The following is a 57671-nucleotide window of genomic DNA, read 5'->3' as shown; positions in this document are numbered from 1 at the left end:
TCGCGGAGGATGACCCGTGCGTTGCCGAGCAGGCGCTCGGGCGGCGTGACGACGATGTCGTCCGCGCCGCCCGCGATGGCCGCCATCATCCCGACGATGCCGCGGAGGAGGTTCTTGTGCTCCTCGTCGCCAGGGACCGCGGCCGACGGGATGACGGCGGTGATCGTGGCGCCCGGCCGCAGGCGCTCGGCGAGGAGGCGCGCGGCGCAGAGGCGGGCGATCTCCAGGAAATAGCTGCATCCCATCGTGAAGCGCAGCTCCGGCGCGCCGCTCCGGAGCTCGGCGACAAGCGACGCCACGAGCGGGCCGCCCGTGGCCGGCGGGAGCGGGGGGCTGTCCGGCGCGAAGATCGGCGGCACGAGCAGCCCCTCGGCGCTCGCCCAGGAGAGGTCGTCCGCGGTCTTGCCCTTGAGATCCCGGTGGAGCGCCTGCTTCCACGTCGCGAGCGCGACCGGCGCGAAATCGCCGAAGAGCCTGTCATCCATGGGACTGCACGACCTCGATGAGGTGACCGAACGGCGCGTCCTCGCGCGATCGGGGGTGCACGAAGAAGATCGTCGTGCCCCGGGAGCCCGGCCGCGGCGCCGCGTCGATGATGCGGAAGCCGCGCGCCTTGAGATCGTCGAAGGCGGCCTGGACGTCGCTGACCCGGTAGGCGACATGGGCGAAGCCCCCGCGACCGCCGTTCTTCTCGATGAGCTTCTGGACGGGAGACTCGGGGGAGAGCGGCTCGAGGAGCTGGACGTGGTTGTCGCTGTCGCCGATGCGGAGCATCACCTCGCGGACCTGATCCGTGCCCCGCACCTCCTCCCGGTGCACCTCGCGGAAGCCGAGCATCTCGTACGCCTTCACCTGCGCGTCGAGCTGCCCGGCGGGCACCGCCATGGCGATGTGGTCGATGAACAGAAACCCGGGAATCTGGTCCTTCATGGGCTCTCCTTGAATCGGGATCGCGCGGCGAGGATCTGGCGTTGTGGTCGGCCGCATCCGGGAAGCTGCCCGGATCGAGCAGTCCGCCAGGGGGCCAAGGATACCCTTCCGGCGTGCAAATCCTGTTCCTGACGTCCTTGGTGCCCTCGTGTTCCTGTGCCCGTCTCGTTCGAGCGCCGCATCGGCACGGATCGCCGGCGTCGATAAAGCAGAAGGGCCTGGAAACGCCGGGGCCGGACCTTCTGCGGCGCGGCATGACGACGATGTAGGTGTTTGCCCTTGCCTCGCGGGGGGCGTGTCGGGGCGGCAGGGGCCGGCCGTGCCGAGGGGCGCGCCATGCGCACAGCTTGCGTCGCGACGCAGGGCGGGGGCAAGCACCGCGCGCTGACGCGGGCCCCTCTGCGGAGCGTGCTCAGCGCTCGCCCCGCGCGGCCCTGGTCCTCTCGCGCAGGCTCCCCGCCGAGGCGGCTCTCCGCAACGCCGCCACCGCGCCGGGCTGCGAGCGTGGGCCGGGGCTGTTATAGACCGCGAGACGCGCAACGCAGCGTGAGCGCGCCCGGGGCAACACAGGGGGAGCTGCGTCATGCAGGGACGGGAGCACGAGGAGCTCATCGCGGAGATCGAGCGGCTGCGCGAGCGAGTGCGCGCGCTCGAGAAGGACATGATTCGTCGCGACGCGAGGGTGGGACGGATCGAAGAATACCTGCGACTCCTGACAAACTACATGCCGGCGGCGGTAGCGTTGTTCGACCGCGACATGCGTTACCTGCTGACGAGCAGGCGCTGGCTCGAAGACTACGGCCTTCCGTCGGGCGAGCTCATCGGCCTCTCGCACTACGAGGTCTTCCCCGAGATCCCGCAGCGATGGAGAGACATCCATCAGCGCTGCCTCGCAGGCGCGAGCGAGCGCCACGAGGAGGACCCGTTCCAGCGGGCCGACGGGCGCATCGAGTGGGTGCGCTGGCAGGTCTTCCCGTGGCACGACGAGCACGGCGAGATCGGTGGCATCATGATGTTCACCGAGGTCATCACCAGGCAGAAGGAGCTCCAGGAGCGGCTGCGCGTGCAGTCTGCCGCCCTTCGCGAGCTGTCGACGCCGATCATCCCGATCTGCGACGAGGTGCTGGTCCTGCCGCTCATCGGCACGCTGGACGAGCGCCGCTCGCACCAGCTGGCGGAGGCGCTCCTCCACAAGATCTCCGACAAGGGAGCGCAGATATGCATCGTCGACCTGACGGGTGTCTCCGCCTTCGACACGCCGGCAGCGAGCGCGCTCGCGCGGATCGCGCAGGCGGTGCGGCTGCTCGGCGTCGAGGTGGTGTTGACGGGCATCCGGCCCGAGGTCGCTCAGGCGCTTGTCAGCCTGGAGGTGGAGCTCAGCGGCATCGTCACGCGCCGCGACCTCTCGCACGGGATCGCGTTCGCGATGGCGACCAGGAAGCGCTGACCGCCCGGGCCCTCCGGGCTCACCGGACCCGCCACGCCGGGTGCTCGTCCCCGAGGGCGGGCGCCTCCACAAGGCCGTTCTCGACCGCCCCGTCGTCGCTCTCCGGCTCGCACAGGTACACGGCGATCGCGCCGAGCGGCTGCTCGGTGTCGACCTGGAACCAGCCCTCGGGGGCCCGCCGGGCCTCCTCGCGCCACCGCACCGACACCTCGCCGACCCGGGCCGCCTCCAGGATCGCCCGTCCCCCCTCGGCGCCGAGCGACGCCACCCGGGCGACCTCGACGTCGTGGACGCCCCCGGCCGGCTCGACGCGGAGCCCGTGCCGGCGCAGGGCCTCGGCGATCGCCGGCGGCACGAGGTAGGCCCGCGGCCGATCGACCACCGTGGTCCCGACGAACCGCGCGTGGTGCGGGATCCGCAGGGTGACCGGCTCGCCGTCGAACGCCCGCGGGCTGCGCGTCAGGATGTCGATCGGGGTCCCGGTCGGCTCGAGGTGGTACCGGACCGCGACGCGCTCCGGCGGCCGGGCGCTCGCGGCCACGACCTCGCGGACCGCGTCGGCGTGGGCGGCGACCCAGGAGAGGGCCTCGATCTGCCACGCCGAGGCGGTCTGGACGCGCTCCTCGAACGGGAGATAGCTATAGCACTCGAGAAGCAGGTCGAGCCGCCCCGTGAGCCCGCGGTAGTTCGAGCCGAACCGCGGATGGTGCGGGTAGGTCATCCAGCCGAGGCCGACGGGCGCCGCCGGATCGACCTCGCCGTCCGCGTCGAGCACGCGCTCGTCCTCGACGAAGTTGCCGTACCAGCCGCTCTCGAAGCCGCGCCGCCGGACGGCGGCGATCACGTCGGGGACCAGGCGGTCGCGCACCATCGCGATCGGCTCGGGGCGGCCGGACTCGATGGTGTGCGGCACGTCGACCGTCATGTGGAACCGGTGCACCGACCCGTTGGTCGCGTGGTTGTCGATCGTGAGATCGGGCGCCCAGGGGATGCACACGCGCTGCTGGAGCAGGCGCATCTCGGGCGCGGCCTGGCGGAGGTAGTCGCGGTTCAGGTTGATGCCCTGGCTCTGGGTGCGGGTGCCGACGACGGGACCTGGCTGGCCGGTGAGCTTCCTGAGGTCGAGGCGGCGGTTCCGCGGATCGAGCGCGTCGTTGCCATCCGCGTTGAACAGCGGAACGACGAGGAGCACGAGCGCGTCGAGCCAGTCGGGGTGGCGGCCGTCGAGCAGATCGCGGACGAGCGCGAGGCTGGCCTCCTTGCCCTCCACCTCGCCGGGGTGGATGCCGTCGAGCATCAGCACCACGGGGCGCCCGGCGCGGCGGGCCTCGTCCGGGGATCGCACGCCGTCCCTGGACAGCACGAGCAGCGGCAGCTCCCGCCCGCCCGGGCTGGTCCCGAAGGTGTTCACGTACAGGCGCGGGTCGTTGCGGCCTTCGAGCGCGCGGACGAACCGCATGACGTCGGCGTGCAGGGAGGTCTCCCGGAATCCGGTGGCTTCGGCGCGGGTGAGCAGCATGGGCCCGATCTCTACCCCGCCGCGCGCAGGAGGGGGCCGTGATCGGCGACGACGGCGCGACGACGGGACGACGGCGCGCCCCGCCGGAAGAGCCCGCACGTGGGGTCGTGTGGTGGGTGTGGTGGACGAAGCGACGGAGTCCTCGTGCAGGCTGGTCAAATCGACAGGACAGGATGCGACCCGAAACCATGGAAGGCTCGGCAGGCGCGTCAGACACGCATGTCTTCACGTCGCCACGGTGGCCGGCGCGCGCGGTCGGCGCGGTCCCCACGGGGAGTGCGCAACGCGGCTCATGCGGCGACGCGGCAACAAGACGCCCAAAGAACGGATTGTCATTTTGGCAGGATGAGCCATTGTACAGGTGGCGGACGTGTCAGCTTTGGCAGAGCGGCGCAAGAAGCCCCTCGATCCATGCGCAGGTTCCAGCGGATGGCTGCTGGCACGACCCTCGCATTGGCAGGAGATGTCCCACAGACGCTGGCAGCGAGCGGGCGCTGCGAACGAGGCAGGTAGCACCATGTTGAAGATCCTCCGGAAGTTGAATGAAGGGAGCCTCCTCCAGCGCACAATGATGCATATCGCGGTGCTCGTCGCCGGTTCTGCGAGCGTCGTCGCGTTGACCAGCGTGCTGCTCGTGTCGACCGCGAGGACCGTGCTGCCGCGCCACGATGCGACCGAGGCCGACGCCGACAAGGCGGATGAGGAGCAGGGCGCGGACTCGGATGCTGATCCGGGCTCGTCGGAGGCGGCGGCGAGCCCCACCGGCCCGAGAGGCGCGCCGAAGGCGCTGGCGCAGGCGCGCATGGCGAACCGGCGCGAGAGCGCGGTGGCGCGGTAATCACCGCATCACGGCATCACGGCATCTCCCTCACGCGAACGCGCGATTGTCGTCGCCTCGCCGCGAGGGCGTGAGCGCTCCCAGCTTCGCAACAGGACCTACGAAGGACATACGAGGGGACGAACCCGGACTGCATGAAGCATGCGCTGTCGACCCGTCACCGGGTGCGCGGCTGGTGCTTGACACGCCCGAGAGCTTTTCGGTCTCCTTCTCTCCTGCGTGAGCCTCTTCATCACCCACCGCCGCCCGAAGCTCTGCGAGACCCCTGACCCGCGGATCACCCCGCGCTCGGAGGGACCTGTGAGGGTCACGGCGCGCGCGTGACAGCGGTGCGCTGGACAGGCTGGTTCACGCCGGAGCGGCGCGCCGCCGCGGCTCTGGTCGCGCTGGGCGCCGCCTTGCGGGCCGCCCTGTTCGCGGCGCAGCCGGAGCCGAGGGTCTGGTTCGACAGCGGGACCTATCTCTTCCGCTCGCTGCCGGGCGCGGCTCCGGCGTTGGACCGGCAGCAGGGTTACTCGTGGTTCCTGCGCGGGCTCCGGGCGATCTCTCCGGATCTCCGGCTCATCCAGGCGACGCAGCTCGTCCTCGGCCTGATCACGGCGCTGCTGTTCTACGGGATCGCCCGGCGGCTCGCGCCGCGCCCGGGCTGGGCGCCGCTCACGGCGCTCGGGCTGTGCCTGTTCTGGCCGACGAACCTCCTGCTCGAGACCCATGTGCTCTCCGAGGCGCTGTTCCTGTTCCTCGTCGCCCTCGCGGGTTATGCCGCTGCCGAAGGAGCCCACCGCGGCTCCCCGTGGCTGCTCGGCGCGGCGGGCCTCGCGGCCGGCGCGAGCGCCTCGGTCAGGGTGGTGGGTCTCGCGGTCTGTGGGCTGCTCGCCGCCCTCACGATCGCCAGCGCCCTTCGCGTCCCGACCGCCAGCGCCGGCGAACGCGCCCGCCGCCTGCTCGCCCCCTGCGCCTTCGTCATGGCGGCCAGCCTGATCGTGCTGGCCTACATGAGCCATTACCGGAGTCATCGCGGCGCGTGGGCGATGGAGAGCTGGGCCGGAATCAACCGCTATTGCATGCTCGCTCGCCTGATCCGACCCGAGCACGCAGCCCCGGATGAGCGCGCCGTCGCGTTCCTCCGGGAGCACGGGGACGGCAACCTGCGCGGCTTCGATTTCGTGATGTGGGATGACGAATCCCCCCTGGCCATCGCCGCCCGCGAGCTCCACCTCCCGCCGCCGGCGCTCGATCGCTGGGCGAGCCGCGTCGCGCTCAGCGCGGCGCTCGACAGGCCTGCCGACGCGGGGAGTATCCTGCTTGACCACCTCCGGGAAGCGACGCTGTCGGTGGGCAGACTGGACCGGCACGTCAAGCTGACCCCGGCGTCCACTGCGCACCAGGCGGTGAAGCAGATCTACGGCATCGACGTGTCGACCTGGCACGAGACGCACTCCTACACCCTCCCCTACCGCCGGCCGCTCACCGTGCTCAAGCCGATCCTCGCGGCGGCCGCGCTCGGGGCGCTCGTGCTCCAGCTGTCGAGACGGCATCGCCGCGGTGTTCAGCTCCCGCTGGCGGGGAGCGCGCTGCTGTTCACGGCGGCGGTGTCGATATCCATCCTGCCAGAGCAACGGCACGTGCAGCTGGCGGAGAACCTGATGCTGCTCAACATCGCTCTCCTCGCGGGGCAGGTGCTCCAGGGGCGGCGGGCGCACGAGGGCACAGCGCGATGAACGCCGCGGCCACGGGGACGCCGCGCCGGGACGCCTGCTGCTGGATCCGCTCGGCGCACACGTGGTAGCACAGTCGCCGATGACCCAGCCCCCGAGCCCCCTCGCCACCCCCGTCGCGTGGAACCTGGTCGCCGACGACTACGCGGCCGATATCGTCCCTCACTTCGAGAGGTATGCCGCAGACGCGCTCCGGCTCGCCGGCGTGGGCCCGGGCGCCCGCGTGCTCGACGTGGCCGCCGGGCCAGGCACGCTGTCCCTCCTCGCCGCCGGGGAGACGCGCGTGACCGCGATCGATTTCGCCCCCGCGATGGTCGAGCGGCTGCGCGAGCGTGCCGCGGCCGCGGGGCTCGCGGTGGACGCCCGCGTCGGCGACGGCATGGCGCTTCCCTTCGATGACGGCTCGTTCGACGCTGCTTTCTCGATGTTCGGGCTGATCTTCTTCCCCGACCGCGACCGGGGCTTCCGCGAGCTCCTCCGGGTGCTGCGCCCCGGCGGCCGCGCGGTCGTCGCGAGCTGGGTACCGATGGACAGGACGCCCATCCTGGGCGAGCTCTTCTCGGCGATCGGCGCCGAGCTCCCCGGGCTGCCCTTCGGCGAGGGCAAAGCGCCGCTCGGAGACCCAGGCGAGTTCCGGGCCGAGATGGAAGCCGCCGGGTTCCGGGACGTCTCGGTGCACGAGGCGGAGCACTCCCGCGAGTCGCCCTCGACCGAGGAGTTCTGGCGCTCGGTGAGCCGGAGCAACGCGCCGCTGGTGCTCCTGCGGGACAAGCTGGGCGACGAGCGCTGGGAAGCGCTCAGCAAGGCGATCCTCGGCAGGCTGCAGGCGCGGTTCGGCGACGGTCCTCAGCAGCTCTCGATGACCGCCCTCCTGGGCGTCGGCGTGCGGTAGCGACGCCCATCTGGAGTCCGTCCAAGGATCCGGAGAGATTTCAACGCAACGTCGCAAAGCCGCAAAGCCGCGAAAAAGAACGAATCATCGCTCGTCGCAGCGCGGCCGCACCGGCTACGGCGCGACGCGGAGCGTCCGCGACGCCACCAGCGCCCGGCAGAGGGCGATCCGGTCGTCCAGGTCGAGCCCGGGCAGCTCGCGCACGTAGAAGATGCCGTGCCGGGCGATGAAGCGCAGCGCGGGCTCGCCCCAGGCGTCGACGCGGACGAGCACCGCGTCGCCGTCGACGAGCTCCGCCTTGCCGTCGCTCAGCCGGACCGAGACGTCGCGATCACGGATCACGCGGCGCGGGCCGCAGACGGACGAAGCGTCGCTCCACAGCTCGGGCGGCGGCTCGCCGTACAGGGCGCTGTACGCGGCCGCGAACTCGTCCCACGTCGCCTCGCGGCAGGCGTGCGTGACGGGCGCATTGCTCGGCGCGTGGTGCAGGAAGCGCCCGAAGAAGCGCTGGCAGAAGTCGGCATACTCGATCGTGAAGAGGGCGAACTGGTGCCAGGCCTCGTCGACGCGCAGCGAGAACATCGGGTAAGCGCGGGAGCGGTCGGAGTCGACGAGCCAGAGGTAGCGCACGAGCTCCCGGAACAAGGCCTCTGCCTCGCGCTCGGCGGCCACGGTCTTGTTCATGAGCAGCTTGCTGATGACGAACGGCGCCCGGTAGGCAACGAGATCTGGCCGCCTGGGCGCGCCCGGCGTCACGACGTCTGTTTGCGCCGGCTGCGCCGGTTGCATGGATTGCATGGGTCAGTTCTCCTGCGCTTCGAAGGGCTGAAAGGTCCCCCAGTCGACGAGGGCGCGGGCGAGCGTTAACTGCGCCGCCTCCGCGAGGCCGGGGATGTCGGTGGGGCGGAGCTCCCGGGCGGCCGACACCGCGCGGAGGGCGGGCCTGGCCCACGCGTCGACGCGGAGCAGGACCTGGGCGCGCCCGCCGCAGCGAGCGACGAGCTCGGCGCGGCCGGCGCGGGGCGCCACGTCGAGATCCACGCCCGCCCAGCGGCGCGCGAGGACGGTGTGCGCGCCGAGGTCCTCGGTCCGGCCGAGCGCCCGGGCGGCGCGCCGCCGGGTCCCCGCGTCGCCGCGGGCGTGGAGGCGCGCGAGGAGCGCGGCGGCCTGCGGGCCCCGCCGCCCGATGGCGTCGATCTGCGCCCGGCGAACGCACTCCTGCTCGTGCGCGAGGAGCGCCGCCGAGAGCGCGTCGTCCGGCTCGGCCCGGGGCGCCATGGGGGTCAGGCCCTCGATGGGGCCCACCTGCGCCTCGATGACCGGACCGTCGTGAGGGCCGAACAGGTGCAGCGAGATGGACCAGCTCCCCGTCGGGTTCCGCGGGTCGTGGATGCACGGCCCGTAGATGTGACCGACCCGCCCGGCCTCCGCGGAGAACAGCCGCTTCGGCACGAGCCGCCGCGCGCGGGCCGTGGCGTCCCAGTCGAAGGTCGCGACATCGAGCGTGTTGTGGACGACCGCCGTGACCGTCCAGTCCGAGTGTTCGTGAGCGCCGGCCGCGCGCCCGGGCCGCCAGTACGCGAACGCGAGGCGCACGCCGAGCTCGGGGAGGACGTGGAACGGCGCGAGCTCCGGCGCGCCGTCGCGACGCTCGATCTCGAGCGCGAAGAGGTCGAGCAGGAGCTCGTCGTCCGCGAGCCCGGCGCGGACCGCGCCCTCGAGCGCGCGGACGTGATCGCGCGGCGGATGGCCGCGGCCCTCGGGGCCCGGGAAATCGAGCCGCCCGAAGAGGGCGGTGAGCTCGGCGAGCCTCATGGCGCGATCCGGAGGTAGTCGCCCTTCACGAGCGGACGGCAGAGCGCCACGCGTTCGCCGTCCTCGAGGCCGGGGAGCTCGCGGACATAGAAGTGCTCGCAGTCGACGATGAACTGCAGCGCGTCCTTCGCCCACGCGTCGATGCGCAGAAGGACGCGCTGCGGCTCCACCGACCACACGAGCTCCGCCCTCCCCTGCTCGACCCGCACGAAGATGGGGCGGCCGAACTTGACGCGGATGAGGCGCGTGTCGGGCGTCACGGCGAGCTCGTCGCTCCACGCGGCGGAGAGGGGCCCAAAGAGCGCCTCGTACTCGGCGCGATACTCGGCGAGGGTCATCTCGGGGCGCGCGCCAAGCTCGCCGCGAGGGGCGGTGTTGGCGGTGTGGTGCACGAACTCGCCGAAGAAGCGATGACCGAACGCCGCGTACTCCTCGGTGAAGAGGACGAACTGGTGCCAGACCTCGTCGATCCTCCGCGAGAACATGGGGACTTGCCGGGTCCGATCTGCGCGGCAGACGAAGATGTATTTCTTCACCTCGTCGAAGAGCCGCGCCGCATCTTCGCGGGAGGAGGCCATCCGGTCCTTGACGAGCTTCTCCTCGAGCCACGGCGCGCGGAAGGAGAGCAGTTCGGGGATGATTGACGTGTCCATCACGCGGGCCCGTTGCGAGCTTCATGCCGAGGGGCGCTCACCCGCTTCGGGGACGGGCCCATCTCGACGTTTTCGGTGCTCAGCGCACCGGAGTGCGCCTGCGCGCCGAAAACGCCGATCTGAGCCCGTCTCCTGTGCGGGTGAGCGCCGCTCGGGGATCCCATCGCGTGCGCCGGCGCTGACCCGATCGGGAAGGGCGATGCCAGACGGATTTCCCCAATTGGGAAAGGGGTTGCTCAAGCGCGGCCGGTACCGCGCCAAAGCGGCCGATACCGCGCCCAAAACGGCGTGGCACGGCGGCTGCAATAGCCCTCCTCGCGGGACGTCGAGTCCCCGAGTGAAATAACCAACCCATCTACGGAGCAATCGCCATGAACGAGCAGATCAAGGTCGAGGTCGAGGTCGAGTCGAAGCAGGAGACCGTCGAGGAGCGCCCCGCGCGCCTGACGGTGGAGGTCCCCACGGAGCTCCAGGCGGGCCTTGCCGCGCCGGTTTGCACCTGTCCGCCCGGCTGCTGCTGCTGAGACGCCGACGAGGCGCGCGAGGAGCCGAAGACCGCAGCCCGCGGCGACCGGCCCCTCGAGCCCGACGACACGACCGCGGAGGCCCGCGCTGCGATGAGCAGCGTCGGGCCTTTCGCGTTCAAGACGCACGATGCGCCGGCGAGGCCGGCCGTTCAGGCCGAAGGCTCACAGATCGAAGCGACCCGACGCCTCGGGCTGATAGACGATGCGCTCGATCCGGAGCCGCCGGGTGCGGCTCGGCGTCGGCCACTCCACCTCGTCGGCCTCTCGACAGCCGAGAAGCGCGAGCCCCATCGGCGCGAGCACCGAGATGCGGCCGCTGTTCACGTCGGCGATCCCAGGAAACACCACGGTCATGCAGAGCCGCTCCTCTGTGTCGAGATCGAAGAGCTCGACCCTGGAGTTCATGGTGACCACGTTCGGCGGGATATCCGCCGGCTTCACGACGTCGGCGCGCTCGATCTCGATCTCGAGCGCCTCCAGGTTCGGGGAGTCTCCCCCGGGCCGCGCGCGCAGCGCCTCGAGCAGCCGCGCGAGGCGATCGCGGTCAAATTCGGTGAGGACGATTGGGTTCGTGTGAGGTGCCATGAGCTGGGATCTCCTTGTGTCGTCAATGCGTCAGTGCGATCCGGGCTTGGCCGAAGGTCCGCGCCGGCGAGCTGGACGGCGTGAGTGCTCGCCCAGGTCGCCCGCTCAGGCGCCCTCGACGCCAGGCCCGCTTCCTTCAGGGAGCGGCCAGCGAAAGACGCCGGAAGGCCGCTCCCCTACGAGCGTGCGGGCGACCTCCGGCAGAGGAGCCGGGATCGCAGGGGAATGAGCGCGCTACGCGCGCCGCGGCAAGGCCACGAACGCGACGCGACGGGGTGCAGGCAGGCGCTCATTCCTGGGCATGGTAACACGACGGTGCCCCCCGGGGCCATGACAAGGGGACGCGCACCCGGGAAGCGGTCCTCATTTGCCGTTGTCGTCCCCCCCGACCTTGCATCACCCCCAGGCGGGCTCGGCCATTGACCGGGTTGGTGCTGGAGGGGCGTCACGACGCGCGAGGAGCGAGTATCGCCGGAGAATGCCAACGGGTTTGAGACAGGCCGGACGAGAATCCTATGAGGGGATCGCGCTGAGGGGCGCGTTCCGGCTCTGGGCCCCAACCGGTCGGGATCGGGGCGGCCGCAGCACGGCGGAGGGTGCCGCGGCGGGCTCGGGCGCGGCGCTGGTCGTGCCCGTGTGCGGCGGCGCCGCGTCCTCGCATGCGGCGGCGTCGACGGACAGCGGGTTGATGGCTACCGAAGCAGGCGGCCTGCGCACGACGGGCGGACCGTTCGGGAAGCGTTCAGGATGCGCGGCGTAGGCCGTGTCGAGGGCGACCTGGCGCTGAGCCGCGATATCGTCGACGCGGCCGTAGAATACATCAGCAGGTGTGAAGAGCGCAAGGCCAGAATGCTGATGAAGGTCGTTATACCAGGTGAAGAACTCCTGGCACCACGCTCGTGCATGAGCCAGGGAGGCAAAGCGGTCCGGATAGTCTGGCTGGTACTTGAGCGTCTTGAACTGCGACTCGGAAAAGGCGTTGTCGTCGCTGACGTGAGGCCGGCTGAAGCTACGAACGACGCCGAGCGAGCCGAGCAGCTGAGCGAGCCCCTCCGACCGCATCGCGGAGCCGCGGTCGGCATGCACCGTGAGCGAGCCGGGCTCGACGCCGTGGCGGGCGACGGTCTCTGCGAAGAGGTGCTCGGCGAGCTCCGCGCTCTCGTGCTCGGCGAGCAGCCAGCCAACGGTCATGCGACTGAACAGGTCGAGGACGACGTACAGGGAGTAGAAGACGCCAGGCAGCGGCCCGCGCAGCTTGGTGATGTCCCACGTCCAGATCTGGTTGGGGGCCGTGGCGGTGAGCGTCGGCTTTGCATGCTTCATCGGCCCACGCTGCGCGCGTCGCTCGCCGCTCTCGCCGGATGCCGCGAGCAGGCGGTACATCGTGCGGATGGAAGCGAGGTAGACGCCGCGCGACAGCAGCGTCGCGTAGACCTCCGGCGGCGGCTGGTCGACGAACTCGTCGCTGTGCAGCACGTCGAGCACGGCTTGCCGCTCGGGGTCGCTGAGCCGGCGTGGGCTCGGAGCGGCCCCGGTCAGCGCGGGGAGCTTCGCGGGCTGGGTCTTCCGGTAGAGCGTGGCGCGGCTGACGCCGAGTGCCGCACACGCCTGGGCGATGGGGACGTGCGGGTCATCGAGCTCTTCGATGATGTCCATCAGCGCTCTTCGTCGTTCGTGAGGTTGATGCCCAGAATGGAAGAGACTTTTTTTTGGAGATCGATGAGCTTCTCAGCCAGCGCGAGCTTCTCCTCGAGCCGCGCCGAGCGCTTCTCGAGCTCGGCGATGCGCCGGTCCTTCGCGTCCTGCTTCGCCTTGCGGCCGGGCTTGCGTCCCGCGAGAGCCTCGCTGCCGTGGAGGGCGAGTTGCTTGCGCCACGCCGTCAGGAGGGAGCTGTAGATGCCCTCGCGGCGCAGCAGCGCCTCGATGTCGCCGCGCTGGGTGCACGCGGCCGCCTCGCGAACGATGCGCAGCTTCTCCGCCGCCGAGAACTTCCGCCTCTTGCCCGCCTTCGGCATGGTCTCGACAGCGACGCCACTCGGGCGGGGAGCAGTGCCCTGCGCCGCTGGGGCGGGGGTAGGATCGACGGATCGGAGATGGGAAGGCTTCGGCACGGGTCAGGTCCATTCTCCGCCCTCTCACCACAGATTTCCAGGAGAAGCCTGTCTCACTCGACATTGGCACAGAGGGCGCCGATGTGATCAGTGACTGCGTTGTCCACACCGCTCACCTGGTGACGCTCCGCGGTGGATCGATGCGGAAGAAGAAGGCGGTGGCTCCCGAGGTGACCGAGACGAAGACCTGACCGCGCTCGTCGCTACGCTGCGGTCCACGTCGCGCCGGACCGGCGCCGTAGCGTCACGCCGGAACGAGCCGTCACGTCCATCGGAATACGCATCTGGTCGCTCCTGCGCCTCAGGCTGGAATCGATTGGCAGATGGCCGTGCAGAATCTGGGAGGCTTTGCCGGGCGGCGCTGATGCCGGGGCGGCACAAGCAACGCGTGGCGAGCCTGGCGCCGCGTGAAGCCAGGGGTATGCCCAAGGCGTGGCGGCACTACGGAACGCAGGTATTGGGTAGCACGCTCACGGTGTTGCTGGAGAAATTCGTGACAGCGAGCTCGGGCTTGCCATCTCCGTTCAGGTCCGCGGCCGTAACCGCTTCGGAGTCATCGCCCGTTTCGTAGTCGACCTCGGTGGCGAAGGTGCCGTCGCCGTTGTTGAGCAGCACGCTCACGGTGCCTCCGCCGGAGTTCGCAACGGCGAGGTCGGGCTTGCCGTCGCCGTTTAGGTCCATGGCCGCAACCGAGCCGGGGCCATCGTCCGTTTGGTAGTCGAGCTTCGGGTCGAAGGTGCCGTCGCCGTTGTTGAGCAGCACGCTCACGCTGGCGTCGAACCGGTTCGCGACGGCGAGGTCGGGCTTGCCATCGCCGTTCAGGTCCGCCGCCGCAATCGAAAAAGGTTCATCGTCCGTTTGGTAGTCGAGCTTCGGGTCGAAGGCGCCATCGCCGTGGTTGCGCAGCACGCTCACGCTGTCGTCGAACCGGTTCGCGACGGCGAGGTCGAGCTTGCCGTCACCGTTCACGTCCACGGCCGAGGCCCAACAAGGACCAGCGCCCGTTGGGTAGTCGAACTTGGGGTCGAAGGTCCCGTCGCCGTGGTTGCGCAGCACGCTCACGCTGGCGTCGAACCGGTTCGCGACGGCGAGGTCGGGCTTGCCGTCGCCGTTCAGATCCGCGGCCGCAACCGAAGAAGGGTCGACGCCCGTTGGGTAGTCGAACTTGGGGTCGAAGGTCCCGTCGCCGTGGTTGCGCAGCACGCTCACGGTGGCGCTGCCCGAGTTCGCGACGGCGAGGTCGAGCTTGCCGTCGCCGTTCAGATCCGCCGCCGCAATCGAAAAAGGATCGGCGCCCGTTGGGTAGTCGAACTTGGAGTCGAAGGTGCCAGCGCCGTGATTGAGCAGCACGCTCACGCTGTCGCCGTCGACGTTCGCGACGGCGAGGTCGACCTTTCCGTCGCCGTTCAGGTCCGCGGCCGCAATCGAAAGAGGCCCGGCGCCCGTTGGGTAGTCGAACTTGGAGTCGAAGGTCCCGTCGCCGTGGTTGCGCAGCACGCCCACACTGTCGTCGTCGACGTTCGCGATGGCGAGGTCGGGCTTACCGTCGCCGTTCAGGTCCGCGGCTACAACCGAGGTGGGATGGTCACCCGTTCGGTAGTCGAACTTTGGGTCGAAGGTGCCGTCGCCGTCGTTGAGCAGCACGCTCACGGTGGCGCTGCCGGAGTTCGCGACGGCGAGGTCGGGCTTGCCGTCGCCGTTCAGATCCGCGGCTACAACCGAGTTGGGATAATCACCCGTTGGGTAGTCATGCTTGAGGTCGAAGGTCCCGTCGCCGTGGTTGAGCAGCACGCTCACGCTATTGTCGATCCGGTTCGCGACGGCGAGGTCGGACTTGCCGTCACCGTTCACGTCCGCGGCCGCTACCGAGGTGGAAGAAATACCCGTTGGATAGTCGAACCCGGAGTCGAAGGTGCCATCGCCGTGGTTGAGCAGCACGCTCACGGTGGCGCTCGGGTAGTTCGCGACGGCGAGGTCGGGCTTGTCGTCACCGTTCACGTCCGCGACCGCTACCGAGGTGGGAAAACTGCCCGTTCTGTAGACATGCTTGCCGTCGAAGGTGCCGTCGCCGTGGTTGAGCAGCACGCTCACAGTGGCGCTCGGATAGTTCGCGACGGCGAGGTCAAGCTTGCCATCGCCGTTCAGGTCCGCGGCCGCTACCGAGCTGGGATCGTCACCCGCTGAGTAGTCGTGCTTGAGGTCGAAGGTGCCATCGCCGTGGTTGAGCAGCACGCTCACGCTGTGGCTGCCGGCGTTGGCGACGGCGAGGTCGGGCTTGCCGTCGCCGTTCAGGTCCGCGACCGCTACCGAGGTGGGCAAACTGCCCGTTAGATAGTCGACCCTAGGGATGAAGGCTCCGTCACCATTGTTGAGCAGGACGCTCACGTTGTCGTCGAAGCGGTTCGCGACGGCGAGGTCGAGCTTGCCGTCGCCGTTCAGGTCCGCGGCTGCAACCGAGCTGGGATGGATACCCACAGGATAGAATAGCGAGCCGGAGAACACGGGATTTTCACAGATGCAATTTCCATTACCGCAGCTCTCTCCCACCCTACAGACCACGGGGTCGCTTGTCTTGCACGCAGCGGTAGTTGGGTCGCAACCGACACAGGGATCACAGGCAGCACCGTTAAGCTGCCAGCTCCCGCTTATGTCGCAGTACTGCGGGACGTTTCCCGAGCACTGCAAGTCCCCCGGAGCACAAGTCTGCACGCAGTCGCCTCTCGAGCAATGAAACCCATGGTTCGAATCGCATGGTTCACCCGTGCTTTGCCATCTCCCGTTCTCGTCGCACGCCTGGGGCGTCAGTCCCTGGCACCGCTTACCTCCTGAAGCACAATCCCCTACGCACACGCCGGCAACGCAGGTCTGACCAACGCACGGGTCCTCTGACATGTTCCGCCATTGTCCCATGGTGCAGACCTGGGGCCAGTCGCCGCTGCACTGCCTGGCGCCTTCCTCGCACACGGCCGACTTGAACGCGCCGACCCCCAGCACCCCGTTGCACGCCCACAGGACAACGCTGACGAGGACCGCCCCCATGATCCAAACGCCGCGCGAGATCCCACCTCTCTTCGGCTGACCCATCAGAACCTTCCTTTCACCTCGAAGCCCCGAGCCCCACGCCCGCGCTCACGCTCGGGCCGGCACCCCTTTCACCGCTTTCCGACCGCGTGAGCAGCAGCACGGTCGTCCCCGCCGCGGCCCCCAGTCCCCCCGCCACCAGGCCGATGGTGGCCGCCGTTCCCAGCGACAGCGCGACGCGCCGGTTCCGTGCCTCCGTGGAAAGGCATTGCTTGGTCGGACAACGAGCCTCGAGTCCATTGACCTTGTCGAGCGCCAGACCTCCGGCGACGGCAAACACTCAAGCTCCGCCGCCCCCACGCCGTAGCCTAACCCCACCCCGATCTTCCTGTTCCTCGTTGCTCTTCTCGCTCACCACGAGCCGTGCCTTCCTCGACTGCGCCGCAAGCTCCGCCACGCTCTCCTTTCCGGCCTTGACCTCCACCGTCGTCCTCAGCGACGTGAACCCCTCTTTCTCGACCCGGATGGCCCGGCTGCCCACACTCACCCGCAGCGGCTTCTCCAGGGGGAGCTTGCCGCGAAGGCGATCGTCGATGAATATTGTATCTCATGACCGGATTGGGACCGTGTCCGACGTGGCGACAACGGTTACCAGCGTCTGGATGATGTCGAGTTCTGGATGCGCTGAACATTCTGAAACCGTTAATTCCTCCTGCACCCCGGGCTGGGAGCGGTCTGCAGATGGTCGTGTAGGACCTGGCCCGGGCTTTGCCGGGCGGCGCTGGTGCCGGGTCGGCACAAGCAACGCGCGGCCAGCCTCGCATTGCATCGGGCCAGTGGCGCGCAAGGCGTGGCGGCGCTATGGGATACAGATGTTGGGTAGCACGCTCACGCTGGCGCTATCGCTGTTCGCGACGGCGAGGTCGCGCTTGCCGTCGCCGTTGATGTCTACGGCCGCTACCGAGGCGGGGCCCTCGCCCGTGGGGTAGTCGACCTCTGGGGCGAAGGTGCCGTTGCCGTTGTTGAGTAGCACGCTCACGTTGTCGCTGCCGACGTTCGCGACGGCGAGGTCGGGCTGGCCATCGCCGTTCAGGTCCGCGGCCACTACCGAGTAGGGGCCAGCGTCCGTGTAGTAGTCGACCTTGGGGGCGAACGTACCGTCTCCGTTGTTGAGTAGCACGCTCACGCTGGCGCCGCTGCGGTTCGCGACCGCGAGGTCGGGCTGGCCGTCGCCGTTCAGGTCCGCGGCCGCTACCGACTCGGGGTAATCGCCCGTTGAGTAGTCGACCTTGCCGGCGAAGGTGTCATCGCCGATATTGAGCAGCACGCTCACGCTGGCGTTGCCGTAGTTCGCGACGGCGAGGTCGCGCTGGCCGTCGCCGTTCAGGTCCGCAGCCGCTACCGAGTGGGGCCCAGCGCCCGTTGAGTAGTCGACCTTGCCGGCGAAGGTGCCGTCTCCGTTGTTGCGCAGTACGCTCACGCTGGCGCTGCCGACGTTCGCGACGGCGAGGTCGGGCTGGCCGTCGCCGTTCAGGTCCGCGGCCGCGACCGATGCGGGGTAATCGCCCGTTGAGTAGTCGACCTTGCCAGCGAAGGTGCCGTCTCCGTTGTTGCGCAGCACGCTCACGTTGTCGCTCCCAGAGTTCGCGACGGCGAGGTCGGGCTGACCGTCGCCGTTCAGGTCCGCGGCCGCTACCGAGTAGGGCCCAGCGCCCGTTGAGTAGTCGACCTTGCCAGCGAAGGTGCCGTCTCCGTTGTTGCGCAACACGCTCACGTTGTCGCTGCCAGAGTTCGCGACGGCGAGGTCGGGCTGGCCATCGCCGTTCAGGTCCGCAGCCGCTACCGAGTGGGGGAGCTCGCCCGTTGAGTAGGCGACCTTCCCGGTGAAGGTACCGCCTCCGTTGTTGCGCAGCACGCTCACACTGGCGCTGAGGTTGTTCGCGACGGCGAGGTCGGGCTGACCGTCGCCGTTCAGGTCCGCGGCTGCTACCGAGTAGGGCCCAGCGCCCGTTGAGTAGTCGACCTTGTCGGCGAAGGTGCCGTCTCCGTTGTTGAACAGCACGCTCACGTTGTCGCGGCCATGGTTCGCGACGGCGAGGTCGGGCTGGCCATCGCCGTTCAGGTCCGCGGCCGCTACGGAGATGGGGCCAGAGCCCGTTGAGTAGTCGACCTTGGTGGCGAAGGTGCCGTCTCCGTTGTTGCGCAGCACGCTCACGCTGGCGCTGCTGATGTTCGCAACGGCGAGGTCGGGCTGGCCGTCGCCGTTCAGGTCCGCGGCCGCTACCGAACAGGGTTGCTCGCCCGTTGGATAGTCGACCTTGGTGGCGAAAGTGCCATCTCCGTTGTTGCGCAGCACGCTCACACTGGCGCTGAGGTTGTTCGCGACGGCGAGGTCGGGCTGACCGTCGCCGTTCAGGTCCGCGGCCGCTACCGAGTAGGGCCCAGCGCCCGTTGAGTAGTCGACCTTGCCAGTGAAGGTGCCGTCTCCGTTGTTGCGCAGCACGCTCACGTTGTCGCTGCCAGAGTTCGCGACGACGAGGTCGGGCTGACCGTCGCCGTTCAGGTCCGCGGCTGCTACCAAGTGGGGCCCAGCGCCCGTTGAGTGGTCGACCTTGTCGGCGAAGGTGCCGTCTCCGTTGTTGAACAGCACGCTCACGTTGTCGTGGAACTGGTTCGCGACGGCGAGGTCGGGCTGGCCGTCGCCGTTCAGGTCCGCGGCCGCTACGGAGATGGGGCCAGAGCCGAAGATGGTGCCAGAGCCCGTTGAGTAGTCGACCTTGGTGGCGAAGGTGCCGTCTCCGTTGTTGAGCAGCACGCTCACGCTGGCGCTGCTGAGGTTCGTGACGGCGAGGTCGGGCTGGCCGTCGCCGTTCAGGTCCGCGGCCGCTACCGAGTTAGGATTGCTACCCACAGAAAAAAACCATACGCCAGTAAACCCGGGCTTTCCACAGACACACGTCCCATTACCGCAGCTCTCTCCCAACCCACAGACCACGGGGTCGCCGACCTTGCACGCAGCAGTGGTTGGATCGCAACCGACACAGGGATCGCAGGCAGGACCGTTATTCTGCCAGCTCCCGTTCTCGTCGCAGTACTGCGGGAGCCTTCCCGAGCACTGCAAGTCCTCCGGCGTACAGGTCTGCACGCAGTCGCCGCCCGAGCAATGAAATCCAGCATTCGAATCACACGGCTCACGCGCGCTTTGCCATTCACCTTCCTCGTCACACTCCTGAGGCGTGAGCCCCTGGCACCGCTTCCCTCCTCGAGCACAATCACCCGTGCACCCGCCGGCAGCGCAGGTTTGATCAACGCACGGATCCTCTGACGCGTTCCGCCATTGTCCCGAGGTGCAGACCTGGGGCCGATTGCCGCTGCACTGCCTGGCACCTTCGTCACACACGGCCGACTTGAACTCGCCGAGCCCCAGCACGCCGTTGCACGCCCACAGGACAACGCTGACGAGGACCGCCCCCACGATCCAGACGCCGCGCGAGATCCCACCTCTCTTCGGCTGGCCCATCAGAACCTTCCTTTCATCTCGAAGCCCCCAAGCCCCACGCCCGCGCTCACGCTCGGACCGGCGCCCCGTTCACCGCTTTCCGGCCTCGTGAGCAGCAGCACGGCCGTCCCCGCCGCCGCCCCGAGCCCCCCCACCACCAGGCCGATGGTGGCCGCCGTGCCCAGGGACGCAGCGGCGCGCTTGTTCCGCTCCTCCGTGGAAGGGCATTGCTTGTCTGGACAACGAGCCTCGAGCTCATTGACCTTGTCGAGCGCCAGCCCCCCGGCCACGGCAAACACCCCGAGCCCCGCCGCCGCCACGCCATAGCCCAACCCCACCCCGATCTTCCTGTTCCTCGCGGCGCGCTCCGCCGCCACACGGTCCGCCAGCGATACCGACAACTCCCGCTGCTTGCGCCGCTCGATGCGCACCGTGCGCTTCGCGGAATCGAACCCGTCCGCGCTCAGCTCGATCACATGCTCCCCCAGCGGCAGCCGCCCTTCCCACGGCGCTTTGCCGACCACCCGCGCATCGATGCTCACCGTCGCCCCCTCCGGCGTCGACTCGACCCGCAGCGACGCATCTTGCTCCTCCGCCCCCAGCACCACCCGAGTCTCCTCGTACAGCCGCACCGACGCCATCTCGACGCCCGAAGCCACCTTCGCCCCCTCCTCCACCGCCGCCCCGGGCGCCTCGCACGCGGCCAGCGCCTCCACCCCCATGAACCCGTGCAACCGCACCTTGTGCTGGCCCGCGTCCACCAGCCCTTGCCAGGGCGTCACCCCGACATCCTTGCCGTCCAGTTCCACGCGAAGCACCCAGTTGTGCTTCTCGCTCACCACGAGCCGCCCCTTCCTCGACTGCGCCGCGAGCTCCGCCACGCTCTCCTTTCCGGCCTTGACCTCCACCGTCGTCCTGAGCGGCGTGAACCCCTCTTTCTCGACTCGGATGGCCCGGCTTCCCGCGCTTACCCGCAGCGGCTCTTCCAGGGGGAGCTTGCCGCGCAGGCGATCATCGATGAACAGCAACGCCCCGGCTGGCGCGTCTCCCGTCACCGCCAGCGTCCCCACCAGGGCGGATAGCTCCGTTATCTCGGCTGCCACCATCGCCTCGATCTTGGCAGGCATCCGGGGGAACTCGCGGCGCATCTCCTCGTACTGGTCCAGCGCGTCATCGAACTGGCCGACCTGCTTGAGGCACGAGGCGATAAAGCCCATGGTGTTCCGGTTCTTCTTGTGCCAGAGCGACCTGCGAAAGGCCTCCAGCGCATCGCGGTACTCCTGCTTGTCGAAGTAGGCAACGCCCGCCTGGAATTGGGCCCGAGCCTGGACCTCATCGCCGTAGACCTCCGCTTGCGAATCCTTGCCCGACGGCGCCGCCCTCGCTTCGACGTCGATCAGCCCCAATGCAAGGACCCAGCCAGCCAGTGTTCTCGAATGAATTGGACGCACGAGCTTCGCCCTCCTCCCGGCCGTCATGACACCCGTCACAGCATCCCGTCGTCGAACTCGCCGAAGCGCGCCGGTAACTTCAGCTTCACTGCCGGTTTCGCCGGCGGAGCCTCGTTGAAATCCACGAGCGGCGGGGAGGGCTGGCTCTCTTGGATCGTCACATTCTTCTCCAGCGCCTCTTTCGCCCCCTTCCACACGCGCACGCGGCGCACCTCGCCGACCTTGCCGATGAGGTCGATCGCCCCATCCCGGCGATACGCCGGTTGGCCGTCCACCTCCACCAAGGCGTCGCCCGGCACCACGAGGAGGGGCACCCGGCGCTCGTCCGGTCCGAGGACGGCCATCCCGGGGCGAGCCGCTGCCCTGGGCGCGGCGCCCTTCGCCGCGCTCGACGCCGGCGACGCGCCGCCGCCAACGCCCGACGGCGGCCGTTCACAAGCGACTAGGCACATCGCCGCCGCCATCACGAACGCCCCCGCGACGAACGCCCCCCCGCGATGGACGCGCCCCCTGGTGCCGATGCTCATGGTCCCTGCCCCTCCCCGAAGAACGGCGTCCTCGAATGCTCGCGCTCGCACGCGGCGTGACGCTCCAACGCTCCGTCCGGCGGCTCGTCGAGATGGAGCATTCGCAAGCTCGCGGGAAGGCAATCCACATTGCTCGACAGCAGGCCCCGCCGGAGCTCGGCGACGTCGATCGTGAAGGTGCGGGTTGTGTTGTCGGCCGCGACGGTGAAGAGCCGCTTCCCGCCGTCAATGAAGGCCATGGAGATGATCGCCGCCTGCGTGTCGAGCAGGACAGGCTCGCTCGTCCCTGGGCGTTGCCACCCATCGCGGCTCCACAGGAGGACGCCGCCGTGCCGCAACGAGAAGGCGATCTGGCCGCCGTCAGGGCTCCAGATGGCCTTCAGAACGGCGACGCCGCGATCGAAGGATGCAACGACCGCGCCGCTCGTCACGTCCCAGACCTGGACGGTGCCATCCCCGGATCCGGTGACGATGCGCGCCCCGTCAGGGCTCCACGCCGCGCTGTACACGGCGCCTCCGTGCCCTTTGAACACCACGGGCTCCTGAGCGACCGAAGCCAGCCAGACGCGCGCCGTGTGGTCCATGGACGTGGTGACGATGCGCTGTGCATCCGGGCTCCACGCGGCCGAGGTGAGACCATCCGTGTGCCCGGACAGCATCAGAGCATCCCCCGTGCCGTCCACGGAGACGACGCGCGCGGTCCGGTCGTCCGATACGGTAACAAGGCGCGTTCCATCCGGGCTCCACGCGGCAGCGCGCACGGCGGCCGCGTGGCCCTGGATCGATACGGCATCTCCCTTGCCGTCCACGCGGACGATACGCGTCGCCCCGTCGAAGCACGCCGCGGCGACGCGCGCACCGTCGGGGCTCAAGGCCGCGCCCGCGATCCATGCGCCCTGCTGCGCGAGCACGACGTTCACGCCTGTGCCGTCCGCGCGCCACACACGCACCGCGCGGTCGTCGTACGCGGAGGCGACGAGCTCGGCGCCGGGGCCGATGGACGCGGCGTGGTAGACTTCGCGACGCTCGCGCGGCAACGATTCGAGCAGCGCGGGCCGCCAGATCCGGGCCGTGCTGTCTCGCGAAGGCCCCCCAACCAGCGGCGCCGCCGCGGTGAGCACCCGCGTCCCATCCGGGCTCCACGCGGCCGACAACACCGGGGCGTCGTGCCCGGCCAAAATGAGGTCCTTGCCTCCCTCCGACGGCCAGAGGCGCGCAGTCTGATCGAGCGAGGCCGTGGCGACGTACCTGCCATCCGGCCGGAAGGCCAAGAAGGTGACAGGACGGCTGTGCCCCGCGAGAACGACCGGCTGTCCGGTGCCGTCGGCGCTCCAGACCCGGGCTGTCTTGTCGGCCGACGCCGTGGCAACGCGCGCGCCGTCGGCGCTCCACGCAGCGAAGAGGACGCTGCCCTGGTGGCCCTTGAGCTCGACCGGTTTGCCCTCGCCAGAAGCATCAAAAATCCGCGCGGCGCCGTCGCTCCACGCGGTCAGGACGCGCGTTCCATCGGGGCTCGGCGCGGCAAACAGGATCTTCGCATCCGGCCCTTTCAGGATCACCGGCTGCCCGACGCCATCGGCCGCCCAGACACGCGCCGTCCCGTCCTCGGACGCAGTGAGCACGCGCGCTCCGTCAGCGAAGAACGCCACGGCGCTCAGCGCTCCCGTGTGGCCTCTCAGCTCGACCCTGCCGTCGCCGCCGGCGACCGCATAGACCCGAGCCATGTTGTCAGCCGAGCCGGTCACGACGCGGTCTCCCTCGGGGCTCCACGCGGCGAGGCGCACAGCCCCGCCTCCAGCCTCGAGCACGGCGATCTGGCCGCCGCTTTCGCCCCACAGGCGCGCTGTCCCATCCTCCGAGGCGGTGAGCACGCGCTTGTCGTCGGGGCTGAAGGCGAGCGCGTTGATCTGCTTCTCGTGCCCGGAGAACACGACGGGATCGCCCGTCCCGTCGGCGCTCCAGAGCCTCGCCGTCCTGTCATCGGACGCGGACAGAACCCGCTGGCCGTCATGGCTCCACACGACAGCGCGAAGTGGCTGCTCATGGCCGCGGAGCGTGACGAAGAGCGCGTTCTGGCCGAGCGCATCGCTCGCCAGCCCGACCCAGCCGCGCGCTGCCTCGGGCCGCTTCACCTCCGGCAAGAGCTTGATGCCCCACGCGATCTGGCCGCTGTTCTTGAGCTCGCGAAAGCCCGCGAGCAGGCGCGCGTCGGAGGCCTCGATCTCCTTGTCCTTGGCGTTCTCCTCGGCCGCCCGGGCCTCCTTCGCCGCAGCCTGGGCGGCAACCCGCTGGCGAAAGGCATAGAGGCCCAGCGCCATGGCGCCTGCCGCCACCACGACAGCCACGAGAGCCAGGACCGCGAAGAATCGCCGCTGCTGCCGCGCCCTCGCGAGCCGCTCGGCCGCCTCGCTGCGCTCGCGCGCGAGCTCCCTCTCCTGCTCTTCCTCGCGGCGGCGCTGCGCTTCCTCGCGGCGGCGCTGCTCCTCCTCGAGCTCGCGCTGCTGCCGCGCCTCGGAGACCCTGCGCGCCAGCCAGTCGTGGCCTATCTCGAAATAGCGGCTGCCCTGGTGCTCCTCTGCGTGGAGGATGGCGGCGCCCTCGAGCGCCCTCAGGATCGGCCCGAGCTCCTCGGCCGGCAAGAGTCGGAGGAGCTCCTTCTCGGTGCGCAGGGTGCGGCTGCCATCCGCCGTGATGAGGTGATCTTCCAGGAGGCGCCGCGCGGCCGCGCTGAGCGCGCCGAGCTCGTCGAGCGTCGCCTCGAGATATCGCCGCAGGATCGGCTCGGCCTCGACCGCCTCCTGCTCCGCCGCGCCGCTGCCCTGCGCCCGCTGCTGAAAGCGCGCCCGGCAGACGATCTGCGCATAAGCAGCCTGCGCCTCGGCGTCGTCCGACTCGGCCTGGCCGGGCATACGCACCTGGAGCATGAGCGCGCGCACCGGCGCGAACTCCCAGGTCTGCGGCGGCTGTCCGCCGGCCGCGGCCTTGCAAACCGCCTCGGAGAGCTCGGCCACGGTGAGCGGGCCGACCCGGAAGCCGTGGCTCAACAGCCGGCGGTGCTCGCGCAGCCGATCGCGGAAGCGGCCAAGGTAATCCTCGCGGAGCAAGATCACCACGCGCAGGCCGCGGAGCGGCGTGTCCACGAGTCGATTCAATGCCGCGAAGAACGCCTCCACCTCGGTCGTGCTTCGGCTCGGGTAAAGGAGCTGCTCGATCTGGTCGAGGTACAGGAGCGCGATTCGGGGCGACTTGCGCGCGGCGCGCTGCGCGGCCGACAGCAAGGCCTCATCGGCCGACAGCTCGGCCGGCCGCGCGCCGAACGAAAGCGCGGAGTAGACAGCGTCCGCGAGCCATCGCGTGGGCTCCTTGTCCTCGGGCCAGGCATCGATCCGCACGACCCGGAGCCGCTGCGCGTCGACGAGCGCAGGGATCACCGACGCTTGCATGAGAGATGACTTGCCGGCTCCGGACGGCCCATAGACGGTCACGCAGCGGTTGGCGAGGACGCTCGCCTCGAGGCGGTACGAGAGCTCTCCGCGACCGTGGAACCGATCCCGATCGGCAGCGCGGTACGGCTGCGGGCCGGGGAACGGGTTCGGCGACACGACGACGCTCGCGGGCTCCGCCACGTCCACGACCGAGGGCCGGTCGACGGACGGCGGAGATCGGCTGCTGCGCGCTCCATCTGCCGCCTCGGCTTCCGGCGGCGTGCTCTCGCTCATGGCCCCTCGTCGGGGGTGAACGCCTCGAGCTGCGGGACGAGCGCTGGCTCCTCGATGACCGAGGCGATGCGCCCGCCGCCCGGGAGCCCGCAGCCGGCCTCCCAGATCTCGGGCTCGCTGGCGTCGACGTCCGACGTCAAGATAACCAGACTGTCGCTTGGCGCCTGCCGTTGATCGTAGAGCCAGCGCATCAGCATGCGATGGCGAAAGTCGAGCGCCGAGAGCCCGACGAACAGGCCTGGCTGAACGCGCGGCCGCGAGAGCAACTCCTCCATCCACACGGGCGGGTCGAGCCCGATGGCCCCAAGAAGACCGTGGATGTGATCGTCCTCGGTGAGCACGGGGTGGGAGAAGATGGGGCGGGGCCCGGCCGAATATCCTCCGTAGAGGCGCAGGATCACGACGTCGCCGTCCAGCTCAAACCGCCTCGGAAGGACGCGCTCCATCTTCCACACGGCGGCCCCAGCGGCGCGCTTCACCACGAGCGGTTTGCCGCTCGCGCTCAGCAGCGATGGCTGGATGGCGAACACGTTCCGCCGCGGGTGAGCCTCGGCGATGGCGCGCTCCATGTGCGGCCGCCAGAGGAGCGTGATGTGGACGCCGGGCGTGACGAGGCGCGCGAGCGTCCGGGCGAGCGACGGGACCGGCTCCTCGAGAGAGGCCATGAGCGCTTGCTGGAAGAGCACGTGCAAGCTCTCCTGCCCGAATCTGAGCGCGCACCGCTGCGTGAGCGCGCTCAGCGAGAGGGCCGCGGTCGCGGTGTCGCCGCCCGCCTCCATGAACGAAAGAAGCTCGGCCTTCAGCGCGGCGCGGTCCTCCTCGAAATCGCCGAGCACCATCGTGAACGGCCTCTCGAGCAGGCTTTGCAGCGCCGGTGAGAGGCCCCTGGAGCCCCGCCGCGCTCGCTGCTGAGAGATACGCCGTTCGCCGAAATCGAAGATGGCCGAGCCTGTGCCTCGTAAAAAGAGGATGGGAGAGAACGCCTCGGCGCTCTGCGCGAGCAGCGTCCTGCGCGCCGCCGCCACGCTCGCGCCGATGTCGCCGAGGCCTCGCTCCGCGCCCGTGAGGGACCGGTAGATCTCGGACGAGCAGAGGCGCGCCACGTCCGCCTTCACCGGCCACAGGTGGGCCACCACCGCGTCCGCGCCGGCGCTCGCCAGGATCTCGGCCGCGCTGCCGAACGCGCCTGCCTTCGCGCCCTCGCAGGCTTCGAGGATCACGAGGCGCAGCTCCTCGCAGAAGCTCGCGGAGAGCTCGCGCCCCAGGGCCTCTGCGGTGATCCACGCCTCCTCGCCGTCCTCGTCGTCGGCCACGCGCAGGACAGGCTTCCCCGAAAGATCCACCCCGCCGTGACCGAGCCAGTGCAGCACGTGAGGGGTCTTGCCGCGCCGCAGTCGGTCGAAGAGGACTTGAGCGCTGATGTCCGGGCCGGCGATCGGGTCCAGCCACTCGACCTCACCCGCCTCGATGGATGGCGAGAGGGCCTCTTTCAGCACCACGAGGCTCCGCTCGTCGCTCCCCGGCGCGATCGCCAGCACGCGGACGGCTCCCAGGACGTCGCGCGGCTCCCAGGGATCCGGCGAGGTCACGCCGCGCGCCAGGAGGACCTTGGGATCCGTCCCCAAGAAGCCCTCCATCGTACCCGGCCGGCAAAGGGCTTCCCAGGGGATCCCCAGGAGCGCGCGGTCGCGCAGGAACAATCGCACGAGGAGCGGGCTGTCTTTCGACGCCTCGCGGAGCCTCACCAGCACATCCCGGAGATCGCCCTGGAGCAATTCGCCGTAGAGCGCCTGGGCCTCCTTCACGACGGCGGGATCGAGCGCCCTTCCGCTCCGGACCGCCCTCCCGACCTTGCTGGCGAAGCTTTGCAGCGCATCGATGCCCAGCTCGGACGAGAGCGTGTGCGCCGGGGGGCGCTCTCCGCGGCTCCCGCGCGCGCCCACACGCACGCCCTGCCCGCCGGAGTCCACCTCGATCTCGATCCACATGGGCATACTCCGATGCAGACGTCACTGCATAGGCGAGCCGCCTCGTCTACTGCGCCAATCGCGGGAGAACGACAATGAGCATGCGGATTCGCAACGACAACGCGAGGTCACGACGGCACACCCGCGCTCCGATCAATCGATAGTGATGGGTGCGGCCCGCTCCTGCGCGGTGTGCATCCCATCGGCGGTTACCCGCCTCGGGCTGCGCGTCACGGAGGAGCACGCTTGTCCCAGACTCGAGCAGATACCATGCCAAGCACCAGAGGCCCCGGTCCCGCCTCGTGCCCCTCAGGGACCGAACGAGCCTTCCAAGAACGTAGGGCCGCACGATCTGCACCCATCGCGGAGCTCTCCACGTCCGAGCGCAAGCGGCATGGGTCGACGCTCGGCGCGTCGGCGGCTCATCCGCGCCCGGCGAAGCGGGCCGCAGCACCCATGACGTGTCAACAGGTCCCGGACGCGTCACGTTGACGCGTCCGCAGCTCCCGGACGCGTCAACGTGACGCGTCCGCAGGTCCCACGCGTCAACGTGACGCGTCCGCAGCTCCCGGACGCGTCAGTCCGACGCCGGAGGCGAGCTGTCGGCCGCCACCGTCGTTGAGGTCGGCTCGCCGCCCTCGCCGCCCCCCAGCGCCCCTTCCAGCGCTTCCTCCACCGACAGCACCTCGATCCGCCGACCCCAGTGCTCCCGCGGTATCCCGTGCACGAGCCCCTGCACCGCATCCCTCCACGAGTCCCTCGCCTCCGGGAACGCCGGCCCGAGCAGCCCGAGCGCCTGCACTCCGATCCCGGGAATGCGGCACTGCACCGCGAGCGCGGCGAGCGACCGCACCTCCGCCTCCTGCGCGCCCGCCCCGCATGCCAGCGCCACAGACCGCGCCAGCAGCGCCCCCCACGGCCGCGCCATCTGCCGCCACAACCACGCCGCCCTGTCCGCCAGCGCCGCTGCGAGCTCCAGCGCCCCGGCCCGGTAGGCCACGGCCGCCTCGTTCAGCCGCACCAGCGCCTCCAGCTCCTGCACGCCCACCCGCTGCACCGCCTCGACCAGTTCCAGGTCCGGCTCGTGCGCCTCCCCCATGCGGTAGCGCGCGGCGCGGAGCAGCCACTCTGCGCGCCCTTCCCAGTACGCGTGCCGGGCCCGCGCGGCGAGCTCTCGTCCGACGGCCGCGCGCTCGGCCGCTTCCTGGTGACGGAACGCTTCCAGCAGCGCCGAGGCGCAGTTCACGGTCGCCGCGATCCGCGCGGTCAGCCGCGGCTCCTCCTCCGCCGCGACCGCGTGCAGCGCCGCCGCTTCCTCGAACCGTCCCTGGCTATAACGCAGCAGCGCCTGCCCCTCGATGAAGCAGAGCTGCGCCATCGGCTCTCCGGATCGCTCCGCCCACTCCCTCACCGACGCAAGAACCTCTCCCAGCAGCGACGGCGACGACTTGGCCGCAGCCACCACAACGCGCACCCGCTGGCGCCTCCGCTCCAGCTCGGCATCGGCGAACGGGGGAATCCCGTCCGCCAGCTCCAGGGCCCGCATCCCGTTCGCGCCCGGCGCCGCGAGCCCGGCGCGCACCAGGGCCTCCAGGTGCTGCACCTTCGGGGTGCGGCGCACCGCGCGCGACAGCTCGTACAGCACCCGATCCAGCGCGTACGGCGTGCCCTCCGCGAACGCCAGCTTCACCCACTCGGCGAGGAGCGCGTCCTCGTATCCGGCCTCCACGTGGTCTTGCTGCCGCACGACGCGCAGCCCCTCCGCGAGCGCCGTCACCGCAGCGGCCAGATCCCCCTCGCGCCCGCGCCGCTGCGCGACCTCGATCGCCTCCGCCCACGCCTCATGCACGTCCTCGGCGGCGAGCCAGTGGAACAGGCGCCCCTCCTGGCCGGGGCGCAGCGTCCGAGCGATCGCCCGGTGCGCCGCCAGGCGGCGGCTCGACGGCCACGGGATGTCCACCTGTCCGCGCGGCACCATGCGTCCACCTGGCAGCCGCCGCGCCGCGCCGCTCGCCTCGATCGCCTCGCATTCCGCCTCGATCTTCCACAGCGGCTGCTCCATCACCTGAGCGAGCTGCGGCAGCTCCAGGTGATGTCCACCGACCGCCAGCCATCGCAGCAGCTCCTCCTGGTGCGGCTCGCGCACTATCTCCACCGGAGATTCCACCGGGGATGACCGCGCGCGCATCGCGCCGAGCATGCCGGCGCTCAACCGCACCAGCCCGTCGCGGTCGATCCGTAGCTGCGCGCTGTCCCAGCGGGCCAGCCCGAGGCGCACCCACAACGTCACCTCGGCTTCGATCCACAAAGGCAGTCCTTCGGTCCGCTCCCAGAGCGCCCGCGCCCCGTCCTCCCGCAGGTGAAGCAGCCGGTCGGGCCCCGCGAACAGCGGGCGCAGCGCCGCCTCGTCGAGCGGGCACAGCCACGCGATGTCCGCCGCCCCCTCCCGCGCATCGGAAGGCGCCGCCAGGAGCGCCCGCACGATCGTGCCTTGCCCGGAACGGACCCGATCCAGCACCGCAGCCGACCACCGATCGAGCCCTTCCGCGTCGTCCGCGACCACGACCACGCCCCGCGCGAGCACGGACCGAAGCTCCGCCTCGACCCAGGCCGTCATGTCAGCGAGCCCGAGCGCCACGCCTTGTTGAGGCACTCCGACCACCGCGTGCACGCTCGCCAGCGGCGTGCGGGCAGCGCGCGTCCACGCCACCTCCCGCCCCTCGCGCGCGAGCGCCTCGGCCGCGTCGCCCAGGCAGCGCGAGCGCCCGGAGCCCGGCGGGCCCACCACATCGACGGAGCGCCCCGCCCGCGCGGCCGCGAGCACCTCGCCGAGCGCGCGCCCATCCCCGAGGAGCGGCAACGTCGGTCCGGCCCGCGCTACGGCCGGCTGTCCTCGGAAAGCGGCCAGCACCTCGGTCGCCGTTCGGAACCGCTGCTCCTTGTCCCTCGCGAGCAGCCGATCGACGATCCCCGCCACGTCCGCGGGCAGGTCGGCGGCGAGCTCGTGCACCGGGGGCGCGGGCTCCAGGAGCCGCGCCCGCAGCATCCTCTGGAGGTCCTCCCCGTCGTGAGGGATCTGCCCCGTGAGCGCGTCGTAGAGCATCACCCCGATCGCGTAGAGATCGGTCCGTGGATCCACCGCCTTGCCCAGGATCTGCTCCGGGGCGAGGTAGAGCGGCGTGCCGAGGATCTCTCCGGCTTCCGTCAACCGATCCGACGGATCGCGCCAGAGCGAGACGCCGAAATCCAGCACCGTGGGGCGCCCCTCCCGGCTCACCAGGATGTTGTCGGGCTTGAGATCCCGGTGAACGATGCCCGCCGCGTGCACCCGCGCGAGCACCTCGAGCAGCGCCATCGTCGGGTCGACGAGCGCGGCCCAGCTGCAGCGGCGTCGTTCCCCGCCCCGGCGCGCGACGCTCCCCGGAAACGGCTCGCCCTCGACACGCTCCATCACCAGGAATGGCCTGCCCCCCTCCATGCCGTCGTCGAGGAGCTGCACCACGCCGGGCACGCGGAGCATCCGGAGCGTCGTTATCTCCCGATGGATCCGCGAGAGAAGCTGGCCCCCAGCATGGCGCATCCACTTGAACGCCACCTGTCCGCCGAGAACGAGATCGTCGGCCGCCCAGACCTCACCGTGCGCGCCGGCGCCCAGGCGCTCGACCAGGCGGTAGCGGCCCGCGATCACGCGGCCGATCTGGCTCGCCTCGCCGGGAGGTGCTGCCTGCAACGACGCTGTCGCCTCGGCGCTGGCGCGCGTGCCGCCTGCTCCCGGCAGGAGCTCACGCGCTGCGCCGGCCGCGTGGGGGTTGTGATCGCGCTCGGTCGTCGGGAGGAGCGTGTCATCCCTCGGCGCCATGCGCCCAATCTAGCGCCAGCGCCCGGGCGGCGTCTTCCGCAAACGGGTCGACCGCGGCACGCGCGCAGGCCGCCGAGTCTCGACAAGCGGCGCTATCGCGCGGCCGGGACCCGCTCTCCGCGGTAGTTGATGCACCCCGTGATCACGAAGGTGCTACCAGGGCCCCATCCCCGGTTTGCCACATCGATGAACTCCTGGAGCGACTTCGCTTCCTGCGGTCCTGTCTTGACCGCGACCGCCGCGCTCTTGCCGGCTGGCTCGTACGCCGCGGGCAGCATCCAGTACTCCGTGCTCGCCGGATCGAGCAGTCCGTTCACCACGTAGGCGAGGCCCCGTGCTTCGAGCGGCATCGCCGCGCTCAACCTCACTCCCGCCGCTTCGAACGGCTCGTTCCGCGCCAGTACGAGCCCGCCGACTCTCTGCTGCAGCACCTGGAACAGCCTCCCTCCCGTGGGATCCAGCTGGAAATCGCAAATTCCCACGTCGGGATACGTGGGCGCCGGCAGGCGCGAGGCCGGCGGGATCTTCGTCCATGCCTTCTGCCTGGATGCGTCGTCGTAGCGGTAGACGTCGGCCTGGGCCCACACATAGAACGAGCCGGGCCGCCACAGATGGACCACGTTCGTCTGCCAATCCGAGAGCGACCATTGGACCATGTGCTCAGGCGGCGGTTCGATGTCGAGCGTATTGTGCGGGTGCTCGAACAGGAGCCAGCGCTGCAGCTGGCCACGCTGGGTCTCCACGCTGAACGCGTAACCAATCACCTTCCTGCTCTTCGGGTTGACGACCTGAACAGCCCCAGGTTGGAGCAGCCCCATGATGCTCATGAACTCTTCCTCCTCATGCTCTCAGCGCAGACGAGCGCCCGCTCCGCGAGCCAGTGCAGGCGCGATCGGCGCGGGTTCGCGACGCCGGGTTCAACCGCGCTGGTGCACCCGGCCCGAGCGCCTCTCCGCCGCTCTATCCTTGCACGTGCAGGGCCTGTGCCAGCGACGTCCGTCGAGTGCCGTTCGAGGAGGGCGGAACGCCGGTCGCGGCAGGGTGCCCCCGGATCGCTATCGCGTGGTTCCCTGGTTCTTGCGGCCGCTGCGCGCCATGTTCAACATGCCGTGCCAATGGAGCCTGGAAGCCGAGCACTGCTCGAGAGGTCGACGCTCATTGGCCGGCACACCACCGGCGGCGCGCGAGGCAGCGCCGCAAGGCGGATGCTGACGATCCTGTACCACCCCTGCCTGGATCGCATCGGAGATCGAGCGCTGCTCCCCGAGCTCGACGCCGGCGGGGCAGCGCCGCTGTCGCGGGTGGAGCCGGCCTTCGCGCCGCCTGGTCGATCGGGGGGCGAGCCGCTCGCCGACGAGCACCTGAGCCGCAAACCCTTGCGCTTGCTTCCAGCCGTCGACGGCGGAGTACGTCTCGAGCTGGGCGACAGCAGCACGGTGGTCGTGGTCCACGGCAAGCGCCTGCAGTCCGACGCCCACGTCTCCGCCGCGCAGCTCCGGCGGGGTGTCGTCCTCGAGCTCGGTCATCGCGTGGTTCTCCTGCTCCACGCTTCGGCTTCCCGGCAGGACCTCATCACAGGCACGAGCGTGCCAGGCGAGGAGCGCGAGCTGATCGGCGACAGCGACGGTTTGCGGCAGCTCCTCTGGGAGGTACGGAGTGTCGCGGACATCGAGCTGCCCGTCCTGATCCGCGGAGAGACCGGCAGCGGCAAGGAGCTCGTCGCACACGCCATCCACCAGGCGGGGCCGCGGCGCGGGCGTCCCTTCGTGGCGATCAACTTCAGCGCCATCGCGCCGACGCTGGCGAGCGCGGAGCTGTTCGGTACCGAGAGGGCATCCTTCAGCGGCGCGGTGCAACGAAAGGGCTACTTCGAGCAGGCGCACGGGGGCACCCTGTTCCTCGACGAGATCGGAGACGCCCCGCTCGATCTCCAGATTGCCCTGCTGCGTGTCCTCGAGACCGGCGAAGTGCAGCGCACGGGCGCGCAGGTCCGCAAGGTCGACGCCAGGGTGATCGCGGCCACGGACGCGGACCTCGAGGCGAAGGTGGCCAGCGGGATGTTTCGCGCCCCTCTGCTGAACCGCCTCTCGGCGTATGAGCTCAGCGTCCCGCCGCTGCGCGAGCGCCGGGACGATATTGGCCGGCTCCTGATCCGCTTCTTCCGCGAGGAGCTCGATCGGGTCGGTGAGATGCACCGGCTCGCTCCCCCCGCGCCGGAGGACAAACCGTGGCTCCCGGCCTCGCTCGTCGCGCGGCTCGCCGAGTACGATTGGCCGGGCAACATCCGACAGCTCCGGAACGTCGTACGGCAGCTCGTCATCGGGAGCCGCGGCAGGGACCGCCTCGAGGTCACCCCCGCGGTGGAGCGCCTCCTGGCCGCGCCCTCGAGCGCGGGCGCCGAGCTGCCCGAGGACGATTCGCCGGCACGGCACGCGGCCCGTTCACTCACGCGACCGGAGCCGGCCGCGCCCGCGCCTCCGTCGGGCCAGATCGCGTCCGCGCCGGCCTCCGCGACCCACGCCGCGTCCCACCCGACCCGGCGCTCGACGGCCGACATCACCGAAGACGAGCTGGCTGACGCGCTCCACGCGAGCCGGTGGAACCGGGCCGAGGCGGCGAAGCGGCTTGGCATCACCCGCCCCTCGATCTACGTGCTCATCGACCGCTATCCGCGGTTCCGCGCGGCGCAGGATCTGACGCTCGAAGAACTCACCCGCTGCCACCGGGAGTGCGAAGGCGATCTCGGGCGCATGGTCGAGCGACTCGAGGTATCGGAGGAGGCGCTGGCGCGTCGGGTACGCGATCTCGGTCTCGGTCAGGGCGCCGTGTTGGCCCGCCGGGACACGGACATGCCCCGCCGAGAATGAGGCAGGCACGCCTGGGCTCGCTCGCGGATCTGCCATAGCGCGCGCTTCGACGGGGAATCGGGCTCGAACCCGATCACCCATGGGCGCCAGCGTTCGAGCACCAGGCTCTTTTCACCAGCGCAGCTCAGGTCGACACGCGCCCGGTGGCTTTACGCGTCCGGTCGTCACCGACGCGTCCGGTCGTCACCGACGCGTCCGGTCGTCACCGACGCATCACCTCGTCGCCGACGCGTCAAGTCGTCACCGACGCGTCAACCGCCGGCGCGGCGACCCCTCCAAGCAGCAGTGAGCAGGGCGCGGCTTCACCTCGGCAGCAGCTCCACCGCATCCATTCGCGCGTCTTCCGGAGCCGACCTTCGTTCCTCATGATTCGTATCAGGTTCTCGCGGCGCGGATCGCAACGCCGGGCGAGCCCAAGTCAGTCGGTTCCCTCGCTGACGAGGTGACGCAAACGACTGCGCCTCACGCGGCGTCCGGCGTTCGACATCCTGCACTGCAGCCTGTCTGCACACTGGCATGGCGAATGCTATTGAGCCCAGCCGAAGACGGCTGACGCCCACCATGAGCCGGCGGGCATCGAGCGCCGCAGAAGGTCATGGGGCGGATCCTTCGCCAGCGACGCACGCCCTGGCTCACGGACAGCAGGCCTCGCAATCTCATCACAGCATCCGATTTCTGGCTCTCGAAATTCGATCACGCAAACAGTCATTTTTCTGCACAATGCAAGGAGTGATAAAATGAAACGTGGCAAGTTGAACGTTGGGTTCGTCTCTGCAGCAGCGATCATGATCGCTGCCGGCACCGCGAGCGCCGCCCCCACCATGGAGCTGACGCAACTTCCGGTGTCGCAGTCGCTCCGGGAGGCGTTGAAGAGCAAGCGCGGCATGACGGAGACGCAAGTCGACGAGTTCATGGCGACGCTCGCGAAGATCGCCTTCTACGACGATCACAAGAACCCGACGGACGAGAGGCGCAACGACCCCTCGGTCGCCAAGGTCTACTGGGCAGCGCCTTTCTTCGCGCCGAACCCTGCGCGGAGCGCCGTCGGCGCGGACTCGTTCGCAGATTACGCCCTCGCGATCCTGGACGCGGCCGACCAGCTGCTCAATTCCTTCGAGCTGGAGGCCCAGGAGTACCTGCGGCTGACCCTCCGCCAGAAGGATATCGAGGACAAGATCGACAAGATCGATAAGGCCCTCGCCGGATCCATCGATCCGATCGCTCGCCAGAGCCTCGAGCAGCTGCGCCCGCAGCTCGAAGACGAGCTGGCCGCCGTCGAGGCGGAGATCGCCGCGCTCGCCAGCGCGGGCGCCGAGGGCGCCGCCAGCCTCGGGAGCTCGCTGCGGCGATCCATCGCCAACAGCTTCGTGCTGCAGATGTCCCGCATCGGCGTGGCGCCCAACGCCCAGGAGCAGACGCTGCTCAATTCCAGCAATCCGCAGAGCTGGGTCGCAGGCCTGACCCAGCTGCGCGCGCGCGCGGGCAATGGCCAGTTCGGCCTGCGACAGGCCATCCTGGAGAGCGGCTACACCGCGGAGCAGCGCGACGTGCTGCGCGTCTACCTCGAGCTGCGCCCGGACGTCGTCGCCAAGAACCTGTCGCCCACGAAGGTGTACGCCCGCCCGACGGCGCAGACAGTCTTCGATCAGGAGGACGGGCTCATTACGCGCCGGAGCGCCGAACAGATCCGCGGCGTCAACCTCGGCAGCGGCGGCGCGTGCGGCAGCGTCCGCTCCTGCAGCGTCCTCATCGAGTACACGAACATCGGCGTGAGGCCCGCGCGCTTCTCCCACGGCGGCCCCACCGAGGTGACGTCCGTCATGCTGCCGGTCCGCTTCGAGGCCGACGTGACGGTGGCCGTGCCCGACTTCGTCGGAAGCATCGAGTGCGACTTCAAGACCGGCTGGACGGCCCAGGGCCGCGCCGACATCAAGGACGGCGCCATCGTCTATGACGGAGACCTGACGAACAAGATCAAGTATGACAGCATCGACTCCGGGTTCGGCGGCTGCCGACTCGACATCCCGAAGGGATCCGAGGACTCGGCATTCTATCATATCCTGACGGACCTGGACCGCTACTACACCAAGCTGCACAGGGAGCGGCAGCAGGCCGCCAAGCGGGAGAAGAACGCGTACCGCAAGTCGATCGAGGACGAGCTGCGGTGGCACCAGGCGAACGCCCAGCGCCCCAAGCGCGGAGGCTGGTTCGGCGACGTCTTCGGCCTGTTTCTCGGCGGGGGCATCTTCCCTGGCATCGGTGCCCGGCTCATCGGCGAGACCCGCGGTTTCTACTGGCACACGACCATCCTCGATACCAGCAGCATCGATGCGATCCATGTGCAGCAGAGCTATAACGTGCGTAATCTCACGGGCACCCGGCGCTACTCGTTCGACGGGTTCCCGCAGGTCTGCTGGACACCGGCCGCGGGGAGCCTCACCAAGGTCATGAAGGCATGCCCGGACGCGCTATTCCCGGAGGCGACCACGGAGGTCGACGTGGGCGAAGAGGCCTGCGCGGAGACGGACGTCTTCGGCGACTGCGTGGACGCGGAGTCGACGGAGATCTGATGGATCGCACGGCGGCGGGGGTCGGCGGCACCGGCCCCCGCCGCTGTGTTGCGCCGCTCAACGGAGATTTCAGCGAGGAAGTCATGCGAAACATGTTGAAGAGTCCGAAACACGCAGGGGTGGTCGCGGGCCTCGTCGCCCTCTGCGCCTCCGGATCCACGGCAGCGCAGGCAGCGCCGCAGGAATTCGAGGTGCGCTACACGGCCGCCGCGGGCGGCAGCACGGAGCTCGCGCCCATGCCGACGGTCGCCGTCATTCCGAAGGGGAACGCAGCGATCTCGTCCGATCTGTCCACGCAGCTCACCGACGCTGTGACCGCCGCGGGAGACGGCGCCGCGGACGGCGATCGCTTCTCGGCGACGGCGCGCCCGTCGGGGAGCGCTGTCCGGTGGGGCTACAACGCCCTCACCCAGCCGCGCTCGGCCAACAGGAATCTCACGGAGGCGTACCTCAACAATCTGCTCTCGTGCCTCCACTCGCTCGCGGAGGATAGCGTCGAGATCGCGGCGCTGAACCTCCTGCTCGCCGGCGGTGCCCTTCCGGGCGAGACCGAGCGCGAGGCCGCCAAGAACGGCGGCCGGCAGATGTTCGAGAACTGGAAGGCCAACCGCTGCCAGACGAGGCGAAACTCGCTGCCGTTCTTCGAGCGGAACAAGGCCGACATCCGGGCCGCCACCTCGGGCATGCTGACCGACGAGTTCGACGCGACCGTCTTCAACGGTCAGCCGCTGCTCGATCTCATCCGGTCGCTCTATCCGCTGTTCTATCATCCCGGCGGCCTGTGGGCAGTCGACCGCAAGGCGCGGCTCGATCCCCTGTTCGTCACGGCCGTGGACAGCGGCTTCCTCACGGTCGACGAGGCGAAGAACGTCGCCCAGATCGAGTTCAGCAGCTACTGGGATTGGGTGGTCTACGTGAGCGCGAACAAGCCGACGCTCTCGCGCGCTTTCTTCTCGGCGGTCGCGGAGCACTGCGTCGGGAGCATCGACGGGCTCGGCGAGCCGTTCCAGTTGCAGCAATGCGTGGACGGCGGGGATCTCGAGCTGGCCACCCTGCGCGTACGGGGCAAGGACTACGTCGCCGCGCAGGCGGGAGGGGCGCAATGAACCGGAGGCGATGGATCGCGGCGGGCGCTGTCGCCGTCGTCGCGGCGCTCGGGCTCGTCGTCGCGGGAACACGGGGCGATCTCGGCCGCGCGGCAACGGCGCTCGGGATCGGGGACGTGTCGAACGAGGGTGCGCAGGCGGGCGAGCATCCGCAGGCGAAGGAGCGCGCCGCCGCCCCCTCACGCCACGCGCGACCACGCGCGCGACTCCGACCGGGCAGCGCAGCCGCCGGGGCCGCGGACGCGCCGTCCGAGGACGCCAGCCAGCGGCCGAAGGTCGACGTGGAGAAGGTCGAGGCGGCGCTCGAGCGTTTCAACACGATATCCAGCCGCATCACGCAGGAGCAGCTGGACGCGGAGCAGAAGCGCATGCTGGAGGCGAAGGAGAAGCTGTCGGCCATCGAGGCGCCGGAGCCCAGCGCACGAGAGATCGTCGATGATCACGGGTTCCAGTGGGTCGAGCTGACCTATCCCTCTGGCGACGTCCGGTACGAGCTCCCGCAGGCGCGCCCGTGAGCTTGCACGGCCGGGGTCGCGAGGCACCGATCCCGGCAATGCAAGCGCGCTCCTGCGGCGGCGCTCCAGAGGAACATCCCGTGGTGGCACTCCAGAGGAACATCTAATGAAGGACCGGCTGACCGCCGGCCTGCAGACGCAGACATCAGGAGAGGGCACATGCGCCAGTCAAGGCTTTGGTTCGTGGTCGTCGCGCTCGCAGCCGCACTCCCGGCGTGCGGAGGGACATCCGGAGGCAACGCTCCAGGCAAACCTCCTGAGGAGGCGGGCCCGACCGAAATCGACGAGGATTCAGGCAACGCTCCGGGCAAACCTCCTGAGGATGCGGGCCCACCCGGGATCGACGAGGATTCCGGAGTGTCGCCCACCTGCATCGAGGAGCAGGTGACCTACGTCCTGGCTCTCCTGCCGCTTGGGGAGAACCTCAGCGTCGCCGAGGCAGTCCAGGCCGTGCTGGCTCACCCCGAGTTCACCAGGGAGATGCCCTACTGCTCCGGCAAGCGGCCGTAGCCGCTCGTGTCGGGTGGTCGATGCGGCTACTTCGCCTCTCCCGCCGTCCCGGCCCCCGCGTGCGTCGGCGTGCGCTCGGCCGCAATGGCGCTCTCGTCTCGATCCAGCAATCGATATCGCCTCCCGCAGGCCGTGGAGTGAAGGCAGCGCCTCCGATGCTCGGTCTCGCTCAAGGTGCGGTGTTGGCCCGCCAGGATGCGGACGTGGTCCGTCGCGGATGAGTGAGGCGCGGCTCCCCGTCGCTGCCGCAACCCAGGCGCGCCGCCGGAGCCAGCCGCGACACCGTTTGCCAGCTGGCGCCGCGTTCGGAGTGCATCCGCGCGCCCAAGCCGCGGGCCACGCGCGGCCCATCGGCAGGTTGAACGCGAGCGTCCCGGAAAGCACGTGGCTATCGTGGAGCTGCGGCGCGCTCGCCACGCGGCTGCGTCACGCCGCCCCGCCCAGCGTCCGCCGGTCGAGGCCGCGCAGCAGCACGAGCCCCGACGACGGCGCGTGAAGGCCGCTGTGCACGGCAGCGAGCGTCGACTTCACGAGCGGCCTCCGCGCGAGGTACGGCGCAGCGAGCACGCGCGCCCCGCCCGCGCCGCCCCAGCAGGCTCCGGGCGCGGCGGGTGTTATCGCAGGATGCCGAGGGCGGTCTCGATCTGGTTGCGGGCGACGACGCCGTGCTCGTCGACCGAGTAATCGTCGGCCTCGAGCCGGAAGGTGCGCGTCGCGGTGACGTCCGCCCGGCCGCTGAAGCGGTACGGGATGACGGGCGACGTGAGCGTCTCCCGGAGCAGCTGGAAGCCAAGATCGACGGGGACGCTGACGGGGACGCGGACCTGGGTCGTGCGGTCGGAAGGGAGCCATACGCCGTCGCCGTCGGCCCGGAAGTCGACCGGCAGCGGGTAGCGGCCGGCGAGCACGACCTGGCCGCGGACAGCGCGCACCGCCACGTCGTACGAGTTCGGGTTGTGGACGTTGACGACGACGGTCATGAGGATGCCGAGGCTCGGCGGGAAGGCGATGCGGATCCCTGTGATCTCGGCGTGATCGAGCTGCATCGTCGGCTTGCTGACGCAGGCGGCGCCGGCGATCGCCGTCAGCGCTGCGAGCGCGAGCGCGGGCAGGCGGCGCAGGGGGTTGGTCTTCCGGGTGAACGGCACGAGGGCGAGCTTAGCCGCGCAGGGCCACGCCGTCACCTCGCGGCGTGGCGGGGCGGGCGCGGCGGCTGTGTCCACCGCGGCCAAAGACGATCTGGTGGCTCCGCCCCTCGGAGGCCCCCGCCGCCGAGCGCCTTTATCATCTCGTCGTGTCGCGTCGTGCCGCGCCCCTTGCCGCGCGCCTCGGAGAGGCCCTCGGCGCCTTCGACGGGCCGGCGGGTGGGCCCGCTCGCTCGCCCGGCGAGCTCGACATCATCGAAAGAGCGACTGGTCCGGAAGTTGCTCTACACGTGCATGTGATGCCGCTGCCCAAGATCTGCGCCGCCGAGCTCATGACCGAGAACCCCCGGACCGTGCGGGTCGACGACCCCATCGGCGAGGCGGTGAACGTGCTCCAGACGATGGACTTCCGCCACGTGCCGGTCGTCGACGAGCAGGGTGAGCTGGTCGGGATGCTCAGCGATCGCGACCTGCGCGCGCTCCAGTCGCCCTACGCGGAGGACACCGCGGGGGCCGGCGCAGCGCCGCGGAAGGCCGGCGCGCCGGTGTCCACGATCATGAGCGGCAATGTCGTGAGCGCCAGTCCGGACGCGGACGTGACCGAGCTCATGGAGCTCATGCTCGACAACAAGATCGGGGCGCTCCCGGTCGTCGACGGAGAAGGCGCGCTGGTCGGCATCGTCAGCTACGTGGACGTCTTTCGCGGGCTCCTCAGGGAGGAGTGACGGTCGCTTCAGCGAGGTGGGCTCGGCTACCGTGGCTGACCTACCAGCAGGCCGATGACGGGGAACGACAGCAGCACCGAGAAGGAAATTCCCATCGTCCAGCGCAACCATCTCTTCTCCGGATGATGGACCCAGGTTGACAGCAGCAGCGACAGAGACAGGGACTGCAGGAGAACCTCTGGAAGACCCCTGAGGTGGACCCATGTCGGCAACGTCGTATAGAGCATCCCCTCGATGGATCCCGGAGACGGTCCGAACGTGCCAAGGATGCCTATCACCACCAGGGCGATCCACATCACCAGCCACCCGTTCCTCTTCCCGAAGAGCGGCTCGCGCAGCAGATAGAAGACCCCCCCGAACATCGCTCCCCGGATGGGCTGGAAGAGCGGTCCCGCCATCACCCAGGGATCGCTCGTCGGCCGCATCAGGAGGTTCAGGCTGGACTCTGCGAAGAACCGCGTATAATCGAGCAGCGAAGACGCCAGGAGACCCACGATGGTGTAGGTGACAGAGTGGGTCACGGCCGTCTTGACCACGATCTCGAAAAGCGTTGGTCGCACTGGACTCACGACGTGCAATCCGCGCGCCGACGTCCCGCCGGGCTTCATCGCGAGCTGGCAAGGTGGCGTTGCCGAGGATCCGCGGCCAGGATCATGGGCAGCGACCTGCATTTCTTGCGTCAACGCGAACGACACGCGCATGGAGCAACAGGGCCGCGCTTCGGCTTCACGCCGGCGCGGCCGCGCGGAGGTCGACCACGGAGCGCGCGAGCTCGGGCCCGGCGCGCCGGAACACGACGAGCTCCCCGGTGTCTTCGCCCTCGACCGCATAGCGAAGGACAGGACCGAACACCTCGCCGAGCTCGCCAGCGTTGCACGTGGGCAGGTAGGTGCGCAATACCCGCGGGTCGTAGTAGCGAAAGAACATGGCCGCTCCGTCCGGGCCCAGGACGCGGAGCAGCCGGCGCAGGTGCCGCCGCACGGTCTCGAGGGGAGACGGCGTGGCGAGGAAGATACCCCAGCTCTTCCCCCACCCGAGCCGGAGCAGGCGTCGCGTGAACTCCCCCGATCGCTGGAGCCTCACCAGGTAGGGCGCCACCTGGGCCAGCTCCGGGCCCAGCTCGCCCGCGAGGAGGCAGCAGTGCGGCAGGTCCGAGGAGCGCACCGAGCCGGAGATCGCCGTGTCGCGCGCGCCGTCGAGGACGGCGTAGACCAGATCCGCCTCCGCGCCCCAGAGGTGCTGAACGATTCGATCGAGCGCGGCGTCATCCATCCATCACCTCGCGGCGGGGCCGCCCGGCGCGGCCCCGGGCATGATAACCTGCCTCCGTGCTGCGGCTGCGGTTGAACGAGCGTTTTCTCGACCTTGTCTCGCCGGAGGGCGGCGGGCCCGCGAGGCCGGCCGAGGAGCGGTGGATCGATCTCTTCTGGTCATGGGAAGAGCCGCCCCAGGGCGATCGCGTGCCGCTTCGCGGAGATCGGCTCGCGGCGCGGCGCACCATCGCCTCGCTCGGCGCGCGCGCCGAGATCCTGCACGAGCTGCGGCGGTTCCTCCGCGAGGATCGGCCCTGGCTCTCGATATCGCCGGACGATCGCGAGGTGATCGACCACCTCGCGGCCGCGCTCGCGGCGGGGCAGGTGCACCTCGCGGAGGCCCCGGACCAGGGTGGCTCCGGGAAGGACTTGGCCCAGCCCGCGCCCTCTCCCGCCGCGGCGGTCCCGGCCCAGCGCCCGCGCGCCGCGGCAGCGCCGGTGGAGGATCCCGACGACGCGCAGGAGCCGTGCTGGCCGTGCCTGCAGCGGGCCGCCGCCTCGGCCCAGGCGTTCCGGGACGCGGCCGCGGCAGGGCTCCCGTTCATCGCGGACAGCCCGCGCGCCTCCTGACGGCGCGGAGCGCCGCGCCTGACCGAATCCAATCGGCCGGAGTGGTGGTACCGTCGGCCCACCTATGGATGTCGTCTCCGACGGGCCGCTCCCCGTCGCCTCGCTCCTCTGGCAGGTGCGCTCGTTGACCTGGGTGCTCACCGTCGTCTGCAAGGCGACGTTCACGCTCGCGCCGGGCGAGTCGCCGCTCGCGCCCGCGCAGGAGCCGATCCGCGAGCGCGACGCGCACCTGGACGACGACCCCGCGCGCAGCCTGATCGAGGCGAGCGATCTCGCGCCGCTCAAGCAGGGCGCCGATATCGTCCTCGTCGGCCACGCCCACGCGCCCGGCGGCAGCCCCGCGCGGTCGCTGATCGCGCGGATGGCGGTGGGCGATATCGACAAGCCCATTCAGGTGTTCTGCGATCGCCTGTTCACCCAGGAGGGCGAGCTCCAGGAAGGAGCGCACTTCACGGCGATGCCGCTCGCCTACGAGCGCGCCGCGGGCGGGCCGGACACGGACAACCCTGCGGGCATCCATCGCCAGGCGCGCGACGCCCGCGGCAGGGCCGCCGTCCCGAACCTCCTCCCCGTGGATCGGGCCGTGGCCAGCCCGGACGACCCCATCGCGGCGGTGGGCTTCGGGCCCATCGCCCCCACCTGGCCTTTGCGGCGCAGCAGGCTCGGCAGGCACGCGGCGGCCTGGTCGTCGGGAGCGCTCCTCTCGAGCCCGCTGCCGGAGGATTTCGATCGCACCTTCTTCAACGTCGCTCCGCTCGATCAGCGCCTGCTGCAGCTCCGCGAGGACGAGCAGATCGTGCTCGAGAACCTCCATCCTCGCCACCCGCGCCTCGTCACAAGCCTCCCCGGCGTCCGCCCGCGGGCGACCGTCACCGGCCGCGCCGGCGGGCCGCGCGATCTCACCATGCGCTGCGACACGCTCGTGATCGACACCGATCGCCTCCTCTGCACGCTGACCTGGCGAGGCCAGCTCCCGCTCGCGAGCCCCAAGGAGTCAGGGCAGATCCGCGTCTCGCTGGAGCGGCCCGCGAGGCAGGCGCCGGTCGAGGCACCCACCCCGTCGGCGCCGGGGCCCCAGCCGCCGCCGCGGGTGGCCCCGGCCGCGCCCAGGGTGACGCCTCCCTCCCTCGGCCCGTCGAAGCAGACCGTCGACATGCCGGCGAAGTCGCTCGACGCCGTGCAGGCGTCGATCATGCCCTTTCGCGCGGTGCCGCCCGCGCCGCCTCCTCCCGAGGCGCCCGCTCCGCGGCCGGCCGAGCCGCCCGGTGTCGGGCCGAAGCCGAGCTCGGCCGAGGGCCAGACGGGCGATCTCACCGAGGATGCGACGAAGGTGCCTCTCCCCTTCGTCGCCCCGTCCTCGGCGCCGCCCCCCGCGGCCGCATCGAACACCCCTCCTTCGAACACCCCTCCTCCGAACACCCCTTCTCCGAACACCCCTTCTCCGATCCCTGCCCCGCCGATCGCGAAGGCCTCGCCCGGCGAGCCGGTGAGCCCCTGGGCGGCCGGCGCTCCGCAGCCCGGGTCGAGCGCCATGGGCATGATCCCGCACGCGCCGGCGGCGCCGCAGACCATCGGCGCGATGCTCGCGGGCACAGGCGGGGCAGCAGACGCCAGCGCCGCGCTCGCGCCGGCGCAGCGGGACACGCTGGTGCTCGTCTGGTTCGATCGGAAGAGCGTGCCGCGCATCGTCCGCAAGCCGGCCTGGCAGCGCCTGCTCGACGCCATGGAGGCCGAGCCCCTCGACCCGGAGGCCGACGATCCGGCCCTCTCCGACGAGCCCGCCGAGATCGAGGATCGGGCGCAGGTCTTCGAGATCCTCGATCGCGGCGCGGCCGCCGACGTCGCGGGCGTGCACGGGGCGCTCGCGCGCGCCGCCGGCAAGCGCGGCATGCCGGTGCCGCCCCTCGAGCTGGTCGAGGGCGAGCTGTCGCTGTCCTTTGACGAAGTGGAGACGCTGAAGGCGCTGGTCTCCACCGCGACGCCGCTCGCGACAGGCGACGACGCGCTCGCGGCGGCGCTCGGGGCCGCCGAGAAATTCCTCGCCACGCCGGGCGTCACGACGGCGCCCGCCGTCGCCGAGGCGCTGTGCGGGAAGATCCGCGAGGCGCTCGGCCACGGAAAGAGGGGCCGGGTGGAGCTCGCGAACGCGCAGGTCGAGCGCGCGCTCCTGGAGCAGCGTCACTACCAGAAGCGCAAGGTGCTGGGCGGGCCGCACCTGCGCGGGCTGCTGCGCGTCGCGGGAGAGACGCAGCCGCTCGTCATCTACCTGCCGGCCTCGATCGCCGAGGCGCTGCCGCTCTCGGCGCGCTTCCGAGCGCGGGTGATCGCGGCGGTGCACCCGGCGATGGACGAGCGGGAGGCCGAGCCGGTGGCGCTCCAGGCGGCGGCGCTGGGGCGCGTGGTGCAGGTCAGGCAGCGGCGCGCATCCTGAGGATCCGGACAGGCGCCGTCACGCCCCCCCGAGCCGCAGCACCTCGCCCGTCTCGCCCTCGATGACGAACCCGCCGATCTCCGTCCCCAGGATCTCGCTCCGCTGCCGCGCCGAGCACGACGGCAGGAACAACCGCAGCACCCGCGGATCGTAGAACCGGAAATAGAGCCCCTTCCCCGTCTCTTCGTCCCTCACGATCAGCGACCGACGCAATCTCTGCCGCACCTCTCGAAGAGGCCTCCGCCCGGTCAGGTAGACTCCCCAGCTCTCGCCCCACCCCTCGTTCACGAGCACCGGCAGGAGCGCCGACCCCTTCTCTATTCTCACCAGGTGCGGCGCCGCCCGAGCCATCGCCTCGCCGGCGACGCCCTCGAAGAGCGAGCGATTCTCGTCCTCGCAGCCGCGCAGCAGCGTGAGGATGCGCCGCTCGCGGGCGGCGTCGAGGAGGGCGAAGAGCGGCTCCGGCTCGCTCTGCAGCGCCTCCAGCGCGACCGCCCGCGCGGCGAGCAGCTCCCGTGACGGCGGCGGGCGCGGCAGCGCAGGCGGGAGATCGGCGCCCAGCTCGTCGGGCACGAGCCGCAGCAGGAAGTGGGTTTGCCCCGCGACGACGAGGGCGCCGTCGCCGATCGTGGCCTCGGCGACCGCCTTGCCGCCGACCTGCGTCCCCCGGCGGCTCCGATCGACGAGCCGGCACGCGGCGCCGTCCCACGCGATCTCGAAGTGGACCGGCGCCATCTGCTCATCCTGCGAGATCACGAGTTCGGCCCGCCCGAGGCGCCCCACGCGCAGCGCCTCGCCGGCCTGGAGGCGCACGCGCCGCCCGGCGAGCAGCCCTGATGTCACATAAAGCAGCGCCTTCACCCGGCGCCGTCCATCCGGCAGCTCTCGCAATCGAGGAACGGAGTCCCCGACACGGACGCGGCGAGCAGCGCATCGATGGTGGGGGTCGAGCCGATGTTCACCGTCGGACACCCCGTCACGATCGCGCCCTTCGGCGCCGTCTCGTCGCCGAGCCGCGCGGCCATGGCGCCCTCGATGAACACGGTCGCCGAGCCCTGGACGATCGCGGCGCTGGCCGGGCACGCGGCGCGATCGCCGACCCGCGCCGCGGGCAGGAAGCCGATGTTCACCGTCCTGGCCGACGAGACGAGCGGCGTGGTCCCAGGGTGGGTCTGGCAGGTGTGCAGATCGGTGAGGCGCGCGGCGGCGGGCATGATCTCGCTCCTCCTCGTCTCAGGGAGACGGCGTGTCCTTGGGGTGCGCCTCTTCGGCCTCGAGCGGCGCCGCCGGGTTCGCGCCCTGGCCGGCGCCCGGCGCGCCGCCGCTGTTGATGTTGACGATGGATCCCACGATATCGACGCCCCCCGGGTGGATGTCGATGAAGCCTCCTGGCCCCTTGATGGTGAGCCGCTGGCCGGCCTCGAGCACCAGCGTCGCGCCCGCCTTGATGTGGATCTGCTTGCCGGCCTCGAGCGCGTGGTCCGCGCCCACGCGCTCGTCCCGGTTCACCGCGACCGTGAGCGACACCGAGCCGTCGACGGCGGTTCGCTGGTCCAGCTTCACGTGCACGTGGTCGCCCCCGTGGACGAGCTGCCTTCGCGCGCCCTTCACGACCACGTGCTCGTCGCCGCCCACGGTGCTCCGCTTGTGGCGCGCGGTGCGCTCGACCTCATCGCGCTTGACGAGCTGGTTCCTGTCGCGCTGCGCCTGCATGTAGACGAGCTCCTGGCCCGCCTGGTCCTCGAACTTGATCTCGTTGTAACCCGCGCCGCCGGGCGACGAGCTGCTCTTCCAGGTGCTCACCGTCTTGTGATCCGGCAGCTTGTACGGCACGAGCTCGCGGCCGTTGAAGGCGCGCCCGGCCACGATCGGGAGATCTGGATCGCCGTCGAGGAAGGCCACCAGCACCTCCTGGCCGACGCGGGGGAGCATGAACATCCCGAACCCGGCGCCCGCCCAGCCCTGGCTCACGCGCATCCAGCACGAGCTGTTGTCGTCGAGCTTGCCCTCGCGATCCCACGGGAACTGCACGCGCACCCGCCCGAGCTCGTCGGTGTGGATCTCGGCGCCCGGCGGCCCCACCACGGTCGCGCTCTGCAGCCCGGACGCGACCGGCCTGGGCGTCTTGCGCGCCGGCCGGTACGGGACCTTGGGATCGGCGAAGAGCGCGCGCCCGCGCACGCTCCACGGCTCGCCGAGCGAGGCCACGATCTCGAGCTCGGCCACCAAGAGCGGCCCTCTTCCGAACTCCGGGTGCGGGTGCTGATCGACGGCGAAGACCCGGCCGGGGTAGAGGTCGATCACGTTGGCCTCGAAGAGCACGGCGCGCTTGTCGGCGCGCATCGCCGCGAGGACCCGCGTCGAGAGATCGGCCCCGTGCTTCGGGTCGTGGCGGTAAACGCCCTTGGCGTCGCCGACGGGCGCGCCGCCCCCGGCGCTCGCCGCGAGGAACGCGCCGGGCTCGTAGCGGTACTGCTCGTATTTCGCCTCGGGCGCGGGCGCCGGGGGCGCCTCGCCGGTGAGCGCGAACGAGGGCTTGCGGAAGTCGTGGCCGCGGACCGTGCTCGCGCCGGGCCGGACCTCGTGGCCGAGCCGCACCCTGGTGACGAACTCGCGCTCGGCGGTCTCGATGGGGTTGTCGACGTACGGCAGCGGCGGCCCCGGCCGCAGCGGCTCCGCCTCGAGCTTGTCGCTCAGCGTGAGCTTGGTGTCCGCCCCGTGGTCCGGGAAGGTGTAGGCGATGCCCGCCTCCTCGAGGAGGCGTGAGAGAAAGGCGTGATCACTCTCGCCGTGCTGCACCTTGTACTCGAGCCTGGGGTACGCGCCGCGATCGATCTTCCACGCCGGCTCGATCGCCCACTCGCCGAGGAGCGCGTCGACGATGTCGGGGATGGAGAGGTGCTGGTAGACGCGGTGGCCGCGGCGCTGGGTGAGCAGCCAGAGGCGCGGCACGATGCGGAGGTAGTACGTCGAGAGCCCCGTCGGCTCGGCCTGCACCTGCTCCACGTGGCTGCACACGCCTTGCCAGAGCCTGCTGCTCAGCCAGTGGAGGTGCGCAGCGTCGGGCTGGATCTGGAGCGACGCGCTCTGGCCGACGAGCGACTCCAGCTCGAGATCCGAGAGCCTGGACCGGGCCCACACCGAGACGGCGAAGAGCTCGGAGACAGCCTCCTGGACCACGACACGGCGCACGGAGAGCGAGGCCTCCCCGGACTGGAACGAGAGCTCGAAGATCGACATCCGGATCGGTCCTGGGTGCGGGCGCCGCCGCGGGAGGCTGCGGAGAGCCGATGGTAGCCCACCTCGGAAAAGAACGGGGCGCGGCGACCAGGAGCATCGCGTCGTCCTGGCCCCGAGACCAGACAAACGTCGACGCAATCCAGAAAAGACCCTCGAGATTCAGGGGGTCAGCCTTCGCGTCCCCACGAGTGCGCCGGGGCGAGCCGCGCCTCGAACCAGCAGAACGTCTCGCGCACCCGGAACACACCGCCGTCGCCGTGCTGCTCGGCGAACCGAGAGAGCGCCGCGGGCTCGATGGCCCGTGGGTCGAACCGCTCGTGGGTCGTCGCCTGCCACCACCTCAGCAATGCGTCCAGCGTCGGATACACGTGAGTTCCATGCTGCTCCTCCAGGCGGAGCAGCTGCAGCCCGGCGCCCTCGACGTGGTGCCCGAGCGCCGCGGCGTCCTCGAAGGCGAAATCCCGCAGGATCTTCTCCCCCGAAGGGTCGGCGAGCCGCGAGAGCTCCCCGACGAGCGCGGGGAGCGACGAGACGCACTGGACGAGGATGCGGCCTGAGGGGCGGAGCAGGTCGCGCATCCGGCGGAGGACCGCGCGCTTGTCGCGGATCCAGTGAAACACGAAGTTCGAGAAGACGAGATCGAAGCGGCGGTCCCGGGCGACCTCGCCGAGGCTCTCGGCCGCCGCCACCTGGAACTCCAGGTTGGGCGCGCCTGCGGTGCGCCGGGCGAGCGCGATCCGCGCCTCGTCCGGATCGAACCCAAGGACGCGCCCGTCGGGGCCCACGAGCTCGGCGAGCTGCCGCGTGAGGCCGCCGGTGCCGCAGCCGAGGTCGAGCACGAGCTCGCCCCGCCTCACGCCGGCGAACGCGATGAGGCGCTCGCCGCGCCCCCTCTGCCAGAGGCTCCCTCTCCGGTAGGCCTGCGCGGCGCTCGACGCCGCCACGGCGGGCCTCCTGACGCCGGCGTCCTTGTCGAGGCTCCGAGGAAGGTCACGTCTCATCTCGCCCCCCCGTGGTCGAAGCGCGCGGTGATGAAGTAGCCAGAGCCCCGGACCACGTTCGCCGAGTGCGGGACGCCCGGCGGGATCCAGATGCTCGTGCTCTCGGTGACGTATTGGACGCGGGAACCGAGCTCGACGCGGTACTCGAGGCCCGCGGGATCCGGGAGGATCAGGTTGATCTCCGGGCCGTCGTGGGTGTGCAGCGCCGTGTAATCCCGGCGCGCCGCCTCGGCGCTGTCCACCCGATGAACCGCCAGGTGAACCGGGAACCCCGCGGCGAAGAACCTGCGGATGCACTCGACGTCCTCATGGAACGCGACCGAGGACAGCGGGCTCGGCACGTTGGCGCAGAGGACCGCCTCGTCGATCCGCTCTTCGACAGAGAGGGACCTCGAGAGGAGATTCATTGTCGTCATCGGTATCGGCGCAGACATCATGGCGCTCAGCTCCGTGTGATGGCGCGGCGGCGCCGCGCGCCCGTGGATGGGTGTCGCGAGCGAGCGTTCACGCAACGCGCATGCCGCCTGCCGCGCCCTCCCCGGCGTGACATCCATGGACGCAGCGCAAGCGCACCAGCGCGCCAAATTCGACCCCCATGGGCGAGCCGCGGCGCGCGCCGGGCCGACGGCTCGACCTCTGCGCCGGGCGAGCCTCCGTGACATGTCACACCCCACAGCGTGACATGTCACACCCGACAGCGTGACATGTCACGCCCGCCGCCACACCCTGACCGTGCCATCGCGCGCCGCCGGGGCGTCCTGTGACCTGTGGCAACCACCGCACCACCGTCGTCAGTCGGTGATCGTCTCGTATTGAAGCATCGTCCCGCACGCCGCCGCGAAGTAGCCGAGGAGCAACATCATGTCCACGCCTGGCCCGAACGCGGTCACCTTCGCCGAGGAGAAGAACGCGAACAGGATGTCTCCCACGGCCATGAGCGCGCAGCCCGCGAGCAGCCATCCCCAGATGGCCCACACCTTGCCGCCGCGGAAGGCGCGCGCGATCCGCAGCATCACCAGCGCGGGGACGAGCGCGATCAGATCGAGGATGGGATAGGCGATGTTGATGAGCCGCTCGCCGAGCGGCACCGGCGCGCGCGCGATCGGGGCGAGCAGGGGATAACCGATGATCGCCATCGCCGCCGCCGCGCCCGCGGCGATGCCGAGGTGCTCGCGCGCGCCGCCGACGGGGAAGCCGGACGCGCGGTACACGAAGACGAAGCGCACCGACGCGGCGATCAGCAGCGCATATCCCAGGAGGAACGCGGCGTCCGCGATGGACGGCAGCGGCGTGGGCGCGCGCGCGACGAGCGGATAGTACACGAGCCCGACCTGGCCCAGGGTGAAGAGCGCGAGCCACGCGCCGAGCAGGAACCACGGGCCGCGCGCCGGGTTGTCGCGCTCGAGGCGCGCGGCGCTGCGCAGGCCGAACACGGCGGCGACCGCGAGGCACGCGAGCCGCACGAGCGGGCCCACGGTGTCGACGACCGACGTCGGGAGGAGCCGCTCGGAGAGCTCGGCGGACTGGGGCAGCAGGCGCGGGACGTACACCGCGCACACGATCGTCACCACCACCGGCGCCACGCGGCGAACGGGGACGCGCGTCATCAAGCCCCTCCCTGCGCCCCGATCGCGGCGCGCGCCTCGTCGAGGATCCGCTGGGCCTTGTCGCGCCCGACGAACACGCCGAGCCCCGGCGCGACCGCGTCGAGCAAGCGCTCCACGTCGGCAGGGGAGAGGCGCCCGTGCTTGAACTCCAGCTTGTCCGCCTGGCTGCGCACGGCCGCGCGCGCCATGTTCTCGCCGAGGTACGGCGCGAGCACGTCCACCAGCTTCTTGATGACCTCGTCCGCCGGAAGCATCGCCCTCAGCAGCGACGCGCCATGGCGGCCGGAAGCTCGCCCTGGCGGACGACGTGGATGGTCATAAGGCAGATCGCACCGCGCGAGGGGGTCAACGAGGCAGAGGACGCGCCCGCGGGCCGCTTCACATGCTCCGTGACGATCTCCGAGAGCTCATCGAGCTGCCCGCTCGCGGGCCGGCGCTCGAGAGCCGCGGTGTTCGCGCCGCAGCGCAAAGGCGATACCCTCCTTCAGGGTTTGAAGCGTCACGAGGTCGCCGAGGCCGACGCCCTGTTCGATCAACGACTGCGCGATCCGCGGCTGGATGCCGGTGAGCACCGCCTGGGCGCCGAGGAGCTTCACCGCCTTGGCCAGCCGGATCATCGCGTCGGCCACCTGGGCGTCGAAGACCCCCACACCGGTGATATCCACGACCACCGTCCTGGCGTTGTACGTGGTGACCCCCTGGAGGAGGGTCTCGAGCGCCGCCGCGGCGCGGGCGGCGTCCAGGAAGCCGACCAGCGGCATCGCGATGACCTGATCCGCCACCGGCATGAGCGGGGTCGATAGCTCACGAACCAGCTGCTCGAGCTCGCGGTTGAGGCGCCTCACCTCGTCCTCCGCCCGCCGGCGCTCGGTGACATCGACTCCGATGGACTGGAACTCGGCGTGCAGCCCCTCATCACCGACCGGGGCGCGGTTGGTCCACTGTAGCCAGCGGACCGATCCGTCCGGGCACAGGACCCGGTGCTCGGTGTGGAGGATGGGGTTCTCGGGGCCGACGGTCGCGAACTGCTTCTCTAGTAACCGCTGGTCCTCCTCGGGGATGAGTGGTGTGAAGCGATGGCCGACCAGCTCCTCCGGCGTCTTGTCGAAGAATCGGCAGTAGACCTCGTTGACGAAGGTCAGCGTGCCATCCGGCCGGAAACGGCAAATGAGCTCGGTCTGGCCCTCGACGATGGCCCGGAACCGCGCCTCGCTCGCCCGCAGGGCGGTCTCCACGCGCCGCCTCTCGGCGAGCTCCCGCTCGAGCTCAGCATTGCGCCGCCGGAGCATCTCCAGCTCCGCGCCCGCTGCAACACCACCATTCACATGGCTCTCGTTCATGGTCCCGTGCTCCCCCGAAGCGCCGGTACGCACAGCAGCGCCCCGCTCGGCCAGGCTATCAAAGGCGCAGCCGTCCCGGGTCAACTTCGGATGAGGTCGCTCGCCGCGTCCAGCATCGCTGGCCTGCGGAGCTCGCCTTCCCATGGAGCCCTCGATCTCGCAGGTCAGCGGAACGGTTGGGCAGCAACGGGCAATTTATGGCCTCACTGAACGGGATCAACCATCGATACAGCTTCACTTTTCCAAGAGGAAGGCGGATGGCGCACGGAACCCTCGTCACCTGGGGTGATCGGGGATCACCCTTGACTTATTAAAAACTCTTTACTTTCCCTCTCCCCGCGGCTCATCCAACGACGGCGATGATCGTTGTGGAGCAAATTTACACCCGCTTCTCTGCTCGGAAGCCTCGTGCTACGCAAATGACACCGGCGGTCGGCCGATGCTCCCTCTGGCGTCTAGCTCAGCGGCTGCGCGGAAGCATGCATCCGGCACCCAGCGGTCCGGCATCCAGCGGTAACGAGGAGCACCATGCGAATCAACGATCAGGCAGGTCCGTCCACCGTGTCATTGGGCAAGATGTCTCAACGCACGTTCGGTTTCCTCTCGTGCGTCACGGCCTTGCTGCTGGGCGCCTGTGGCGGCGAAGATCCCGAGGTCGGGGGCTCTGGTGGAGCAGGCGGCGGCGTGTCGTCCACCTCCACCACGACCTCCTCGTTGACCGGCACCAGCGCCGGCCCCGGCAGCAGCAGCGCCGGCGCGGGCGACCCCTCCAGCGCCGCCGCGACAACGGGCTCCTCCTCGTCGAGCGGAGATCCCGCCGGTGGCACCGGCGGCTCGAGCGGGACGGGCGACACGCACCCGAAGGATCATTGCGTGGATGGTTACGATCCCCATCCCAGCGACGCGACGATGAAGGACGGCGCCGCGGAGTTCGTGAAGAACAACCAGATCGATCTCACGGTCCAGCCGGAGGTCATCTCCTGGATGGAGCAGAACGAATGGCAAGCCGCCCACTTCGAGTGGCACAGCATCCGGCGCTGCAATGGCGGCATGGGCATGAGCAGGGTCAATATCTGCAGGTCGGCGGTCCCGGTCCCGGCGGACCAGGAGTGCAAGAGCACGGGCGACGGCTTCCAGTTCCTCGCCATGCACCGGCACATGATCCAGTCGCTGAAGCAGCTCTGGCCGAAGCACTCGGAGCAGTTCGAGGGCTTCAAGAAGTTCCCCACGACGGCGGAGGAGGTGCCCCAGCAGTGGAGATCGGACTTCAGGGCCTGGAGCGCGACGACGCTCGCCAACGCGAAGATCGGCGACGAGATCGACAAGCCGGAGAACCTGAGCCGCTTCCCGGACGAGGGCGCGCTCGGTATGTGGCTCCAGTGCTTCGCCGGCCAGGCCATCCCCGGCACCAGCCTGCAGGCCAGCGGCCTTCACGGGGATCTCCACTTCAAGTGGGTGCGCCCCCAGAACACCGATCACGGCCTCGGCAACCAGTTCACGAACATCGACAACTACATGTTCTGGAAGCTGCACGGCTGGATCGACAACGTCTGGGAGAAGTACCGTGTCGCCAAGGGCATGTCGCCCACCGACCAGAAGCTGAAGGACGCGGTGGCCGCCCAGTGCTACGAGATGGACGCGATCGCTCAGGTCATCAATCCTGACCTGAAGCCGGATACGGATCCGGGAAACCCCCTGCCCGAGGAGTCCGGCGTGTTCCACGAGACCATCCGTCCGATCTTCGAGAGCGCGATCCACAAGTGCAGCGGTTGCCACGCTGCGCCGTCGACCGGTCCCGCAGCAGGCCTGTCGCTCGGCGGCGACATCAGCTCGACGGACATCGTCGCGGGCCTCGTCAACAAGACCGCCAAGGGCGGTGGGCAGTTCAAGCTCATCGTCCCGGGAAATCCGGACCAGAGCTGGCTCTACCTCAAGGTCGCAGGGACGGCCGCGAGCGCCGGATGCAGGCCTTCCGCCGGCGGCACCTGCCAGACGGGCGTCATGCCGCAGGCCGCGGACGGCAAGCCGAGCGTGACGAGCGCCGAGCTCGCGTCCCTCCGCCAGTGGATCCAGAGCGGCGCGCCCGCGCCGACGAAGAACTAGACTCGCCCCGCTCCGCCTCCCCCACGGCCCGCTCGCCCCTGCGCAGGAGCGGCCCGAGGGAGCCAACCGCCCGTCGAGGCACACCTCTCCATCGTCATCGAAGAACGCCGCCGGCCCGACGCCACCCCGTGCGGTGCGCGAGCCGGCGGGCGCGCCGGCGCGTCCCGGAGCGGGCCCCTGGGGCTCTCGCTCTCGGTCACGCCGATGACGATGCAGGCGGCCGGCTCGCATCTTACGGCTTGGTTACCTCGAAGGACGCGACGTTCACCGAGCCGCCCAGGGACTGCGTGGCGTAGTTGAAGATGCCGAACCGGTAGCCGAGGAAGTACTGCCAGTTCTTGTTCATGTTGAGCGTGTTGCCCAGGTTGGTGAACCGAGCGCCGTCCGTGCTGTAGGAGAAGCGCGCTTGCGCTCCGCCGTTATCCGTGCGGACGTTGGCCTCCACGCGCAGCCAGATCTTGTTGCCCGACACGTCGGCGCCCGCCGCCTCGGTGCCCTTGCCCGTCGTGGCCCAGGAGGTGTTCATGTTGACGCCGTTGGTCATCACGACGCGCGCTGCCCCGTTGGTCTTCTTGACGCCGATCCACGCCGACACGTCGCGCAGGGCAGCGAGGCCGGCGACGTCGCCGTTCTGCATCTTGCTATAGTCGAGCTCGATCGTCGCGATCGAGACGGGTCCTTCGATACGGCGCGTCAGCGTGTTTCGAGCGGCGTACAGATCGTCGGTCACCGTCGCCGTCTGCAGGGTCAGCCCGGCCCCGGACGACCACTTGGTGCGGTCGGGGTTGTGGTTCCACTCCCACTCGGGGCGCAGGGTCGCCTCCGCGAAGGTGTCCTTGGTCACAGGCGGCTTCACCCGGTTCGATCCGCAGGGCAGGTTCGGGAAGGGGTACGTACCTCCCCACTTGCCGTCCACCAGGGTGAGCGAGGGCCAGCCGTCGGCCCAGGTCATCGGGGCCATCACCGGGATGCGGCCCGCCGGGTACGAGTCGTTGAACCCGAGGTAGTACCAGTCGCCGTTCTGCGTCTGGACGACGCCGCCCTGGTGCGGGGCGCCGCCGGAGCCCGGAGCGCCGGCGTAGGGCAGCTTGACCGCGAAGGGCCGCAGCTCGTAGGGACCGAAGGGCCCGCTCGTCGAGCGAAGCACGTACTCACCGTTCGCGTATTGCGTGGTGAAGATGTAGTAATTCCCATCCTTCTTGATGAAGCGAGAGCCCTCCAGCGGTCCGGAGAGGTTGCCCGGCGTCTGGAACACCGTCTGACTCTTGACCTGGCTGAAGCCGTCTGCGCTCAGCTGCGCCACGCTGATCGTGTTGTTTCCGGAGGCCACGTACATGGTGTCGTCGTCGTCGATCAACAGCCCCATGTCGTAGTAGCAGCCGCCCTTGTGCTTCTCCCAGGGACCTTCGGGGGACTTGGCCGTGAAGACCCAGCCGCCTCCCTTGTTGTGCATGCAGCCCATCCAGTAGAAGGTCTTGTTGCTCTCCCGGTACTGGAGCGTGGAAGCCCAGATGCCGTTCACATAGGATCGACCCCCGTTCAGGTCGTACGACGGGTCGACGTCGAGCAGGGGAACGGAGTGGGAGACGTATTCCCAGTGGACGAGATCGTAGGAGCGGAGCAGGGGCGCTCCAGGCGAATGGTGGAACGTGGACGCCGTGTAGTAGTAGGTGTCGCCCACGCGGATGACCTCCAGATCGGGGAGGTCTTGCCAGATGAGAGGATTGGAGTAGGTCTCGGGGCAGACGGCCGGGGCGCCGCCGCCGTCGCCTCCATCGCCGCCGCCGCCGCCGGTACCGGGGTCACCGCCCCCGGACGCGGCGGAGCTTCCGCTGGCGCTCGTCGAACCGCCGCTCGTCGTTTGCCCGTCGCTCCCGCCCGAGGCGCTGCTGCTCGAAACGCCCGTTCCAGGGCCGGTCGTCGCGCCCGTGGCGCCGCCGCCGCCATCACCGTCGCCCACCTGCGACTCCCCGCTACAACTTGCGACGAGGGCGAGGAGACAGACAGCAGACGCCGTACCGCCTGCGCGTCGGTTGAGAGAGCGGGTGTTGGTAGTTCGGGAAGGAAGGTGCATGGTGATGGCCTGATAAGAGGTGTCAGCGAGAGCGCGCGGCGCGCGGCTGCCAGAAAAAGAAAAACGAACGCGTCGAGGCGACGCTGCTCCTCGATCGTGACGACCCGGCGTGGTCGCGCGGTCGCCGTCCAGAAGCATTCGCCCGAATCTCTCGGGAAAATTCACAGGGAGGCAGGGAGACGGGGAGTAAAATTCCACCGATCTCCCCGTCTCCCCGCCTCCCTGTTCAAATTTCCGCGAAGAGCAAACCCAGGGGAGGCGTTGTCAGGTCACCGCCCTGCCCGAGCGTGCCTGAGTCAATTGTGAACGTTCACATTCGACGAGTCAAACAAAAATTGACGAGGGCACGCCGCCGTCGACGGAGGCTCAGGAGCGCGGCCGGGGGATCCCGAGCCGCTGCCGCCGCTCCCACAGCGCCTTGCGGCTGATGCCGAGGCGGCGGGCGATCTCGGTCTCCGTCAGCTCGTGCTGGTGCTCGAGGACGAAGCGGCGGAAATAACCCTCGAGAGAGTCGGACGGGGGCTCTCCCTCGTGCGCGTCCGCGAGAGGCGCGGGCGAAGGCGGTTGAGGGGGCGCGTCGAGCCCGAGCAGCTCCAGCCCGATCTCGCTCGCATCGGCGAGCACCATCGCGCGGTGAACGGCGTTCTCCAGCTCCCGGATGTTGCCCGGCCAGGGGGCCGCCGCGATGGCGGCGCGCGCCTCCGGCGTCAGCGTGAGCGGCGCGCGGCCCATCGCCCACGCGCGCCGCCGGAGCAGCGACTCCGCGAGGCGCACCGCATCGCCCGGCCGCTCGCGCAGCGGCGGGAGGCGGATCTCGAGGACCCGCAGCCGGAAGTAGAGATCGCTCATGAACGATCCGTCGCGCACCATCGCCACGAGATCTCGGCGCGTCGCCGCGATGAGGCGCACGTCGACGCGCCGGGCGCGGGTCGCGCCCACGCGCCGCACCTCGCCCGTCTGGAGGAAGCGGAGGAGCCGCGCCTGGACCTTCGGCGGCAGCTCGGCGATCTCGTCGAGCAGCAGCGTCCCGCCCTCCGCGGCCTCGCAGAGCCCCGCGCGGGCGGAGATCGCGCCGGGGACGGCGCCGCGCTCGTATCCGAAGAGCTCCCCCTCGATCTGCCCCTCGGGGATGGCCGCGCAGTGGACCGGGACGAACGCCAGCTGCCGGCGCGGGCTCAACCGGTGCACGGCGCGGGCGAGCGTCTCCTTGCCCGTGCCGCTCTCGCCGAGGACGAGCAGCGTCGCCTCGCTCGGGGCGACCTTGCGCACCCGCGCGAACACCTCGCGCATGGCCGCAGAGCCGCCGACCATGCCCTCTAGCTCGTCGTCTTCAGAGGTAGGCGGCAGGGGCGGCGCGGACGGCACGGGCACCGAAGCGCCCGGCGCGACGTCGGGGAGCGCGCTCCGCGCAGGCCGCGCGCCGGGGAGGTGATGGTCGAGGAGGGCGACGAGCTCGGCATGATCGAACGGCTTCGA

The 57671-nt window shown here is 70.2% G+C and carries 45 protein-coding genes (2 of these 45 only partly in view); 14 read left to right on the top strand and 31 right to left on the bottom strand.

Translation table 11 applies throughout. The features are described from left to right. Both scpA and WME95_RS15265 read right to left on the bottom strand, forming a co-directional pair. Nucleotides 1-485: the 5' end (the start) of a methylmalonyl-CoA mutase gene (scpA, locus tag WME95_RS15270; RefSeq protein WP_437909102.1), read on the bottom strand. It extends 2164 nt beyond the left edge of the window; only the first 485 of its 2649 coding nucleotides appear in the window; its start codon is at nucleotides 483-485; its stop codon lies beyond the left edge, outside the window. Then, nucleotides 478-930, bottom strand: coding sequence for a VOC family protein (locus WME95_RS15265; protein WP_437552567.1), 453 nt, complete (start codon nucleotides 928-930; stop codon nucleotides 478-480). Before WME95_RS15265 ends, scpA begins: the two co-directional genes overlap by 8 nt. A 583-nt stretch (nucleotides 931-1513) precedes the next feature. Between WME95_RS15265 and WME95_RS15260 the strand changes: the two genes are divergently transcribed. Next, nucleotides 1514-2377, top strand: a complete 864-nt coding sequence (locus WME95_RS15260) for a PAS domain-containing protein (protein ID WP_437909101.1) — start codon at nucleotides 1514-1516, stop codon at nucleotides 2375-2377. Nucleotides 2378-2396: 19 nt separating this feature from the next. Here the strand turns inward: WME95_RS15260 and WME95_RS15255 are convergent, their stop codons facing one another. Next, on the bottom strand, nucleotides 2397-3896 hold the full coding sequence (locus WME95_RS15255) for a M14 family metallopeptidase (protein ID WP_437909100.1): 1500 nt from the start codon (nucleotides 3894-3896) through the stop codon (nucleotides 2397-2399). A 517-nt stretch (nucleotides 3897-4413) separates the two neighbouring features. Between WME95_RS15255 and WME95_RS15250 the strand changes: the two genes are divergently transcribed. From WME95_RS15250 to WME95_RS15240, 3 genes are all read left to right on the top strand, one after another. Then, nucleotides 4414-4734 carry a hypothetical protein gene (locus tag WME95_RS15250; protein WP_437552564.1) on the top strand — a complete coding sequence of 107 codons (321 nt, stop codon included), beginning with the start codon at nucleotides 4414-4416 and terminating at the stop codon, nucleotides 4732-4734. A 320-nt stretch (nucleotides 4735-5054) separates the two neighbouring features. Further along, complete coding sequence (locus tag WME95_RS15245) at nucleotides 5055-6455, top strand: hypothetical protein (protein ID WP_437909099.1); 1401 nt, start codon at nucleotides 5055-5057, stop codon at nucleotides 6453-6455. A 79-nt stretch (nucleotides 6456-6534) separates the two neighbouring features. Further along, the gene (locus tag WME95_RS15240) at nucleotides 6535-7344 is read left to right on the top strand and encodes a class I SAM-dependent methyltransferase (RefSeq protein WP_437909098.1); all 810 of its coding nucleotides are present in this window, start codon (nucleotides 6535-6537) and stop codon (nucleotides 7342-7344) included. A gap of 114 nt (nucleotides 7345-7458) precedes the next feature. Here the strand turns inward: WME95_RS15240 and WME95_RS15235 are convergent, their stop codons facing one another. Genes WME95_RS15235 through WME95_RS15225 form a run of 3 tightly spaced genes read right to left on the bottom strand, consistent with a single transcriptional unit; the run spans nucleotide 7459 to nucleotide 9812 of the window. Further along, on the bottom strand, nucleotides 7459-8142 hold the full coding sequence (locus tag WME95_RS15235; protein ID WP_437909097.1) for a hypothetical protein: 684 nt from the start codon (nucleotides 8140-8142) through the stop codon (nucleotides 7459-7461). 3 nt (nucleotides 8143-8145) lie between these two features. Beyond that, nucleotides 8146-9159: a hypothetical protein gene (locus WME95_RS15230; RefSeq protein WP_437909096.1), complete on the bottom strand. Its 1014-nt coding sequence runs from the start codon at nucleotides 9157-9159 to the stop codon at nucleotides 8146-8148. Beyond that, nucleotides 9156-9812: a glycine-rich domain-containing protein gene (locus WME95_RS15225; RefSeq protein WP_437909095.1), complete on the bottom strand. Its 657-nt coding sequence runs from the start codon at nucleotides 9810-9812 to the stop codon at nucleotides 9156-9158. Before WME95_RS15225 ends, WME95_RS15230 begins: the two co-directional genes overlap by 4 nt. 371 nt (nucleotides 9813-10183) lie before the next feature. Here WME95_RS15225 and WME95_RS15220 point away from each other — a divergent pair, with 371 nt between their 5' ends. After that, nucleotides 10184-10336: a hypothetical protein gene (locus WME95_RS15220; RefSeq protein WP_437717697.1), complete on the top strand. Its 153-nt coding sequence runs from the start codon at nucleotides 10184-10186 to the stop codon at nucleotides 10334-10336. A gap of 165 nt (nucleotides 10337-10501) precedes the next feature. Here WME95_RS15220 and rnk read toward each other — a convergent pair whose 3' ends face one another. The 12 genes from rnk to WME95_RS15160 form a co-directional block, all read right to left on the bottom strand. After that, complete coding sequence (gene rnk / locus WME95_RS15215) at nucleotides 10502-10924, bottom strand: nucleoside diphosphate kinase regulator (protein WP_437909094.1); 423 nt, start codon at nucleotides 10922-10924, stop codon at nucleotides 10502-10504. 513 nt (nucleotides 10925-11437) lie between these two features. Next, complete coding sequence (locus WME95_RS15210; RefSeq protein WP_437909093.1) at nucleotides 11438-12580, bottom strand: IS3 family transposase; 1143 nt, start codon at nucleotides 12578-12580, stop codon at nucleotides 11438-11440. Then, nucleotides 12580-12939 (bottom strand): transposase, encoded by a 360-nt coding sequence (locus WME95_RS15205; RefSeq protein ID WP_437904706.1) that lies wholly within the window; start codon nucleotides 12937-12939, stop codon nucleotides 12580-12582. Before WME95_RS15205 ends, WME95_RS15210 begins: the two co-directional genes overlap by 1 nt. A gap of 537 nt (nucleotides 12940-13476) precedes the next feature. Then, nucleotides 13477-15537 (bottom strand): FG-GAP repeat domain-containing protein, encoded by a 2061-nt coding sequence (locus tag WME95_RS15200; RefSeq protein WP_437909092.1) that lies wholly within the window; start codon nucleotides 15535-15537, stop codon nucleotides 13477-13479. 859 nt (nucleotides 15538-16396) lie between these two features. Then, on the bottom strand, nucleotides 16397-16651 hold the full coding sequence (locus tag WME95_RS15195; RefSeq protein WP_437910989.1) for a PEGA domain-containing protein: 255 nt from the start codon (nucleotides 16649-16651) through the stop codon (nucleotides 16397-16399). Between the two features lie 264 nt (nucleotides 16652-16915). Beyond that, on the bottom strand, nucleotides 16916-18967 hold the full coding sequence (locus WME95_RS15190; RefSeq protein WP_437909091.1) for an FG-GAP repeat domain-containing protein: 2052 nt from the start codon (nucleotides 18965-18967) through the stop codon (nucleotides 16916-16918). A gap of 608 nt (nucleotides 18968-19575) precedes the next feature. Next, nucleotides 19576-21006, bottom strand: coding sequence for a PEGA domain-containing protein (locus tag WME95_RS15185; RefSeq protein WP_437909090.1), 1431 nt, complete (start codon nucleotides 21004-21006; stop codon nucleotides 19576-19578). Nucleotides 21007-21041: 35 nt separating this feature from the next. Next, complete coding sequence (locus WME95_RS15180; RefSeq protein ID WP_437909089.1) at nucleotides 21042-21533, bottom strand: hypothetical protein; 492 nt, start codon at nucleotides 21531-21533, stop codon at nucleotides 21042-21044. After that, a complete protein-coding gene (locus WME95_RS15175; protein ID WP_437909088.1) occupies nucleotides 21530-25252 on the bottom strand; it encodes an nSTAND1 domain-containing NTPase in 3723 nt (1240 codons plus the stop codon). The genes WME95_RS15180 and WME95_RS15175 overlap by 4 nt, the downstream gene beginning before the upstream one ends. Beyond that, nucleotides 25249-27240 (bottom strand): CHAT domain-containing protein, encoded by a 1992-nt coding sequence (locus WME95_RS15170; protein ID WP_437909087.1) that lies wholly within the window; start codon nucleotides 27238-27240, stop codon nucleotides 25249-25251. Before WME95_RS15170 ends, WME95_RS15175 begins: the two co-directional genes overlap by 4 nt. Before the next feature lie 556 nt (nucleotides 27241-27796). After that, complete coding sequence (locus WME95_RS15165) at nucleotides 27797-31078, bottom strand: protein kinase domain-containing protein (protein WP_437909086.1); 3282 nt, start codon at nucleotides 31076-31078, stop codon at nucleotides 27797-27799. Nucleotides 31079-31170: 92 nt separating this feature from the next. Beyond that, the gene (locus WME95_RS15160) at nucleotides 31171-31905 is read right to left on the bottom strand and encodes a hypothetical protein (RefSeq protein WP_437909085.1); all 735 of its coding nucleotides are present in this window, start codon (nucleotides 31903-31905) and stop codon (nucleotides 31171-31173) included. Nucleotides 31906-32283: 378 nt separating this feature from the next. Here WME95_RS15160 and WME95_RS15155 point away from each other — a divergent pair, with 378 nt between their 5' ends. From WME95_RS15155 to WME95_RS15135, 5 genes are all read left to right on the top strand, one after another. Further along, entirely contained in the window at nucleotides 32284-33945 is a 1662-nt protein-coding gene (locus WME95_RS15155; protein ID WP_437909084.1) for a sigma 54-interacting transcriptional regulator, read from the top strand. 737 nt (nucleotides 33946-34682) lie between these two features. After that, complete coding sequence (locus WME95_RS15150) at nucleotides 34683-36515, top strand: hypothetical protein (RefSeq protein ID WP_437909083.1); 1833 nt, start codon at nucleotides 34683-34685, stop codon at nucleotides 36513-36515. Between the two features lie 92 nt (nucleotides 36516-36607). Further along, on the top strand, nucleotides 36608-37621 hold the full coding sequence (locus WME95_RS15145; RefSeq protein ID WP_437909082.1) for a hypothetical protein: 1014 nt from the start codon (nucleotides 36608-36610) through the stop codon (nucleotides 37619-37621). Then, nucleotides 37618-38136, top strand: a complete 519-nt coding sequence (locus tag WME95_RS15140) for a hypothetical protein (protein ID WP_437909081.1) — start codon at nucleotides 37618-37620, stop codon at nucleotides 38134-38136. The genes WME95_RS15145 and WME95_RS15140 overlap by 4 nt, the downstream gene beginning before the upstream one ends. Before the next feature lie 357 nt (nucleotides 38137-38493). Further along, entirely contained in the window at nucleotides 38494-38646 is a 153-nt protein-coding gene (locus WME95_RS15135; RefSeq protein WP_437909080.1) for a hypothetical protein, read from the top strand. A gap of 614 nt (nucleotides 38647-39260) precedes the next feature. Here WME95_RS15135 and WME95_RS15130 read toward each other — a convergent pair. Then, entirely contained in the window at nucleotides 39261-39794 is a 534-nt protein-coding gene (locus WME95_RS15130) for an LEA type 2 family protein (protein WP_437909079.1), read from the bottom strand. Between the two features lie 296 nt (nucleotides 39795-40090). On the opposite strand from WME95_RS15130, the gene WME95_RS15125 reads away from it, so the two are divergent. Continuing rightward, nucleotides 40091-40516, top strand: a complete 426-nt coding sequence (locus tag WME95_RS15125) for a CBS domain-containing protein (RefSeq protein ID WP_437909078.1) — start codon at nucleotides 40091-40093, stop codon at nucleotides 40514-40516. A 26-nt stretch (nucleotides 40517-40542) separates the two neighbouring features. On the opposite strand, the gene WME95_RS15120 is transcribed toward WME95_RS15125, so the two are convergent. Both WME95_RS15120 and WME95_RS15115 read right to left on the bottom strand, forming a co-directional pair. Beyond that, nucleotides 40543-41052, bottom strand: coding sequence for a hypothetical protein (locus tag WME95_RS15120; protein WP_437909077.1), 510 nt, complete (start codon nucleotides 41050-41052; stop codon nucleotides 40543-40545). Nucleotides 41053-41242: 190 nt separating this feature from the next. Continuing rightward, nucleotides 41243-41788 (bottom strand): DUF4123 domain-containing protein, encoded by a 546-nt coding sequence (locus WME95_RS15115; protein ID WP_437909076.1) that lies wholly within the window; start codon nucleotides 41786-41788, stop codon nucleotides 41243-41245. Nucleotides 41789-41859: 71 nt separating this feature from the next. Here WME95_RS15115 and WME95_RS15110 point away from each other — a divergent pair, with 71 nt between their 5' ends. Together WME95_RS15110 and WME95_RS15105 are read left to right on the top strand one after the other, a co-directional pair. Further along, nucleotides 41860-42399, top strand: coding sequence for a hypothetical protein (locus WME95_RS15110; protein ID WP_437909075.1), 540 nt, complete (start codon nucleotides 41860-41862; stop codon nucleotides 42397-42399). Between the two features lie 64 nt (nucleotides 42400-42463). Then, the gene (locus WME95_RS15105) at nucleotides 42464-44830 is read left to right on the top strand and encodes a DUF2169 domain-containing protein (protein ID WP_437909074.1); all 2367 of its coding nucleotides are present in this window, start codon (nucleotides 42464-42466) and stop codon (nucleotides 44828-44830) included. Nucleotides 44831-44848: 18 nt separating this feature from the next. On the opposite strand, the gene WME95_RS15100 is transcribed toward WME95_RS15105, so the two are convergent. From WME95_RS15100 to WME95_RS15065, 8 genes are all read right to left on the bottom strand, one after another. After that, nucleotides 44849-45691 (bottom strand): DUF4123 domain-containing protein, encoded by an 843-nt coding sequence (locus tag WME95_RS15100; RefSeq protein ID WP_437909073.1) that lies wholly within the window; start codon nucleotides 45689-45691, stop codon nucleotides 44849-44851. Then, nucleotides 45688-46044: a PAAR domain-containing protein gene (locus tag WME95_RS15095; RefSeq protein ID WP_437909072.1), complete on the bottom strand. Its 357-nt coding sequence runs from the start codon at nucleotides 46042-46044 to the stop codon at nucleotides 45688-45690. Before WME95_RS15095 ends, WME95_RS15100 begins: the two co-directional genes overlap by 4 nt. A gap of 19 nt (nucleotides 46045-46063) precedes the next feature. Then, nucleotides 46064-48070 (bottom strand): type VI secretion system Vgr family protein, encoded by a 2007-nt coding sequence (locus WME95_RS15090; RefSeq protein WP_437909071.1) that lies wholly within the window; start codon nucleotides 48068-48070, stop codon nucleotides 46064-46066. 167 nt (nucleotides 48071-48237) lie between these two features. After that, nucleotides 48238-49071, bottom strand: coding sequence for a class I SAM-dependent methyltransferase (locus tag WME95_RS15085; protein WP_437909070.1), 834 nt, complete (start codon nucleotides 49069-49071; stop codon nucleotides 48238-48240). Continuing rightward, nucleotides 49068-49487 (bottom strand): hypothetical protein, encoded by a 420-nt coding sequence (locus WME95_RS15080; protein ID WP_437552530.1) that lies wholly within the window; start codon nucleotides 49485-49487, stop codon nucleotides 49068-49070. The genes WME95_RS15085 and WME95_RS15080 overlap by 4 nt, the downstream gene beginning before the upstream one ends. Before the next feature lie 375 nt (nucleotides 49488-49862). Beyond that, nucleotides 49863-50678, bottom strand: coding sequence for a hypothetical protein (locus tag WME95_RS15075; RefSeq protein ID WP_437909069.1), 816 nt, complete (start codon nucleotides 50676-50678; stop codon nucleotides 49863-49865). Beyond that, nucleotides 50678-50932 carry a hypothetical protein gene (locus WME95_RS15070; protein WP_437909068.1) on the bottom strand — a complete coding sequence of 85 codons (255 nt, stop codon included), beginning with the start codon at nucleotides 50930-50932 and terminating at the stop codon, nucleotides 50678-50680. The genes WME95_RS15075 and WME95_RS15070 overlap by 1 nt, the downstream gene beginning before the upstream one ends. Nucleotides 50933-51085: 153 nt before the next feature. Beyond that, entirely contained in the window at nucleotides 51086-52018 is a 933-nt protein-coding gene (locus tag WME95_RS15065) for a PAS domain S-box protein (protein WP_437909067.1), read from the bottom strand. Nucleotides 52019-52546: 528 nt separating this feature from the next. Between WME95_RS15065 and WME95_RS15060 the strand changes: the two genes are divergently transcribed. Continuing rightward, the gene (locus WME95_RS15060; protein WP_437909066.1) at nucleotides 52547-54121 is read left to right on the top strand and encodes a hypothetical protein; all 1575 of its coding nucleotides are present in this window, start codon (nucleotides 52547-52549) and stop codon (nucleotides 54119-54121) included. A 232-nt stretch (nucleotides 54122-54353) separates the two neighbouring features. Here WME95_RS15060 and WME95_RS15055 read toward each other — a convergent pair whose 3' ends face one another. Together WME95_RS15055 and WME95_RS15050 are read right to left on the bottom strand one after the other, a co-directional pair. Continuing rightward, nucleotides 54354-56195, bottom strand: coding sequence for a glycoside hydrolase family 43 protein (locus WME95_RS15055; protein ID WP_437909065.1), 1842 nt, complete (start codon nucleotides 56193-56195; stop codon nucleotides 54354-54356). A 366-nt stretch (nucleotides 56196-56561) separates the two neighbouring features. Then, nucleotides 56562-57671 carry the 3' portion of a sigma-54-dependent transcriptional regulator gene (locus WME95_RS15050; protein ID WP_437909064.1) on the bottom strand. The gene runs 288 nt beyond the window's last position, so the window shows 1110 of its 1398 coding nt (coding positions 289-1398); its start codon lies beyond the right edge, outside the window; it ends in the stop codon at nucleotides 56562-56564.

Origin of the sequence: Sorangium sp. So ce327, from assembly GCF_051530205.1 — a bacterium.
GTDB lineage: Bacteria > Myxococcota_A > Polyangia > Polyangiales > Polyangiaceae > Sorangium > Sorangium cellulosum_B.
The sequence above is the reverse complement of the archived record's forward strand: the minus strand, read 5'-3'. Positions and strand labels throughout refer to the sequence as shown.

Coding starts and splice junctions, on each gene's coding strand:
- WME95_RS15265 (WP_437552567.1), bottom strand. CDS start 930: ATGAAGGACCAGATTCCCGGGTTTCTGTTCATCGACCACATCGCCATG.
- WME95_RS15260 (WP_437909101.1), top strand. CDS start 1,514: ATGCAGGGACGGGAGCACGAGGAGCTCATCGCGGAGATCGAGCGGCTG.
- WME95_RS15255 (WP_437909100.1), bottom strand. CDS start 3,896: ATGCTGCTCACCCGCGCCGAAGCCACCGGATTCCGGGAGACCTCCCTG.
- WME95_RS15250 (WP_437552564.1), top strand. CDS start 4,414: ATGTTGAAGATCCTCCGGAAGTTGAATGAAGGGAGCCTCCTCCAGCGC.
- WME95_RS15240 (WP_437909098.1), top strand. CDS start 6,535: ATGACCCAGCCCCCGAGCCCCCTCGCCACCCCCGTCGCGTGGAACCTG.
- WME95_RS15235 (WP_437909097.1), bottom strand. CDS start 8,142: ATGCAATCCATGCAACCGGCGCAGCCGGCGCAAACAGACGTCGTGACG.
- WME95_RS15230 (WP_437909096.1), bottom strand. CDS start 9,159: ATGAGGCTCGCCGAGCTCACCGCCCTCTTCGGGCGGCTCGATTTCCCG.
- WME95_RS15225 (WP_437909095.1), bottom strand. CDS start 9,812: ATGGACACGTCAATCATCCCCGAACTGCTCTCCTTCCGCGCGCCGTGG.
- WME95_RS15220 (WP_437717697.1), top strand. CDS start 10,184: ATGAACGAGCAGATCAAGGTCGAGGTCGAGGTCGAGTCGAAGCAGGAG.
- rnk (WP_437909094.1), bottom strand. CDS start 10,924: ATGGCACCTCACACGAACCCAATCGTCCTCACCGAATTTGACCGCGAT.
- WME95_RS15210 (WP_437909093.1), bottom strand. CDS start 12,580: ATGGACATCATCGAAGAGCTCGATGACCCGCACGTCCCCATCGCCCAG.
- WME95_RS15205 (WP_437904706.1), bottom strand. CDS start 12,939: ATGCCGAAGGCGGGCAAGAGGCGGAAGTTCTCGGCGGCGGAGAAGCTG.
- WME95_RS15180 (WP_437909089.1), bottom strand. CDS start 21,533: ATGAGCATCGGCACCAGGGGGCGCGTCCATCGCGGGGGGGCGTTCGTC.
- WME95_RS15175 (WP_437909088.1), bottom strand. CDS start 25,252: ATGAGCGAGAGCACGCCGCCGGAAGCCGAGGCGGCAGATGGAGCGCGC.
- WME95_RS15170 (WP_437909087.1), bottom strand. CDS start 27,240: ATGTGGATCGAGATCGAGGTGGACTCCGGCGGGCAGGGCGTGCGTGTG.
- WME95_RS15165 (WP_437909086.1), bottom strand. CDS start 31,078: ATGGCGCCGAGGGATGACACGCTCCTCCCGACGACCGAGCGCGATCAC.
- WME95_RS15160 (WP_437909085.1), bottom strand. CDS start 31,905: ATGAGCATCATGGGGCTGCTCCAACCTGGGGCTGTTCAGGTCGTCAAC.
- WME95_RS15155 (WP_437909084.1), top strand. CDS start 32,284: ATGCTGACGATCCTGTACCACCCCTGCCTGGATCGCATCGGAGATCGA.
- WME95_RS15150 (WP_437909083.1), top strand. CDS start 34,683: ATGAAACGTGGCAAGTTGAACGTTGGGTTCGTCTCTGCAGCAGCGATC.
- WME95_RS15145 (WP_437909082.1), top strand. CDS start 36,608: ATGTTGAAGAGTCCGAAACACGCAGGGGTGGTCGCGGGCCTCGTCGCC.
- WME95_RS15140 (WP_437909081.1), top strand. CDS start 37,618: ATGAACCGGAGGCGATGGATCGCGGCGGGCGCTGTCGCCGTCGTCGCG.
- WME95_RS15125 (WP_437909078.1), top strand. CDS start 40,091: ATGCCGCTGCCCAAGATCTGCGCCGCCGAGCTCATGACCGAGAACCCC.
- WME95_RS15115 (WP_437909076.1), bottom strand. CDS start 41,788: ATGGATGACGCCGCGCTCGATCGAATCGTTCAGCACCTCTGGGGCGCG.
- WME95_RS15105 (WP_437909074.1), top strand. CDS start 42,464: ATGGATGTCGTCTCCGACGGGCCGCTCCCCGTCGCCTCGCTCCTCTGG.
- WME95_RS15095 (WP_437909072.1), bottom strand. CDS start 46,044: ATGCCCGCCGCCGCGCGCCTCACCGATCTGCACACCTGCCAGACCCAC.
- WME95_RS15090 (WP_437909071.1), bottom strand. CDS start 48,070: ATGTCGATCTTCGAGCTCTCGTTCCAGTCCGGGGAGGCCTCGCTCTCC.
- WME95_RS15085 (WP_437909070.1), bottom strand. CDS start 49,071: ATGAGACGTGACCTTCCTCGGAGCCTCGACAAGGACGCCGGCGTCAGG.
- WME95_RS15080 (WP_437552530.1), bottom strand. CDS start 49,487: ATGACGACAATGAATCTCCTCTCGAGGTCCCTCTCTGTCGAAGAGCGG.
- WME95_RS15075 (WP_437909069.1), bottom strand. CDS start 50,678: ATGACGCGCGTCCCCGTTCGCCGCGTGGCGCCGGTGGTGGTGACGATC.
- WME95_RS15070 (WP_437909068.1), bottom strand. CDS start 50,932: ATGCTTCCGGCGGACGAGGTCATCAAGAAGCTGGTGGACGTGCTCGCG.
- WME95_RS15065 (WP_437909067.1), bottom strand. CDS start 52,018: ATGAACGAGAGCCATGTGAATGGTGGTGTTGCAGCGGGCGCGGAGCTG.
- WME95_RS15060 (WP_437909066.1), top strand. CDS start 52,547: ATGCGAATCAACGATCAGGCAGGTCCGTCCACCGTGTCATTGGGCAAG.
- WME95_RS15055 (WP_437909065.1), bottom strand. CDS start 56,195: ATGCACCTTCCTTCCCGAACTACCAACACCCGCTCTCTCAACCGACGC.